Below are 57671 nucleotides of genomic sequence, written 5' to 3'. Positions count from 1 at the left end.
AAGTGCTTTCGTTTCACCAGCTGTTTGATACCATAAATCAGCCATTAATTGTTGTTCTGTTAATTTTACTTTCTCTTCTTTCGCCACTGTTTTCTCTGGTGTTCCTGAACATGCTACAAGTGATGTAGATAGAACCGCTACAGATAATAAAGTGGTAATGCTCCTCTTCATCTTCATATGTATCCTCCTCGATGTTAGAAAATCATTTTATATTATATATTAAAATATAATATTTTTATATGAACATTTGCATATTGTCTTTTGTATATATAGTAGTATGTCCTATATTAGAAAGATGAGCAAAATAATAACAGTTGTTTTGACAAGTTTAATTGTCGTAATGACAATTATAATTGACAAAGAGAACTTTATTATTTACAATTTTAACTAAATAGAACAAATGATGGATTAATGACGGTGTTTACATATAAGAGGATGAAGTGTAGAGCTATATTTTGTCTTGAATAAACATAGTCTTTGAAAGAGAGTACGAATAATACTAAAGGGGAGGCTTTAAACTTTGAGTTTACAAATTCAAAACTTAACGAAACAATTTGGGGAATCAAAAGCTGTTAACGGTTTACAAATTTCGTTACCAAAAGGTGAAGTACTAGGGTTACTTGGACGAAATGGTGCAGGGAAAACAACAACAATCAAAATGCTTCTCGGATTATTAACGCCTAATGAAGGTTCGATTACGTGGGATGGAAAAGCATTTGGGAATAGTGGCGTAACAATTGGGTATTTACCAGAAGAAAGAGGTTTATATACAAAAAGTAGAGTAATAGATCAGCTGCGATATTTTGGTAGATTAGAAGGAATGTCGAAGAAAGAAGTAGATCACGCTATCGATCACTGGTTAGAGCGTTTAGCGATACCAGAATATAAATTTAAAACGGCTGGAGAGCTTTCAAAAGGGAATCAGCAAAAAATCCAATTAATTGCTGCTCTTCTTCATAATCCGGAACTTCTCATTTTAGATGAACCATTCAGTGGCCTTGACCCAGTTAATGCCGGGATGTTAGCTAGTATTATTGAAGAACAAGTACAGAGCGGAAAGACGATTATTTTATCAAGTCATCGTATGGAACAAGTAGAGGCTTTTTGCCAACATGTATGTATTTTGAAAAAAGGTGAAGCAGTCGTAAAAGGACAGCTAAGTGATATTAAGAAAGAATACGGTTTCCGTAATTTAACGATTGAAGATACAGTAGAGAATGAAACGGGATTAGAAGCTATACATGTATCGTATGAAAAACAACAAGGCCTTCTTTATGTGAAAGTACAAGGCGATGCGGAAGCTCTCAAGATTTTGCAACAGTTGCAAGAGCAAGGTGTTAGCTTACGACAATTTAAAATGTTAGAGCCGACGTTAAACGAAATCTTTGTAGAGAGGGCGAAATAACGATGCGTAAATTTTCTCACGTATTTTCATTTTATTTTAGGGAAGCGTTTTTATCTAAAAAATCATTAATTACGAGTGCGATTTTATTTTTAGTTGTGTTTGGGATTTTTGCATTTAATCATTTTACTTCAGGCGATGATAAAAATAAGGATAAAGATAAAATTGCAGTTGTAGTAGAGAGTTCCACATATAAAGTACAAAAAGATGAGCTAAATAAGCTATTGCCATCAGCAAAAATAACGCTTGGTTCAAAGGATGATTTTGATAAACTGCATAAGCAAGTAGAAGAAGGCGATTTAGATGGTCTATTCCATGTGACGGAAAAGGGTGGGGCTCCATCGATTACATATATGTATAATGGATTTCCAAGCCAAGCAACTTCTGCAATTATGGCAGGATATTTAAAGCAACAATATACGATTGTGACGATTGCCAAAAATAATGTTTCACCAGAAATTGCACAGCAATTACAAACAGAAATTCAAGTAAAGCAAGAAGCGATAAAAGATCGTACATCTTCTTTCGGAATTGCCTATTTCTTTACATTTGCTTTATATATGTTTATTGTAGCGTTTGGAAATACAATCGCAATGAATATTGCATCTGAAAAGGCGTCACGTGTAATGGAAGTAATGCTTCCGAAAGTGAAGCCTCTTACAATGATGTATGCGAAAATTTTAGCGGTTGTTTCAACGGCGTTATTGCAACTTGTCATATTGGCGTGTGGTTATCTTATTCCATATTTGTTGGGTTGGGTTGATTTAGAAAGTGCCTCACTATTTGGTATTCCAATTGACTTTACGAAATTAGATGCAAAGGTTATCAGCATGTTTCTTGTTTATTTCATTACGGGATATTTACTTTATGCGATGATGTATGCTGCTGCTGGAGCTGTCGTGTCTAAGACGGAGGATTTACAAGCTGTATCTTTCCCGGTAATGATTTTAATTATGGCTGCATTCTTCATTAGTATTAAATCATTAAGTGATCCGAATAGTACTATCGTTGTTGTAAGTTCTTACGTTCCATTTTTTACACCGATGGTTACCTTCTCACGTATTGTAGCTGGTGAAGCAGGTATGCTAGAAATTACGATAACATTAGCGGTCTTATTGGCGACAATTGCGGTATTAAATGCTGTTACAAGCCGCATTTACGTAAACGGCGTAATGAATTACTCAGATAAAGTGAAATTTAAAGATTTAGCGAAATTTATAAAGCGTCAATAATGAGAGAAAAGCATGATTTCCTATTGAAATCATGCTTTTTCTTTATGTATAAATTAAAAATAGTATATAATAATAAGAGTCGTCTTTTAATAGAATGAATAAAAAGGAGGGTGTGCAGATGGGGATTAGTAGTCGTTTTACAGTAGGTGTTCATATGCTGACATTACTTGCGATAGATCGAAACTCTCGCTGTACCTCTGAATGGATTGCCGGTAGTGTGAATACAAATCCAGTTGTGATTCGTCGCATTACAGGAATGTTGAAGAGAGCAGGACTTGTTGATGTACAAGCTGGTAAAGGTGGTACGACACTTGCTCGAGATTTAGAAGAAATTACATTACTTGATGTATATAAAGCAGTGGAAGTTGTAGAAGAAGGACAGCTATTTTCCTTCCATGAAAATCCCAACATTGAATGTCCAGTAGGAGCTAATATTCAATCAGTATTAGAAATTATTTTAATGCAAGCGCAAGAAGCGATGGAAAACGTACTTGCAAATGTAACGGTAGATCAATTAGTTACAAATTTAAAGTCTAAAATGAAAGAATAAAAAAGCGAGCTTCCTCATAATGAGGGCTCGCCTTTTTTTATTCAGAAACATTGAAAATTCTATTTTTCAGTATTTAAAATGAATTTACCTACGATAGCTGCGAAGATACCACCAAGAATTGGTGCTACGATGAATACCCATAGTTGAGAAAGTGCTTCTCCACCAACAAATAAAGCTGGTGCGATACTACGAGCTGGGTTAACAGATGTTCCAGTTAACGGAATTCCTAATAAGTGAATTAAAACTAATGTGAAACCAATTACTAGTCCCGCTAAAGAAGAACTGCCTTTTTTACCTGTTACAGCCACGATAACTAAAATGAATACGAAAGTTAAAATGAACTCAACTAAAAATGCTCCAGATAAACCAAGAGTTCCGAAACCATTTTGTCCTAAATTATCTAAAGGTGTTTTAGCAGATTTTAAAATTGTTACTAACGTTGCAGTTCCTAATAAACCACCTAAAATTTGAGCTAATACATAATAACAAAGTTCCATAGCGTTCATTCGTTTGTTGATGAACATAGCTATTGATACTGCTGGATTAATGTGACATCCAGAAATTGTTCCGATGCTATATGCCATAGCTACAATAGATAGACCGAAAGCCATAGCGATTCCTAATGTTCCAATTCCTTCAATTCCGCCGCCAGTGACAGCTACTCCAGTTCCGAATAATACAAGTACAAATGTACCAATAAATTCAGCGATTGCTTTTTTTAACATAATTTACCTCCTATTAATGCGCATGAAACGTATTATAACATAAGTTTTAGTATAAACAGCCAATGAAGTACTATTCTGATAAGGCGAAATAGGGGGACAATAAAAAAGAGTATGGTTCATCTCTATAGAACCATACCCTTTTTTTATGCTGATTTTTTCTGTTTAACGACTGGAACAGAACGGTTTAAAATACTATTTGCAACCATTCCTAACATAATAATAATCATTCCAATGAGGGAAAGTCCTCCAGGGAATGAACCATTTAAGAAAATGATTTCGCCAAGCACGGTAAATACCATCGTTCCAGCTTGTGTTGCTTCAACTGCCCCGAGTAAGGCGAGGTTATCTTTTGCTAAGTCAGTAGCAAAGAAAAATGTCATCGTTGCAATAACGCCGGAACATAATGCTAATAAAAGCCCTTGAAGCATTTGGCTGGATGTTGGAATGCCAGTAGTAGAAAATCCATATATACCAAGCAAAATTGTTATAGGAAGACTTCCAATAGCCATTCCTAATACACGTTGGAACGTATCAAGGCGTCCGCCAACAAGTTCCATCATTTTTCGGTTACCGAACGGATATAAGAAAGCGGCTAATACGACAGGTAAAAAACCTGAAATGAACTGAGTCATTGTAATATGGCCTGCGGCAGTTGCTTGCATACAAATTACACCAAGTAAAATAAATAATGCAACATATAAGCTACGAAGTGGAATTTTTCCACGTACAAGTTTCGTACCTGATTTTGTTTCTATTTTCACGAAAAATAGTGGTGATAGTAGTAAACCAGCTAAAATCGTAACTTGCCAAGTTCCAGCAACGAGCCAAGCTGGAGAAAAGACAGCTGCGAAACTTAATAAAGAATAAAAACCAATACCTGCAACGGAACCCCATCCGATCCATGCTAATGGATGTTTTTTTAATTCTTCCCATAATCCCCTAAAGTTTTTGCGAAATAAAACGATAAGGAATAAAATAGGAAGAGCAAATAAAAAACGGAAGGAAGCTGTCCAAGCCCAGCTCGTTCCAGATACATTCATTGCTCTATTAATAATAAAGGTTGCAGAAAAAAAGGCAGATGATAAAAGACCTAATAAAATTGCGCGCATAAAGTATAGCACTCCTTTCGAAAATAAATAATTATGTATAGTATAATATACTTTAATTAAATAAAAGTAAACTATTTTATACTTTAAGGTGGTTTTATATATGAAAGAAAATGAAGATATGCAAACGAAAGAAGTCATTCAACAAGTTGGACAGTTATTGAGACAAATTCGAAATGAACAGAAATTAAGTTTAGAAGAATTAGCTCATAAAACAGGAGTGAGTAAATTAACATTAGGAAAAATTGAAAGAGGGGAAACAAATCCGACGCTAGCTGTCATTTGGAAAATAACGAAAGGGTTATCAATTCCTTTATCCAGATTGATGGTTGTTGGAGAACCTGTAGCTGTTGCGCGCTGTGGAGAAGGATTTGCAGTAGATGAAGGACAAGCGTGGCATTTAGAAACGATGTTCCGTTATACGAAAGAAACAGGGATGGAAATGCACCGTGCTTGTTTACGATCAAATAGTATATATAAACCAGAAGCTCATCATGAAGGTGCGATTGAGCTTGTAACGGTAATGAAAGGGAAAGTGTCTATTCAAGTGGAGAATGATGTATACGAATTAAATGAGTTTGATTCCATCCAATTTGAAGCGAATAAGAAGCATGTTTATAAAAATGAAGAAGAAGAAGTGGCGGTATTACATTTAACGATGAAATATTCTTCATGAAAAAATCACCTATAGGATTCTATAGGTGATTTGCTCTTCTTAAGTATATGAAATGATGCCATTAGTACGAGCGTGGCATAAATAATAAACAAATGAAATAAACTAAAAATCCTGTCCCAAAACATAAAACAGCAATAACCCAAATGATACGAATAAGAGTAGAGCTAATATCAAAATATTCTCCTAAACCACCACATATACCAAATAGCATTTTATCAGTTTCGGATTTACATAACTTTTTTGACATATTCCAATCAACTCCTTTTTATATCAAACTGCATACTTTTATTCTATATGGAAATTTATGAGAAGACTATGGGGTTGTATTACATTTTTTTGAGAGACGATCATATTAATTGTCTTAATTTTCAGTGGATATTAAACTTGTAGTTATGAGGTGATTTTTAATAAAGGGTGGGGAAATAGGGATGACAGTATATTGGTTGACTAATGTAATGCTTGAATCAAGATATACATATGAAGAAGAGAGAATTTCACGAACAGAAACAGAATTATGTAGTTTACTCATTGAAGATGGACGAATTAAAAAAATTATAGAAGGGGTTGTTCAAGAGGAAGATATAGTAACGCTTGATGCTAAGCGCTTATTAATGTTGCCAGCTTTCGAAGAGATGCACATTCACATTGATAAAACATATTATAGTGGCCCCTGGAAAGCTTGTAAGCCAGCAGAAAGTATTTTTACACGTTTTAATGAAGAAGAAAAAATTTTACTAAAGCAATTAGCAACTGCTCAAGATAGAGCGGAAAATATGCTAGAGTTACTACTGCGAAATGGTGCAACGAATATTAGAACGCATTGTAATGTTGATCCGATTATTGGACTTGGTAATTTGGAGGCGACGTTAGCGGCATTAGAAACATATAAAAATCGATTGTCTGGTAGAATTGTTGCGTTTCCGCAACATGGATTATTGCGCAGTAATTCTGTGCAACTCGTGAAAGATGCGATGCGTATGGGTGCTCATCTAGTCGGAGGAGTAGATCCAGCTACAGTGGATAATGATATTGAAAAATCATTACATACAATTATGGATATCGCAGTAGAATTTAATGCGGATGTTGATATTCATTTACACGATGCGAATAATCTTGGAACGTTTACGATGAAGAGATTGGCAAGTTTAACAGAAGAAGCAGGGTGGCAAGGGCGTGTAACAATTAGTCATGCACTTGGACTTGGTGGTGTTACTGATAAAGAGGCTGAAGAAGTGGCAGAAAGACTCGCAGCTGTAAATATTGATATTACTTCAACAGTACCAATTGGTAAACAAGTAATTCCAATTCCGTTATTAGATAAAAAAGGTGTTAAAGTTTCATTAGGAAATGATAGTATTACAGATCATTGGTCACCGTTTGGAACAGGTGATATGCTTCAAAAGGCAAATCGATTAGCAGAGCGTTTTGGATGGAGTGACGAAAGGTCTTTAGGAAAAGCAATTCGCTTTATTACGGGAGGAAAAGAAACGTTAAATAATGAAGGGAAGCGGGTATGGCCGAATGTAGGGGATGAAGCGAGCTTTGTTTTGACAAATGCGACATGCACTGCTGAAGCGGTAGCACGCCAAACAGAAAAAAGTTTAGTCGTGTATAAAGGAAGTATTGTTGTTGGAAGCTTAAATGAGGTGGAATTAAATAATCTTGTGTAGAAGAATCGTTTAAATACCTTGGAGAGGGTTCTAATGGTGAATATAGAACTCTTCTTTTTTATTCTTACAATATATTTTTTATAGAAAAGCTAGAAGGGATGGGCATTTTGGACAATCAACATAACCAAAATCATATTATGGGAACTTTGCAATGGTTTATATTTCTATTAGCAAATTCAATCGCACTACCAATTGTCGTTGGCGGATTATTTCATCTTACGACGGAAGAAATATTTTATTTAATGCAGCGTACGTTTTTTGTAGTTGGTATATCTTCTTTCTTACAAGGATGGATCGGGCATAGATTGCCAATTGCGGATGGACCAGCTGGATCTTGGGTTGGTGTATTTACAGTACTTGCTTATGCAACTGTCGGGCAGGATCAACTGCATAGTACACTGCAAATTTTAGAATTAGGAATGATAATCTCCGGTGTTATTTTAATAGGATTAGGAGTAACTGGTTTTATAGGACGTATTTTATTTTTATTTACGCCAGTTGTGACAGGGACGTTTTTACTTTTATTATGTTTACAATTAAGTGGTGTATTTTTAAAAGGAATGCTAGGAATTACAGCTACTATTTCTCAAATCGATGGATTTACAGCGATAATCGCGTTTAGTATATTTTTGTTCGTTATTATACTGTCTAATTTTGGAGAAGGTTTTGTCAAAAGTTATGCAGTTTTAATAGGATTAATTAGCGGGTGGATTATTTTTCTCATTGCAGGAAAAGTGACGGTTCCATCTCAAGTAACTCATTTTGTGCAACTTCCACAAATATTTGCTTGGGGACTTCCAAAATGGAATACTGGTATGGCAGTATCCAGTTTCGTTATGGTATGTATTTTAGTTTCAAATACAGTGGCAGCTATTATAGCGATTAATCAAGCTACCATTCATAAAGCAACTATTGAACAAAAACAGTTGAAGGATGGTACGTGGGTTGGAGGGATTTCACATATCATTTCCTCCGTATTTTCAACTGTAGGTGTCGTTCCGTTACCAGCAACGGCAGGATTTATACGCTTAACAAAACAAAAATATATACGATCGTTCTTAATGGCATGTGCGTTACTAGTCGTAATGTCTCTTTTTCCAAGTATTATTCGTTATTTAGCATCTTTACCATCGGCTGTCGCATCGGCTGTTTTAATGGCTTCGTTCGTACAATTAATTGGAATTGGATTTAATAATATAAAACAAGTGCCGATGAGTGAAAGGAATGTAACGATTTTAGGAGTGGCAGTATTATTTGGAAGCGGCGTTATGTTTTTACCGTCTGGAGCACTCCAATCCTTGCCGTCTGTTATGCAATATATATTCGGTAATGGTTTATTTGTAGGTACGGTTGTAAGTATATTGCTAGAACAAATATGGCGCGTTGGAAAGTGAGTGGATAAAAAGAGTGTACGCAATGTATAAAAGTCTAAAATAACATGGGAAATAAAGCCCATTTTTATTCACCACCTGCACATTTCGTTCATACAATATCTTGACTAAATAAACACCCAACTTACACATACACAGCTCTGGCTTAAGCAAGGAGGGTTATACCAGTTGAAGGAAAAAGCGTATCAATCTAAACCTTTACTCACAAAGAGAGAAAGAGAAGTATTTGAATTACTGGTTCAAGATAAAACAACGAAGGAAATTGCAGGTGAACTTTTTATAAGTGAAAAGACAGTTCGTAACCACATCTCAAACGCAATGCAAAAGCTAGGGGTTAAAGGACGTTCACAAGCAGTTGTTGAGCTTCTTCGCATGGGAGAGCTCGAACTATAAGAAAGCAGCCGACTTTTATATAAAGAGTCGGCTATTTTTTGTTTGCTTCACTTGCTATATGAATGATAAGAACACTCCATACATAAATAGGTAATAAGGAGGGGATATGTTGAAAAGGATACTGTTAGTTTCAACAAGTGCTCATGATATGAATGGACACCCGACTGGTTTGTGGCTGGAAGAGCTCGCAGCTCCTTATCATGTATTTAAAAAGGCTAAGTTTGATGTTGATATTGTGTCAATAAAAGGTGGGAGAGTACCTATAGATAGAGTGTCTATTCCGAATGGTATACCTCGCGAATTCAAGCATGTAGCTTCTTTATTGCAAAATACGAGGCCGATTTCAAATGTTCATTTTTCGGATTATGATGCGGTTTTATTTGGTGGTGGGCACGGGGCGATTGTAGATTTTTCAGGTAATCCATATGTAGTAAATTTGATTGAGAATATGTATAACAATAACCGGATTGTAGCGGCTGTTTGTCACGGAGTAAGCTCCTTAGTCGGTGTGAAAAATCAGGATGGCTCGTTTTTTGTTGCGGGTAAGCGTATAACAGGTTATACAAACGATGAAGAAAGAGCTGTACATTTAGAAAAGCGCGTTCCGTTTTTGCTAGAAAGTAAGTTGAAAGAAGAAGGAGCTTTGTTTTATGTAGCCCCCAATTTTACGCCGCATGTAGTAGTAGATGGTCATTTAATTACAGGACAAAATCCACAGTCTAGCGTGGAAATAGGTAAGGCTATAAAAAGGGTTGTAAATAAATTATCGTCATTTTAATTTCTGTTCATTTCTTCTTATTAATGGGAATGTCTTCTTTTCAAAAAAAGATGGAGCAATGAATATGCACTTTATATAGAAGAAACCGACTTTCTTATAGAAGGTCGGTTATTTTTCTGTCTTGCAAATTACGAAAAAAAGGAGCAAAATAAAAAAGGTCCTAGTCTATACATGGGCAAATGAAAATTTTCATACAGAAGCATTTGAAGTGAGCGAACTTAAAGTGTGTAAAATATAATGATAAACATAAAAGATGATGAATGAGAAAACGGGTGATGAAGTTGAATAGAGCAATCGGTGTTATCGATTCAGGAGTTGGCGGTTTAACAGTAGCGAAGGAATTAATTCGTCAGTTGCCGAAAGAGCGTATCATATATTTAGGAGATACAGCACGTTGTCCTTATGGTCCACGTTCTCGAGAAGAAGTGCGTCAATTTACGTGGGAAATGACGGAGCATTTACTAGATTTAAATATTAAAATGTTAGTTATTGCGTGTAATACAGCAACTGCAGTTGTATTAGAAGAGATGCAAAAACAATTACCAATTCCAGTAGTAGGAGTTATTCACCCAGGATCACGTACAGCTTTAAAAGTGACAAACACGTATCATGTTGGGATTATTGGAACGATTGGAACTGTGAAAAGTGGTGCATACGAAGAGGCGTTAAAGTCTATTAATAACCGTGTTATGGTAGAAAGTTTAGCTTGTCCACCTTTCGTTGAACTTGTAGAGAGTGGGAATTTCGAAAGTGAAATGGCGTACGAAGTTGTAAGAGAAACGCTGCAACCACTGAAAAGTACCGATATTGATACACTTATATTAGGGTGTACACATTATCCGATTTTAGGACCTGTTATTAAAAAAGTAATGGGAGATAAAGTACAACTAATTAGTTCTGGTGATGAAACAGCACGTGAAGTAAGTACAATCTTATATCATAGTAAAATGTTGAATGAAGGAGAAGAACAAAGCGATCATCTCTTCTTAACAACAGGAAAAATAGGCTTGTTTAAAGAAATTGCATCAAAATGGTTCGGTCAACCGATTGAAAATGTGAAGCATATTCATTTAGAAAAAGAATAATAGTAGAATTCATATAAGTAAGCTCCTGAGAAATCAGGAGTTTTTGTTTATCCCGCTATTTTCCAGGCAGTAAGACCCCCCACCTCAAAATTCAGCGGAAGAAAAGAAGTTATGTGGGGGATGAACAAAACTCCCACTGATTAAAGTTTCGCTATATAAGAGGCACAGCTTGTTCTAAAATGTGAAACGGCTCGTATACATAATAGTACAAACTTAGATTTTAGGGGGGAATGGCATGCCTAAATCCACTTTTAAATGGGTTGTTGGTGCTACTGTGAGCGCTGTTTTACTAACAGGGTGTGGCTTTATAAATCAGGAGAAAGCAACTGAACAAATTGATCCGCCAAAACAAGTTACGTATACAGAGGGTGGGAAGAAAGAAGTAGCTAAAAAAGATAAGCAAGGGCAAATGGTAAATAGAGAACTATACCTTGTGGATAAAAATGGTTATGTTGTACCACAAACGTTAGCTATACCTACTCCGAAAGCAAATGAGACTGTGAAGCAAACGTTAGAATACCTTGTGAAAGATGGACCAGTAACGAATTTATTACCGAATGGGTTTCGTGCAGTCATTCCGGCGAATACAACGATGACCTTAGATTTGAAAAAGGACGGGACGGCAGTTATTGATTTCTCTAAAGAAATGAAAAACTATGCGAAAGAAGAAGAGCGTCAAATCGTTGAATCTATAGCGTGGACGTTGACGCAATTTACAGAGATAAAACAAGTGCAGTTCCAAATAAATGGTGAGAAATTGGCAAAGATGCCTGTTGGTGGTACACCGCTTGGTGAAGGAGTGAGCCGTGCAAATGGTATTAACTTCGATGATGAACAAGTAGCAGATGTAACAAATACAAAACCAGTCACACTGTATTTTATGGCGCAAAATAATAATAAACAGCAATATTACGTACCAGTAACGCGCCGTGTTGCAGAAGGAAAAGAAAATGATTATGCAGCAATTATAGATGAGCTTGTAAAAGGTCCGATTCATCAATCGCTCCTGAATGATTTTAATCCAGGCGTTAAGCTTATTACGAATCCGAAATTACAAGACGGAAATCTTACATTAAACTTTAATGAAAATATATTTGTAAACCCAGATAAAAATATGATTTCAAATTACGTATTGAAGTCGTTAGTTTTATCTTTAACAGAAAAGAAAGGTGTGAAAAATGTTTCTATTGAAGTGAATGGAAAAGCAAATCTTATAGATGAAAAGGGCGGAAAGTTGATAAAACCTGTAGATCGTCCAGAAAACGTGAATACAGGTAGTTTTTAATCTTGAATAATTTGATATACTTAAGTAAGAAAGGAGAATTGCTTTTTGGGTTCTCCTTCTTTTATTGTATACATATCATACATTTAAATTTGGCTATACTAACGAGTAGTAATTAAGAGGAGGTTATTTTTATGCGAGTAGATGGTAGAGAGAAAACAGAATTACGCCATATACATATTCATACGAATTATTTAAAACATCCAGAGGGATCTGTATTAATTGAAGTTGGGGATACAAAGGTGATTTGTTCAGCGACAATTGAAGAGCGTGTACCACCGTTTATGCGTGGAGAAGGAAAGGGCTGGGTAACAGCTGAATACGCGATGATTCCGCGTGCAACAGAACAACGTACAATTAGAGAGTCAAGCAAAGGGAAAGTAACAGGACGTACAATGGAAATTCAGCGTCTAATTGGACGAGCATTACGTGCGGTAGTTGATTTAGAAGCGCTTGGCGAGAGAACAGTTTGGATTGACTGTGATGTTATCCAAGCAGATGGTGGAACGAGAACAGCGTCTATTACAGGTGCATATGTAGCGATGGTACTAGCTTTTGAGAAGTTATTACAAGCAGAAAAAGTATCTAAAATTCCAGTAAAAGATTATTTAGCAGCAACGTCAGTAGGGATTGTTGAAGAGCAAGGTGTTGTTTTAGATTTAAACTATGCAGAAGATTCTAAAGCAGACGTTGATATGAACGTAATTATGACTGGAAAAGGCCAATTTGTTGAAGTGCAAGGAACTGGAGAAGAAGCGACGTTTAGTAGAGCGCAGTTAAATGAACTACTTGATGCTGCGGAACAAGGCATTTTCCAACTGATTGATATGCAAAAAGAAGCTTTAGGCGACATCGTATCTCATATAGAGTAGAGGTGGAAAGTATGAAACAAGTTGTTGTAGCGACAAAAAATATGGGTAAAGTACGTGAGTTTGCTGAGTTATTTGAGCGATTTGATTTAGAAGTGAAATCATTACACGATTTTCCTCATATTGAAGAAGTCGAAGAAACTGGTGAAACATTTGAAGAAAATGCGATCTTAAAAGCGGATAGTCTAAGTAGACAGTTGAATTCGATCGTAATTGCGGATGATTCGGGTCTTATTGTAGATGCTTTAAACGGAAAACCAGGAGTGTATTCAGCGCGTTTTGCTGGTGAACCGAAAAATGATCAAGCAAATATCGATAAAGTGTTACAAGAATTAAATGGCATTGACTTTGAAAAGCGTAAAGCTCGTTTCTATTGTGCATTAGCAGTTGCTTTCCCTGAAGGTGATAAAAAGCCTGTCATTGTAAATGGGACATGTGAAGGATTTATTTTAGAACAACGCCGCGGAGAAAATGGTTTTGGATACGATCCAATCTTTTATGTGGAAGAATATAAAAAAGCAATGGCGGAATTAAGTTCAGATGAGAAAAATGCTATTAGCCACCGTGGTCGTGCTCTTCGTAAGTTAGAAGAAAAAATCCCGGAATGGTTTTTAGGAGAGTAAGGGAGAGAGTGTGATGAAAGCTTTAATCGTAAGCGATAGTCATAGCTCTGTGAAGGAATTACAGCAGTTGAAAGAGAAATATGAAGGGAAAGTAGATATCATGATTCATTGCGGTGATTCAGAGCTAACGCCTGCTCATGAAGAACTGCAAGGTTTCCATGTTGTAAAAGGAAACTGTGATTATGCTAACTTTCAAGATGAAATTGTAACTGATGTAAATGGAATTCGCTTCTTAGTTGTGCATGGACATCGCCATAATGTGAAAATGACATTACAAACGCTAGCGTACCACGCTGAAGAAGTGGGAGCGCAAGTTGCATGCTTCGGACATTCTCACATATTAGGTGCGGAATTAATCGACGGCGTTTTATTTATTAATCCAGGCAGTATTTTATTACCACGTCAGCGTGTAGAAAAGACATTTGCTTTATTAGAAATGGATGAAAATCAAATGGAAGTTCGTTTTGAAACATTAGAAGGACAACTAGTTGAACAAGCAGTTTTTAAAAGAGGATAATAAAATTTATCCTCTTTTAAAAAAGGTGTTGACTTTATGTATGGTTATACATATAATAAATATTGTCGATAGGGCAACGGCGCTAACGAAGAAAAGAAAATAACATATGCGGGTGTAGTTTAGTGGTAAAACAAGAGCCTTCCAAGCTCTGGTCGAGAGTTCGATTCTCTTCACCCGCTCCATGTCCCAGTAGCTCAGCCGGATAGAGCATACGCCTTCTAAGCGTACGGTCGGGAGTTCGAATCTCTCCTGGGACGCTAAAAAAACCTTGTTATCTTTTGATAACAAGGTTTTTTGTTTGTCTAAAATTTGATGTTTGGGTTATAGGTGTAGTTCATTCTTGATATTTGCGACCTTTCCTTTGATATTAAGCAGTTGCATATGTACTTCTTTTTCTTAAATAAAAAGAGCGCCATTTATGCGCCCTATTCCTCTCATTTAATTTAAAGAATCAATAGGTTTATGATGGAACTCAAATCCATATCCAGATTCTCTTAATTGTTTACTTACAATATTATAAAACTCTTTACCATTCTAGTACGATTCAGCAGCAGTTATCGGAACTTATCCCTGATAGTGTGTTACAATTAATAGAAGCGGAAAACGAAGATCTCCAATTGACTGGACGTGTGATTAGTTGGACAGTTTAAGAAGGTTGTATAAAAAGGGAGATGGCGCAAAGATGGCGAGAACAAAAGAGAATGATTTAACGGAGAAATTGGCAGAAGGTCAACGGAAATATGGTGACGGCAACTTTACAGTACAGAACATCGGTGATGAAACTAACCCGAATTGGACTGTCGTAAAAAATGTGAGGAAGGGATCGGCAGGCATTCGCGAAGGAGAAGATATATTAAGACTGCGATCAAAATATATAAAATAGTATGGAATGGGCGGAGCGGGAGTTCGAATCTTTCCTGGGACGCTAAAAAAACCTTGTTATCTTTTGATAACAAGGTTTTTTGTTTTAAATTAGTTATTAATAAACTTCTCAAATACAAAACCATAATCTTTCACATTGTATTGTTTCTTCGTATCAACAAGCCAGTTAAAGGCGATCTCGTTCATCTCTTTAAATTGCTCTGCTAAGTTTACTTGTGCGTTTGAAATACGGCTGAAAGCATTAGATGCCATATCTAAACTTTTATGTGCATATTGTAATGTAATGTCGTTGTCGTATGAAATTTCTTCAATTTTAAGTAAAGCCTTATATAAATCTTTTAATTCTTCAATATGTTTTTTATGAACATCAATTGAGTAATGCTCATCTCCCATTTGAAACTTAATTTCTATATCTAAATCAATCGTTCCTGCAGTTTCAAGTGCTACGTTTTTAATTTGATATTTACTATAGCTATAGCGGCGCAGTGTGCGTTTTTTACTTGTTGCGCTTGTACCATCTAGGTGGAGTAATCCTTTGTTTGTGAAGCAATATTCATCTGATTTGGATTTAATTAGAAAATAAATTTTCTCTCCATCTTCGTGCATCACGTAATCATCAGCGTCAACTTTATCGTAATCTTTCGGTGTAATGACAGAACCTACATCGCTTAACCCTAAAACATCAGCAGCTACTTTTTTGAACATATATAATCCCCCTTGTAAATTAAATTCTTAATTGTACAAAAATATATTAACATGATTTTCATTTTTTGTTTTCTTGTAATACGAAAATATCTGAAGGTAAGTTAAGAAAAGTAACGCATAATTATTTTGATCCTAAATTATTTAGTAAATCTATTAGTCTAAGAGTCGATTCGCCGAAAAGTAACCAAGAGAAAAAAGCTAATTTTGCAAGTGATTATAGAGAAATTTCGTGAAAGCACCTCGAGCGATATGAGGTGTTTTTCAATCCCTTTTTGAAATCTTACAATTCTGTAAGGTAACTGTAAGGTAGTTCGATGGTAAGAAATTGCTAATCTTTTATAATGAAGATAACAACGATAAAACGAGGAGGAAGAAATGATGAAAGGATTAGTTGTAACGGGCTTAACGGTTGCTTTTGGATTTGTAGCGTATGAGAAATTAACGTATGTAGTTGATGTTGTGAAACATTTGATTGCTTAGAGAAAACAGCTATGAGAGGGAAAGGGAATGAGTGAATGAATGGAATGGTTATTTGGAATTATAGGTACTTGTAGTGTAGTGTTATTGTTCTTTGTCCCAAGTGGTATACTTAGTTCGACAACAAGTTTGTTCTTCTTAAGTTTGTTTGCTTGTACGATGCTTATTATTATGTTTTTAATGAAGCGAAGTAAACCAATCTTCTATTTTAGCATGATTGTTATGGCAATTATTGTTCTCCAAATTATTACCCTTGTAATATACCCCACAATTATAAAAGCTTTCCATTAATGATGAATCCTCTGCGCTTGTTGCTGGGGATTTTTATTTGTACAATTTTAATTTTTAGTAGAGATTTACTCGTATCGGAATGTAAAAATTAAATATTTTTATATTTCAAACAAATGGTTTAGGGATGTTGTGTTCTCATTACGCATTTGATATATTTACTTTGAACATAATTAAAATCAAGAAAAAGAGGCGGACGTATGGATAAAAAAGAAAATACGGTCGTATTGTTTCCACAACTATCAGAGCGCTATATTGATGAAGGGTTTTTAGCGCTGAAAGAGCGGGAATTCGAAGATGCATTGCGTTGTTTTGAAATATTACGTCAGTATAATGCGGAAACGGAACAAACGGAATTAGCTTCAGTTATTTGTTTACTCGAATTAAAACGTATGGAAGAAGCGAAAGAAAAATGTGAACAGTTGCTTAAAATAGGAGTTGTCTTATTTGGTGATATTCTTGAAACGTACGTAACTATTTTAGTTCAAACAAATGATTATGAAGGTGTTATTGAAACTGTTGAAAAGGTTTTACAAACGAAAGATATAATGCCTGATCAAAAGGAAAAATTAGCGCAGCTTGCTTTATTTGCAGAAGGTATGCTAAATGAGGGAGACGCATCGCTAGTGGATTCAAACTTTGAATTGGATGAGTTTACTAATGAAATTTTTGGAGAAAACTTTGGACAGAAGCTAAGAGCGATTCAGCGACTTTCGTTAAAAGATTTAGATCTTGCATTACCTGTTTTAAAGAAATTTTTAATAGACGAAGAGCAGCACCCCTATTTGAAAACTTCTATTTTGTATAAAATGATAGAAAGTCAGGTGGAAGAAGAAATAGAGGTAGAAAAGTTTGGAAATACGATTAAGGTGATTCCAGCATTTACAGGTCATAATGAGGAGCAATCCAATAACATTATACATAAATTATCAAGCCGATTAGAGCAAAATTATCCCGATATATTTGAAGCGATGGTTACATATTGGAAAGAGTTGCAAATTAGCGTTTTCCCATTCGCTCTATTAATGGATAAAGAAGAGATTTGGTCAGCTGTTTTAGAGAGAATTGGAAGAAAGCGTTTCGGATTGGCTATTGATGAAGAAGAGCTTATGGCAGCATATAATATCGAATTGGAAGAGTTTCATATTGCCTATCAATGGTTATTACGTGTTGAAAGAGAAGGATATTTGCCCGTATAATTATGAAAAAGAATCGTTCAGTTCTTGAAACGAGCATATTCTATGTTATAATGTAAGGGTTGCAAAAGGCAGAAATCTGCCTGTTTGTAAGAGAAGAGAAGTGCAATTCTCTTACTTAATATGTTTCATATTATTCTCGAACAAAATATACCGTAGTTGTCTTCTGGACAATTAGTAGATTGGAACATTATATCTGAAAGCTTTTGCTAGAGGGTTATTTGTGTATTTGTTATTTCAAAAAAGAGATAATGAAGATTTTAATCTATAGAGGTATGTGCATACATTATTATAGTTGGAGGGAAAGAATAAATGTCTACAAAATGGGAAAAATTAGAAGGTAACGTTGGCGTTTTAACAATCGAAGTTGATGCTAAAGAAGTAAACAACTCTATCGACGCTGCGTTCAAAAAAGTAGTAAAAACAATTAACGTACCAGGTTTCCGTAAAGGAAAAATGCCTCGTCCATTATTCGAACAACGCTTTGGTATTGAATCTTTATACCAAGATGCTTTAGATATCATTTTACCAAAAGCATACGGTGAAGCGATTGAAGAAGCTGGTATCTTCCCAGTTGATCATCCTGAAATCGACATCGAGAAGTTCGAAAAAAATGCTAACCTTATCTTCACTGCAAAAGTTACAGTGAAACCTGAAGTTAAATTAGGTGAGTACAAAGGTTTAGCAGTAGAGAAAGTTGAAACAACTGTAACTGACGAAGATGTAGAGAACGAATTAAAATCTTTACAAGAGCGTCAAGCTGAACTAGTTGTTAAAGAAGAAGGAACTGTTGAAAACGGTGATACAGCTGTAATCGACTTCGAAGGTTTCGTTGATGGCGAAGCATTTGAAGGCGGAAAAGGCGAAAACTACTCTCTAGCAATCGGTTCTGGTACATTCATCCCAGGTTTCGAAGAGCAAGTAATCGGTCTTAAATCTGGTGAGTCTAAAGACGTTGAAGTATCATTCCCAGAAGAGTACCATGCTGCTGAATTAGCTGGCAAACCAGCAACATTCAAAGTAACAATTCACGAAATCAAAACAAAAGAACTTCCTGAGTTAAACGACGAGTTCGCTAAAGAAGCAGACGAAGCGGTTGCAACTCTTGATGAATTAAAAGCAAAACTTCGCACAAACTTAGAAGAAGGCAAAAAGCACGAAGCTGAGCACAAAGTACGTGACGAAGTAGTAGAATTAGCTGCTGCTAACGCTGAAATCGAAATTCCAGAAGCTATGATCAACACTGAGTTAGATCGTATGGTTCGTGAATTCGAGCAACGTTTAAGCCAACAAGGTATGAACCTTGAGCTTTACTACCAATTCACAGGTACTGACGCTGACAAATTAAAAGAGCAAATGAAAGAAGATGCACAAAAACGTGTAAGAATCAATCTTGTTCTTGAAGCTATCATTGAAGCTGAAAACATCGAAGTTACTGAAGAAGAAGTAACTTCAGAAGTTGAAAAAATGGCTGAAATGTATGGTATGCCAGTAGACGCTATCAAGCAAGCTCTTGGAAGTGTAGACGCTTTAGCTGAAGATCTTAAAGTGCGTAAAGCTGTAGACTTCTTAGTAGAAAACGCTGCATAATAAAATAACAAGGCACGATTTTAATCGTGCCTTGTTTTATAAATATAGAAATATATTTATAAAACTTTTCGATGGAGAAGGAAAAGTTCCTTTACAAGTCGAATATACATATTTCAAAAGTTTTAAAATTTTTTTATTTGTACATAACTAGTCATATTATTTGTATTTCTCGCCACGTAGTGACATAATATGTATTTACATACGATACATTTATCGTGTACATACGAAGGCAAGAGGTTAGCACTTTGTAAGGGGTGTGAAAATATGTTTAAATTTAATGATGAAAAAGGGCAATTAAAATGTTCTTTCTGTGGTAAAACACAAACGCAAGTTCGAAAGTTAGTGGCAGGTCCAGGTGTTTACATTTGTGACGAGTGTATCGAACTTTGTACTGAAATTGTACAAGAGGAGCTTGCGAAGGACGAAGAAGTAGAATTCAAAGATGTACCGAAACCGGTAGAAATTCGTGAAATCTTAGATGAGTATGTCATCGGGCAAGATAGCGCGAAAAAAGCACTAGCGGTAGCGGTATATAACCATTACAAACGCATTAATTCTAACAGCAAAATTGATGATGTAGAATTAGCGAAGAGTAATATCGCACTTATCGGGCCAACAGGTAGTGGTAAAACATTACTGGCACAAACGTTAGCGCGTATTTTAAATGTTCCATTTGCAATCGCGGACGCAACATCTTTAACAGAAGCTGGATATGTTGGGGAAGATGTAGAAAATATCTTACTAAAATTAATTCAAGCAGCTGATTATGATGTAGAGAAAGCGGAAAAAGGAATCATTTATATTGATGAGATTGATAAAGTGGCACGTAAGTCCGAAAATCCATCAATTACACGTGATGTATCTGGTGAAGGTGTGCAGCAGGCACTTCTGAAAATTTTAGAAGGTACTGTAGCAAGCGTTCCACCTCAAGGTGGTCGTAAGCATCCGCACCAAGAGTTCATTCAAATTGATACAACGAACATCTTATTCATTTGTGGTGGAGCGTTTGATGGCATTGAGCCAATTATTAAACGTCGCCTTGGTGAAAAAGTAATTGGATTTGGTTCTGAGAAGAAAAATGCTGATGTAAATGAGAAGCATGTTTTATCTCACGTATTACCAGAGGATCTTTTAAGATTTGGTTTAATTCCAGAGTTTATCGGTCGTCTTCCAGTTATTGCGAACCTAGAGCCACTTGATGAAGATGCTCTTGTTGATATTTTAACGAAACCGAAAAATGCACTTGTTAAGCAATTCCAAAAACTATTGGAGCTTGACGATGTTGAGTTAGAGTTTGAAGAAGGTGCACTAATCGAAATTGCGAAAAAAGCAATTGAACGTAAAACGGGTGCCCGTGGACTTCGTTCTATTATTGAAGGCTTAATGCTTGATGTAATGTTCGAACTTCCATCTCGTAAAGATATCGAGAAGTGTATTCTTACAAAAGAAACAGTAGCTGATAATGAGCCGCCAAAATTGGTGTTACAAGACGGTACTGTACTTGATACAAAAACATCTGCATAATGCGAAAGGGAAACAGCAATTTTTATAATTGCTGTTTTTCTTTATGTTTAGCTATGTTCTTCCGCGGAAATACTAAGAGATAAAATATTGCGGGAGGAAATAAATAATGAGCTGGACAAATATATTTTTAGTTGTTCAACTTGTTTTTGGTGTAATTGTCGGATTGTATTTCTGGCATTTACTTCGAAATCAACGAACACAAAAAGTTTCAATTGATCGAGAATCGAAAAAAGAATTAGAACAGCTTCGTAAAATGCGTGAGATTTCTTTAACAGAGCCGCTAGCAGAAAAGGTGCGTCCTACAACCTTTTTAGATATTGTAGGGCAAGAGGACGGGATTAAGTCGTTAAAAGCGGCTCTTTGTGGTCCGAATCCGCAACATGTAATCATATATGGCCCGCCAGGTGTTGGGAAAACAGCGGCAGCACGTCTTGTATTAGAAGAAGCGAAACGAAATCCTAAATCTCCATTTCGTACGAATGCAACATTTATTGAACTTGATGCGACAACAGCTCGGTTTGATGAACGTGGTATCGCAGACCCTTTAATTGGTTCGGTACATGATCCGATTTATCAAGGTGCTGGGGCGATGGGGCAAGCAGGTATTCCGCAACCGAAAAAAGGTGCTGTAACAGATGCGCATGGTGGTATTTTGTTTATTGATGAGATTGGTGAGCTCCATCCGATTCAAATGAACAAAATGTTAAAGGTGTTAGAAGATCGAAAAGTATTTTTAGAAAGTGCGTACTATAGTGAAGAAAATACGATGATCCCAACATATATACATGATATTTTCCAAAAAGGCTTACCGGCAGACTTTCGCTTAGTTGGTGCAACGACACGTTCGCCAGAGGAAATTCCTCCTGCTATTCGGTCGCGTTGCTTAGAAGTATTTTTCCGTGAATTAGATACAGAAGAAATTCAAAAAGTAGCGAAAAACGCTGCGGAAAAAGTGGAAATGCAAATAGGTGAAAATGGTATTGAAATGATTGGGATGTATGCAAGAAATGGACGAGAAGCGATTAATCTCGTACAAATCTCTGCTGGTATGGCGATAAATGAAGAACGTTCTTTCATTAAAGATGAAGATATAGAGTGGGTTGTTCACTCAAGTCAGCTTACACCAAAATACGAAAAGCACATTTATCCGATTCCAAGGATTGGTCTTGTAAATGGTCTTGCTGTATACGGACCAAATACAGGTGCGTTATTAGAAATTGAAGTAACAGCAATTCCGGCGAAAGATAAAGGATCGGTAAATGTTACCGGAATTGTAGAAGAAGAAAGCATTGGTAGTCAAACGAAATCGATTCGTCGTAAAAGTATGGCGAAAGGCTCTGTTGATAATGTATTAACAGTACTTCGTTCGTTAGATGTGTTGCCAGAAGGATATGATATACATATTAATTTTCCAGGTGGTATCCCAATTGATGGACCTTCTGCAGGAATCGCTATGGCAACAGGTGTATATTCTGCGGTGCATCGCACATATGTAAATAACGAAGTAGCGATGACAGGTGAAATAAGTATACACGGAGAAGTAAAGCCTATTGGTGGCGTGTATGCAAAAATAAAAGCTGCGAAAAAAGCGGGAGCTAAGAAAGTCATTATTCCTGCTGAAAATATGCAACCATTTTTGTATACGATAAAGGGAATTGAAATTATTCCTGTCCGTAAGTTAAAAGAAGTATTTGAGCTAACGTTTATGCAAGAAAATACGCATAGAGAGCTAGATGTACATACTAACGTAGACGAAACAGATGCACAATCTATGTAAAAATAAACAATAATAAAATTTGCCAGACTTCGTTTAAGTTTGTATGCTTAATCGGAGTCTTTTTTCTTTTCGTGAGGTAGAAAAACAAGCTATTTACAATTGCGAGGAATCTCAGCAATTGCATCTAGGTGTATTGTAATATAAAATAGTTGAACAGGAGTTTAATTTATTATGGAGGTGCTATGTCTAGTATGAATACGAACGAAAGAATCGTGCCCCTCCTACCATTAAGAGGCGTTCTCGTATATCCAACGATGGTTTTGCATCTTGATGTAGGACGTGATAAATCGATACAAGCACTAGAGCAGGCGGCAATGGATGAAAATATCATCTTTTTAGCAATGCAAAAAGAAATGAATATCGATGATCCGAAAGAAGATGACATATATAGTGTAGGTACAGTGGCGAAAGTCAAGCAAATGTTAAAATTGCCGAACGGTACGCTTCGTGTCCTTGTGGAAGGTTTACATAGAGCAGAAGTAATAGAGTTTATCGAAGAAGAAAATATAGTACAAGTGTCTATTAAAACGGTAACTGAAGAAGTAGAAGATGATTTAGAAGAGAAAGCTCTTATGCGTACGTTACTGGAGCATTTCGAACAATATATTAAAGTTTCGAAAAAAGTTTCAAATGAAACATTTGCAACGGTAGCTGATGTAGAAGAACCAGGGAGATTAGCTGATCTAATTGCTTCTCACTTGCCGATTAAAACGAAGCAGAAACAAGAGATTCTAGAGATTGTATCTGTAAAAGAACGATTACATACACTTATTTCAATTATTCAAGATGAACAAGAGTTACTTAGCCTAGAAAAGAAGATTGGGCAAAAAGTGAAACGTTCAATGGAGCGCACGCAAAAAGAATATTTCTTACGTGAGCAAATGAAGGCGATTCAAACTGAACTTGGCGACAAAGAAGGTAAGGGCGGAGAAGTAGAAGAACTTCGTGAAAAAATTGAACAGTCAGGAATGCCTGAAGAAACAATGAAGGCTGCGCTGAAAGAATTAGATCGTTATGAAAAGTTACCAGCAAGTTCTGCGGAGAGTGGTGTTATTCGCAATTATATTGATTGGTTATTAGCGCTTCCGTGGACAGAGGCAACAGAAGATATAATTGATCTTGCTCATTCGGAAGAGATTTTAAATAACGATCATTACGGTCTTGAAAAAGTGAAAGAGCGTGTACTTGAATATTTAGCTGTACAGAAGTTAACGAATTCATTAAAAGGACCTATCCTTTGTTTAGTAGGCCCTCCTGGGGTCGGCAAAACTTCGTTAGCGCGTTCAATTGCAACATCATTGAATCGTAACTTTGTCCGTGTATCTCTTGGTGGTGTGCGTGATGAATCTGAAATTCGTGGTCACCGCCGTACATATGTTGGAGCAATGCCAGGACGCATTATTCAAGGTATGAAAAAGGCGAAAACAGTTAATCCAGTCTTCTTATTAGATGAGATTGATAAAATGTCTAACGATTTCCGTGGAGATCCATCAGCGGCATTACTTGAAGTATTAGATCCAGAACAAAACCATAACTTCAGTGATCATTACATTGAAGAACCATATGATCTATCGAAAGTTATGTTTGTAGCAACCGCTAATACACTTTCAAGTATTCCAGGTCCATTACTTGACCGTATGGAAATCATTTCGATTGCTGGCTATACAGAACTTGAAAAAGTACACATTGCTCGTGAGCATTTATTGCCGAAACAATTAAAAGAGCATGGCTTACGAAAAGGTAATTTACAAGTGCGTGATGAAGCGCTTCTTGAAATTATTCGTTATTATACACGTGAGGCTGGTGTTCGTACGCTAGAACGTCAAATTGCAAAAGTTTGCCGTAAAGTAGCGAAAATTATCGTTACAGCAGAACGTAAACGTATCGTTGTGACAGAGAAAAAGATTGTTGATTTACTTGGTAAACACATATTCCGTTATGGGCAAGCTGAAAAAACAGACCAAGTTGGTATGGCAACAGGTCTAGCTTACACAGCAGCAGGCGGCGATACACTTGCAATTGAAGTTTCTGTAGCGCCAGGAAAAGGGAAACTAATTTTAACGGGGAAACTTGGGGATGTTATGAAAGAATCAGCACAAGCTGCGTTTAGTTATATACGCTCTCGTGCAGAAGAGCTTCAGATTGACCCGAATTTCCATGAGAAAAATGATATTCATATTCATGTTCCAGAAGGAGCAGTTCCAAAAGATGGACCGTCAGCAGGTATTACGATGGCAACGGCACTTATTTCTGCACTAACAGGTATTCCTGTAAGTAAAGAAGTAGGTATGACAGGTGAAATTACACTTCGTGGTCGTGTATTACCAATTGGTGGCTTAAAAGAAAAAACATTAAGTGCTCACCGCGCAGGCTTAACAAAAATTATTTTGCCAGCAGAAAACGAGAAAGATTTAGATGATATTCCAGAGAGCGTAAAAGAAAACCTTACGTTTGTGCTTGCATCTCATTTAGATGAAGTATTGGAGCACGCATTAGTAGGAGTGAAACAATGAAAGTAACAAAAGCAGATATTGTAATTAGTGCTGTTAAACCAGAACAATATCCAGACAGTGATTTACCAGAAATTGCATTAGCAGGTCGTTCAAATGTCGGGAAGTCTTCCTTTATTAATAAAATTTTAAATCGTAAAAAGTTAGTGCGTATTTCTTCTAAACCAGGAAAAACGCAAACACTGAACTTTTTCTTAATCAATGAGATGATGCATTTTGTTGACGTTCCAGGTTATGGATATGCGAAAGTGTCTAAATCGGAGCGCGCGGCATGGGGGAAAATGATTGAAACGTACTTTACAACGCGTAAGCAATTAGACGCAGCTGTATTAGTAGTTGATTTACGTCACCAACCAACAAGTGATGACGTGATGATGTATGATTTCTTAAAGCATTATGAAATCCCAACAATTATTATTGCGACGAAAGCCGATAAAATCCCGAAAGGGAAATGGCAAAAGCATTTAAAAGTTGTAAAAGAAACGCTTGCTGTTGAAATTGGCGATGAAATCGTTCTATTCTCTTCTGAAACAGGACTTGGAAAAGAAGAAGCGTGGAAGGCAATTCATAAAATGACAAAAACAAAAAACGCGTGACGAATGTCGCGCGTTTTTTTCTTTATATAAGCTGTTAACGTACGTTTAATGTAACTTCAATATTACCTCGTGTTGCTTTAGAGTAAGGACATACACCGTGAGCCGCTTCTACAAGTTCTTTTGCTTCGCTATGTGAAACGCCAGCGACATGTACATCAAGCACGGCAGATAGGCCAAAACCACCGTCTGTATCTTTTCCGATAGAAACGTGAGCGGTTACTTCTGTACTTTCTACTTTCATACGTTTTGTACGAATGACAAGTTGTAATGCACTATCAAAACAAGCTGCATAACCAGCTGCAAATAGTTGTTCTGGATTTGTTGCTTCTCCGCCTGCACCACCTAGTGCTTTCGGCATTTTTACATCAAGATTTAATATGCCATCATCTGAAACTACTTTCCCATTTCTTCCACCTGTTGCTGTTACTGAAGCAGTATATAATTTATCCATATTTATTCCCCTTTTCCATTATTAATTGTTTTCATTGTTTCAATTAGTTTATTTAGCTCAATTAATAAAGAGCGATATTCGTGCTCTGTAATTCCTAAATTTGTAGCCATCGTTGTCGGTAATGAGCAAGCCTTTTCCTTTAAATCTTTGCCTTGTTCTGTTAATTCAATACAAACTTTTCGCTCGTCTTCTTTGGAACGAACACGTTTTACAAGTTTTAATGATTCCATTCGTTTTAACATAGGTGTTAACGTACCGGAATCTAAAAATAGACGTTCTCCAATTTCTTTTACTGTTAGTCCATCTTGCTCCCATAGTACGAGTAAAGTAATGTACTGGGGATACGTAATACCCATCTCTTCTAAATAAGGTCGATAAAAACGAGTAACCTCTCTAGAACAGGCATAAATAGAAAAACAAAGTTGGTTATCTAGATGCAAAGAGTCCTCTGTCATACATAACTCCTTTCTAATTAAGTTGTGCGCAATTTAATTTTGTAAAATCAATATAACGAAAAATAAATAAAATGTCAAATACATTGTATTGAGAAAGTGTTTGCTACATTTTGGAACAATCATACATATTTTCCTTCATGATGAAAGAAGATAGGAAAGATGATGTTATAATTTATATGGAATAGTTTCCATCACTTGATTATGAGGACTTTTTTTGGTAACGTACAAATAGAGTTATTAATTTATAATCATTATAAAGTAGAAGATTTTTTATTAGTTTACTGAATCTCCTTTATTACATACGGAGAATAATTAAAAAATAATCGGTTGTTCACACGATTGTCAGATTCATAAGAGGAAAGTTGTATTATGATAGTAGATAAAGTGATAAAACGGGTGAAGGGGGACATGCTGCGTGCATATTCTTGTTGTTAGTGTAAATTATCGAACAGCCCCTGTAGAATTTCGTGAGAAACTCACATTTCAGGCAGCAGAGCTAGAGCGAGCGATGACTACATTACAAAATCAAAAGAGCGTGTTAGAGAATGTCATTGTATCAACTTGTAATCGCACTGAGATTTATGCTGTTGTCGATCAATTACACACGGGACGGTATTATATTAAGAAGTTTTTAGCTGATTGGTTTCAGCTTGAAATAGAAGAAGTCGCGCCATATTTAACTATTTTTGAACAAGATGGTGCAATAGATCATTTATTCCGCGTAACGTGCGGTTTAGATTCGATGATAGTCGGAGAAACGCAGATTTTAGGTCAAATAAAAGATAGCTTTTTAGAAGCGCAACAAGTTAAAGCAACAGGCACAATTTTTAATGAATTGTTTAAGCAAGTCATTACATTAGCAAAACGTGCCCACTCAGAAACAACAATCGGGGAAAGTGCAATGTCTGTTAGTTATGCTGCTGTTGAGCTTGGAAAGAAAATATTTGGCGAGTTAACAAATTGTCATGTGCTTATTCTTGGTGCTGGTAAAATGGGCGAACTTGCACTGCAAAACTTATATGGAAGTGGTGCTCGTAAAGTAACGGTTATGAATAGGACGCTTTCGAAAGCAGAAGTAATGGCTGAGAAATATATGGGACATGCAAAATCGTTAAGCGAATTACAATGTGCATTATTAGAAGCAGATATTTTAATTAGTTCAACTGGTGCATCTGAGTATGTCATTACGAAAGAGATGATGACAAAGGTGGAGAAAATGCGCTCTGGTCGTCCTTTATTTATGGTTGATATTGCAGTACCACGTGATATTGATCCAGCGATTGATGAGTTAGAAGGTTCTTTTTTATATGACATTGATGATCTGCAAGGAGTAGTGGAAGCAAATCGTGCTGAGCGTTTGAAAGAAGCGGAGAAAATTCAATTTATGATTGAAGAGGAAATTGTTCTATTTAAAACGTGGTTAAGTACACTTGGTGTTGTTCCATTAATATCAGCTCTTCGTGATAAGGCACTTGCAATCCAAAGTGAAACGATGGTAAGCCTAGAGCGAAAAATACCAAACCTTAGTGATCGTGAGAAAAAAGTCATTAGTAAGCATACGAAAAGTATTATTAATCAATTATTAAAAGACCCAATTTTAGTAGCGAAAGAAATAGCTGCTGAAGAGGGAGCGAGCGAAAAATTAGCGTTATTTGCGAAGATTTTCGATTTAGAAACGGAAGAAGTAGAGAGTCGTGCGGAAGAAGTAGAACATAAAAGAGTGTGGACACCATCCGTTCCATCTTTATAATTTGGAAGGATGATCGGATGAGTTTTTTAAATAACAGTATTATTTATCATATTGCAATTATTTTATATGCTTGTAGCATTAGTTTATATTTTATAGATTATTTCCAAAGTAACCGAAAGGCGAACCGATTTGCTTTTTGGTTACTTTCGATTGTATGGGTATTGCAGTCTATTTTTATGTTGCTTAGGGCGACAGATTCAGAAACGAACCCCATTTTAACTTTATTATCAGGGATTTATTTTTATGTTTGGTTATTGATTACGATGTCGTTAGTCATAAATCGATTTATGCGCGTTGACTTTTTAGTCTTCTTTACAAATGTTGTTGCATTTGGCGTAAGCGCTTTTTCTATTTTTACACCGCTCGGAAAGATGTCGCCAGTACTTGCAGAGCAATTAGTTTCGGAACTTGTATACGTGCATGTTGGAATGGCGATTATTTCTTATGCAACGTTTACGGTATCGTTTATTTTTTCTATTATGTATTTACTGCAATATCGCCTATTAAAAAAGAAAAAGTGGAATGCGAGATTAAGAAGGTTAGGGAATTTACCGAAGCTTGAATCTACGTCTTACGGATTAAATTTATTTTCTGTTCCATTTTTCTTACTAGCAATTTTATTAGGGTGCATATGGGGATATACAAAATTGGATAATTTTCATTGGTATGATACGAAAGTAATTGGTTCGTTTGTCGTTCTATTTGTATATTGTGCGGGCTTGTATTTAAGAGCGGCAGATGTGTTGCAAGGGAAGAAAATTGTACTGTGGAATGTAGGGGCCTTTCTCGTAATGCTAGTTAACATTTTTTTATTAAGTAGTTTATCTAATTTCCACTTTTGGTATTTATAATGAGGAGAGAGAATTATGCGCAAAATTATTGTAGGGTCACGAAAGAGTAAGCTAGCATTAACACAAACAAACTGGTTTATTGATCAGTTAAAAGCACTTGGTTTACCATATGAATTTGAAGTGAAAGAAATTGTCACTAAAGGTGATGTGATTTTAGATGTTACTCTTTCAAAAGTAGGCGGAAAAGGTTTGTTCGTTAAAGAAATTGAGCATGCGTTACTTACGAAAGAAATCGATATGGCTGTACATAGTATGAAAGATATGCCAGCCGTACTTCCAGAAGGGTTAATGATTGGCTGTACACCAAAGCGTGTTGACCCTCGTGATGCTTTTATCTCAAAAAATGGAGCATCGTTTAAAGAGTTAGCGGAAGGTGCTATTTTAGGTACGAGTAGTTTAAGACGTAGTGCACAACTACTCGCTGCGAGACCAGATTTACAAGTGAAGTGGATTCGCGGAAATATCGATACACGTTTACGTAAATTAAAAGAAGAGGATTACGATGCGATTATTTTAGCGACAGCTGGATTACAAAGAATGGGCTGGGATGATGAAGTTATTACAGAACATTTAGATGAAACGTTATGTGTACCTGCTGTAGGACAAGGTGCATTAGCGATTGAATGTCGTGAGGATGATAAGGATTTATTGCAGTTGTTATCGCATATTAATGATGCGATAACAGAAAGAACAGTGGCAGCGGAGCGAGTATTTCTTCATAAACTTGAAGGTGGATGTCAAGTTCCAATCGCTGGATATGCAACCCTTAAAGAAAACGATACAATCGAATTAACAGCTCTTGTTGGCTCTATGGATGGCTCTGTTTTATTAAAAGAGACAGTAGTAGGTACTAATCCTGAGGAAGTAGGATTAGAAGCCGCGGGCCGTTTAATTAAACAAGGCGCCAAAGAACTCATTCTTGCTGCAAATAAGGAGCAACAATAAATATGAACGCTCTCGCTGGAAAAACGGTATTGATTACACGTGCCCAGCATCAAGCGAAACAAATGAGTGTAGCAGTGAAAGAAAAGAGCGGAATTCCATTGGAAATTCCGCTTTTGCATATGGAAGGTATGTCTCATAGGCAAATTCAACATATTGAAGGGCAGCTACATTCGTATGACTGGGTTATTTTTACGAGCAGAAATGGTGTAGCTTTTTTTCTAGATAGTTTGAACAAGAAACTACCGCTAACCATTAAAATCGCTGCGGTAGGTGTGAAAACAAAATTAGAGTTAGAAAAAAGGGGCTATCAAGTTCATTTTGTTCCAACTTCATTTGTTGCAGAAGCATTTGCAGAAGAGTTTCTAAAAGAATTAAGTGGAAACGAACATATTTTATTTCCGAAAGGGAATTTAGCAAGAGATGTAATACCAGTTAAACTTCGGGAAATTGGTGTTTCTCTAGATGAGTTAATCGTATATGGTACGAAAGTGAATGTAGAAAAAAAGCAAGAGCTTATAGCAGCGTTGAAGTTAGGGAAAATAGACATTATTACATTTACGAGCCCTTCAACTGTTACTAGTTTTGTTCGTTTACTTGAGGGTACAAACTGGAGAGAATGGACAAAAAAATGTACAATTGCTTGTATAGGACCTATTACGGAAAAAGAGGCAAGTCGTTATTTTCCGTCTGTTATTGTGCCGAAAGAGTACACTGTAGAAGCATTACTACAATGTGTTTGTGAATCTATAAAATGAAAGAATGGGGATAGAAATCTATGAACTCTTTACAATTTAATCGTCATCGTCGTTTAAGACAAAGCGGTAGTATGCGTGCACTTGTGCGTGAAACGTTTTTACATACGGAAGATTTTATTTACCCTATTTTTGTATTAGAAGGTGAAAATGTTCGTAATGAAGTTCCTTCTATGCCAGGCGTATATCAAATGTCTTTAGATTTATTGCAAACTGAAATGCAAGAAGTTGTTGATTTAGGTATTCGTTCTGTTATTGTATTTGGTTTACCTGCTGAAAAGGATGAAGTTGGATCATCAGCATATTGTGATCATGGAATTGTACAACGTGCTATTCAACAAATTAAAGGCGATTTCCCCGAGCTAGTAGTAGTTGCGGATACATGTTTATGTCAATTTACAAGTCATGGTCATTGCGGTGTAATTGAAGATGGTATTATTTTAAATGACGAGTCCCTTGCAGTTCTTGCGAAAACAGCTGTAAGTCAAGCGAAGGCAGGAGCGGACATTATTGCGCCATCAAACATGATGGACGGCTTCGTAACAGCAATTCGCCATGCATTAGATGAAAATGGTTTTGGACACGTGCCAGTTATGTCGTACGCTGTGAAATATTCATCAGCATTTTATGGGCCATTCCGTGATGCTGCGCACGGTGCGCCGCAATTTGGTGACCGTAAAACATATCAAATGGACCCAGCGAACCGTATGGAAGCATTCCGTGAAGCGGAATCAGATGTAATGGAAGGGGCTGATTTCTTAATTGTAAAGCCAGCTCTTTCTTACTTAGATATCATTCGTGATGTGAAAAATAACTTTAATTTACCAATCGTTGCTTACAACGTAAGTGGTGAATATTCAATGATTAAAGCGGCAGCGCAAAATGGTTGGATTAATGAAAAAGAAGTTGTGCTTGAAAAATTAATTAGCATGAAACGTGCAGGAGCAGACTTAATTATTACGTATCATGCGAAAGATGCAGCAAAATGGTTGCAAGAAGGAGGAGCTAAATAATGAAAAAGTTTGATAAGTCAATTGCAGCGTTTGAAGAGGCGCAAGACTTAATGCCTGGTGGCGTAAATAGCCCAGTTCGTGCCTTTAAGTCTGTTGGGATGAATCCGTTGTTTATGGAGCGTGGTAAAGGCTCTAAAGTATATGATATTGATGGAAATGAATACATCGACTACGTATTATCATGGGGGCCTTTAATTCATGGTCATGCAAATGATCGTGTTGTTGAAGCGTTAAAATCTGTTGCTGAAAGAGGTACAAGCTTCGGTGCACCGACAGAAATCGAAAATAAATTAGCGAAACTTGTTATTGAGCGTGTACCATCGATTGAAATTGTCCGCATGGTCAACTCTGGAACAGAAGCGACAATGAGTGCACTACGTTTAGCTCGTGGTTATACAGGCCGTAATAAAATCTTGAAATTCATCGGTTGTTACCACGGTCATGGTGATTCGTTATTAATTAAAGCTGGTTCTGGTGTGGCGACTCTAGGTTTACCAGATAGCCCTGGCGTACCAGAAGGTGTAGCGAAAAATACGATTACAGTAGCTTATAATGATTTAGAAAGTGTGAAATACGCTTTTGAACAATTCGGTGATGATATTGCTTGTGTAATTGTAGAACCAGTGGCAGGGAATATGGGTGTTGTTCCTCCGCAACCAGGATTTTTAGAGGGACTTCGTGAAGTAACAGAACAAAACGGTGCACTGCTTATTTTTGATGAAGTAATGACAGGATTCCGTGTTGCTTATAACTGTGGACAAGGTTACTACGGTGTAACACCTGATTTAACTTGTTTAGGTAAAGTAATCGGTGGTGGCTTACCAGTAGGAGCGTACGGTGGTAAAGCAGAAATTATGCGCCAAATTGCGCCAAGCGGACCGATTTATCAAGCTGGTACTTTATCAGGTAACCCACTTGCAATGGCAGCAGGTTATGAAACGTTAGTACAGTTAACGCCAGAATCATATGTAGAATTTGAGCGTAAAGCTGAAATGTTAGAAGCTGGATTACGTAAAGCAGCTGAAAAACATGGCATTCCACATCATATTAATCGTGCAGGTTCTATGATTGGTATTTTCTTTACAGATGAGCCCGTTATTAATTACGATGCAGCAAAATCTTCAAACTTAGAATTCTTTGCGGCTTACTATCGTGAAATGGTAGAACAAGGTGTATTCTTGCCACCATCTCAATTCGAAGGTTTATTCTTATCGACAGCACATAGTGACGCAGATATTGAGGCGACAATTGCAGCGGCTGAAATTGCAATGTCAAAATTAAAATAATGTATTAGAGAAAAATCGCTCTCCATAAGGGGAGCGATTTTTTTTATTCATAAAGTAAGCTTTCCCTACATAAATCTGTAATGACATATAGTTTGGGAGGGGGAAAAGAAGTGGCTGCAGATCATTCGTTACGATTTTCATTAAAAGAATCTGTTTGGTTCCAAAAGGGACAGGAAGTCGATGAACTTTTGTCAATTTCGTTAGATCCAGACGTTGAGATAGAAGAGCTTGATCATGAAGTAATCGTGAGAGGGCAATTAGATTTAACGGGAGAGTATGTTGCAAGGCAAGATGATTCGGCGTATTCACTAAGAGAACTATCGCCAGCAAAGTCAATTGATTATGTAGAAACAAGGGAAGATGGGGTTAATGAACTTGTTCATTCCTTTCCGCTTGAAATATCAATTCCGAGAAATCGAGTGAAAGTAATTGAAGAACTATATGTATCAATTGAGGAATTTGATTATGAATTAAAGGAAAATGGTTGCTTACAATTATTAGCGGATATATCTATTACTGGTTTATGTGATGAAGAGAGAAGCGAGGATGAAGAAGAAACGGTGTATGCTGAGTTAGAAGAAGATTCAGCGCAAGAGGATGAGAATAGACCGGCGCCGCATGTAGAAGAACCAACATACAAGGAATCAGATGAGTGGGAAGATTACGCATTTGAACCGTTCCAATTAGAGGAAAGAAAAGAGCAGGAATTAGAAGAAGAGAAAATAGAAGAACATGAATTTGTGGAGCGTGAAGAGGAGCAAGAAACAACGCCGCAATTTGAATTGTTCGGACGAAAAGATTTCAAGAAAGAAAAAGCGAAAAAGCAGGAAGAACAAGAAGAAGAGTACTCACAGCGAGATGAAAATGCGCTTTATTTAACAAAACTATTTACGAAAGAACCGGAAGAGGAATTTACAAAGTTAAGAATGTATTTCGTGCAAGAAGGGGATACAATTGAATCTATTGCAGACCGTTATGAAACATCGGTACAAAATTTGTACCGTGTCAATCAAACAGAAGATATATTTTTAAATACGGGGCAAATTATTTATATTCCCGTTTCAAGAGTAAAGGCGAAATAAAGAAGTGAGTGTTTTCACTCACTTCTTTTCTTAGAAGCTATGTTTTGAATAGAAAGGGTTATTCGTATGGATATTGAATTGCGAAATCACTATGAACCTATCGTGAGGCAATATAGATTGGATACGCAGCATATGGAAGAGCACGGAAGTGTAATGAAAATTTATACGAATCAAGGTCCATATGCACTTAAGAAAATAGAAGGCAGAAAGTTAGAGCGGAATAACTTTCTGCATCATATTCAATATTTGAAGGAGAAAGGTTTTTCAAATTATGTACCTATATACCATGCGACGGATGGAAATTATATTTTAAGTGACGGGACGTATAATTATTATTTAATGCCTTGGTTAGAACGTGCAGAAGGAAATGGTGAGGACAATGATCAATACCATAAAATGTTTCAGACACTCGGAACGTTGCATCAAAAAACTGTGAAGGAAGAAACGTATACGGAAGAAGATTTAGAAAAACATTATACAACTATATCCAATCGCTGGGAAAATGATGGTGAGATGTTAGAAGAGTTTCTCGTAGAATCTGAATCAAAATGGTATATGTCCCCGCTTGAATTGCAATATTGTACGTACTATCATCATGTAATGAGAGCGCGTGAATTTGCAACGAAGCAATTAAATGAGTGGAACGATGCGATGAAAGAAAAAGATAAAACGCGTATTACTTTTGTGCATGGTAACGTGTCACTTAATCATTTTTTATTTGACTATGAGCGGAATGGCTATTTTATTAGTTTGGAAAAATCGAAGTTTGCAACGCCTGTGCAAGATATAGTAGGTTTTTATTCACGGTCTTTAAACACATATCCAATCGCAAGAAGTGATCGGTTTGAATGGTTTCAAATGTATCAAAAAAATTTTCCGTTTACGAAAGAAGAGCAACTTCTCATGTTTGCTTATATGACGTACCCATCACAATTTATTCGACAAATCGGTTCGTATAGAAAAAGAAAAGATAATCGCAACGAGGAAAATGAATTGCGGGAAGTAAAGAGTTTGCAACAATCGCATTGGCTCGTTAGCAATATAGAATATTTCCTATCACAATTACAAGCTGCCCAGCAAGGGAACGGGTAAAGTAAAACTTTAATCAGCGGGGCTCCCGCCTAACTTCTTTGCTTCAGCTGAATTTTGATATAGGGATCTTACTGCCCGCAAATAGCGAGATAAAGAAGATAAGTAGAGAATGCTACTTATCTTTTTTTGTGCGCCCGAAAATTCATAGACTTAAATTTATCTTGACGAATAAGGTTTCGTTTTTTACACTATTGTATATAATAATTAACAATCATATAAATGCCTTGAAGGGGAAGAGTATAACATGAAACGTCTTCAGAGAGGAGAATCATTAGCTGGGAGATTCTCTAGATAGTTATGTTAGAAGGTAGCCCTGGAGCATCTTTTCTGAACGGAATAGTTCTCATTAGGAAAAGACGGATTTGTCCGTTATCAAATTAAGAGTATAAGCAAATTATGAATTTGTTTGTAAATAAAGGTGGTACCGCGATGTCCCTCGTCCTTTTTTGGATGAGGGACATTTTTTATTTTAAGGAGGGAAAATAATGTCAAACACGGAAAAGAATTTACCAACTAAATATGATCATATGTCCGTTGAAGAAGGCCTTTATCAGTGGTGGCTAGAAGGCAAATATTTTGAAGCAACAGGAGACGAGAAGAAACAACCGTATACAATTGTAATTCCACCTCCGAACGTAACTGGTAAGTTACACTTAGGTCATGCTTGGGATACAACTCTTCAAGATATTTTAACTCGTACGAAGCGTATGCAAGGTTACGATGTGTTATGGCTTCCAGGAATGGACCATGCTGGTATCGCAACACAAGCGAAAGTAGAAGGAAAACTTCGTGAAGAAGGTATTTCACGTTACGATCTTGGCCGTGAGAAATTCCTTGAAAAAGCTTGGGAATGGAAAGAAGAATACGCTTCTCACATTCGTCAACAATGGGGGAAAGTTGGTTTAGGACTAGACTATTCTCGCGAACGTTTCACATTAGACGAAGGTTTATCTGATGCGGTTAATAAAGTATTCGTTCAATTATACGAAAAAGGCTTAATTTACCGCGGTGAATATATTATCAACTGGGATCCAGCAACACGCACAGCTCTTTCTGATATTGAAGTAATTCATAAAGAAGTTCAAGGTGCATTCTACCATATGAACTATCCGTTAACAGACGGTTCAGGTCACATTCGTCTTGCTACAACTCGTCCAGAAACGATGCTTGGTGATACAGCAGTAGCAGTTCATCCGGAAGATGATCGTTACAAACATTTAATCGGAAAAACAGTTACACTTCCAATCGTAGGCCGTGAGATTCCGATTATTGCTGATGAGTACGTAGAAAAAGACTTCGGAACAGGTGTTGTAAAAATTACACCAGCTCATGACCCGAATGATTTTGAAGTAGGTAACCGTCATGACTTACCGCGCATCTTAGTAATGAATGAAGATGGATCGATGAACGAAAAAGCTGGTAAGTATAACGGTATGGATCGTTTCGAATGCCGTAAAGCATTAGTGAAAGACTTACAAGAGGCTGGCGTATTAGTAGAAATCGAGCCTCATATGCATTCAGTAGGTCATAGTGAGCGTAGCGGTGCAGTAGTTGAGCCTTACTTATCAACACAATGGTTCGTAAAAATGGCTCCACTTGCAGAAAAAGCAGTAGCACTTCAACAAAAAGAAGAAGAAAAAGTAACGTTCGTACCAGAGCGTTTTGAAAACACATACTTACGCTGGATGGAAAACATTCATGACTGGTGTATTTCTCGTCAATTATGGTGGGGACACCGTATTCCAGCTTGGTATCATAAAGAAACTGGTGAAGTATACGTAGGTACAGAAGCACCAGCAGATATTGAAAACTGGAATCAAGATAATGACGTACTTGATACATGGTTCAGTTCAGCGCTATGGCCGTTCTCAACACTTGGTTGGCCGGATGAAGATTCAGCAGACTTTAAGCGCTACTATTCAACAGATGCATTAGTAACTGGTTATGACATCATCTTCTTCTGGGTATCTCGTATGATTTTCCAAGGTTTAGAGTTTACAGGCGAGCGTCCATTTAAAGATGTATTAATTCACGGTTTAGTTCGTGATGAGCAAGGTCGTAAGATGAGTAAATCTCTTGGTAACGGTATTGACCCAATGGATGTTATCGAGAAGTACGGTGCAGATGCAATGCGCTATTTCTTATCAACAGGAAGTGCACCAGGTCAAGATTTACGCTTCAGCATGGAGAAAGTAGAATCTACTTGGAACTTCATTAATAAAATTTGGAATGCATCACGCTTCGTATTAATGAACATGGATGATATGAAGTATGAAGAAATCGATTTAACTGGTGAAAAATCAGTTGCAGATAAGTGGATCTTAACTCGCTTAAACGAAACAATCGAAAGTGTAACACGTAACATGGATAAATATGAGTTCGGTGAAGCTGGACGTTCATTATACAACTTCATTTGGGACGATTTCTGTGACTGGTACATTGAAATGGCGAAGCTTCCACTATACGGTGAAGATGAAGCAGCTAAGAAAACAACTCGTTCTATTTTAGCTTACGTATTAGACCAAACAATGCGTCTATTACACCCATTTATGCCATTCGTAACAGAAAAAATTTGGCAATATTTACCACGCGAAGGCGAATCTATTACAGTAGCTGCGTGGCCAACAGTTCGCGAAGATTTACAAGATACGGAAGCTGCGGCAGAAATGCACCTTCTAGTTGATATCATTCGCTCTGTTCGTAACATCCGTGCAGAAGTAAATACGCCAATGAGCAAAAAAGTTCAAATGCAAATTAAAGCAAAAGATGAGGCTGTACTTGCTCAACTTACGAAAAACAGCTCTTACATTGAGCGTTTCTGTAATCCAAGCGAATTAACAATTCAAACAGATTTACAAGCGCCAGAAAAAGCAATGACTGCAATCGTATCAGGTGCAGAGTTATTCTTACCATTAGCTGATCTTATCAATCTTGATGAAGAGAGAGCTCGTCTTGAGAAAGAACTTGAGAAGTTCGATAAAGAAGTAGAACGTGTACAGAAGAAACTTTCTAACCAAGGTTTCGTAGCGAAAGCTCCTGCGGCAGTTATTGAAGGAGAGCGTGCGAAAGAGCAAGATTACCTAGAAAAACGCGAAGCAGTTCGTCAACGTCTAGTAGATCTTGAAAAGTAAAAATGTTTTTAGAGACTCACTATATTGGTGAGTCTCTTTTCTTTGCGTATAATAGAACTATGAAAGTTGTCTTTTGAAAGGGGAAAAGCATACGTGATACATACATACGAAGAAGCGATAGGATGGATTCATAGCCGATTGAAATTTGGAATTAAGCCAGGATTAGAAAGAATGAGATGGATGCTAGAAGAACTCGGAAATCCAGAGCGTCATATAAAATGTGTTCATCTTGCTGGTACAAATGGAAAAGGTTCAACGTTAACATATATGCGCTACATGTTAGAAGGCGCGAAATATAAGGTAGGAACGTTCACCTCTCCTTATATCGAAACATTTAATGAACGCATTAGTGTGAATGGGACACCAATTGCAGATGAAGAGATTACTGAACTTGTAAAGATGGTAAAACCAGTCGTGGAAAAACTAGATGAGACGGATTTAGGGGAAGCGACGGAGTTTGAAATTATTACTGTTATGGCAATTTGTTATTTCGGTAAAGTCAATTTCTGTGATGTTGTTTTACTTGAAACAGGGCTTGGTGGACGTTTTGATTCTACTAATGTTATACACCCTGTTCTCACGATTATTACAAATATCGGTCACGATCATATGCATATTTTAGGGAATACACTAGGAGAAATTGCATATGAAAAGGCGGGGATTATTAAGTCTGGCGTGCCGGTAATTACTGGTGTGCAGGACGAAGAAGCTTTGGAAGTCATTCAAAATGTTGCAAAGGAAAACCATGCAAACCTATACGAACTTGGCAAGCATTTTACAGCGTTACATAAGCAGTCTAAAGAAGATGGGGAACAGTTTGATTTTACTTGTCCTTTTGCCGCATTTGAAGATTTGCAAATCTCAATGAAAGGCATTCATCAAGTAGGAAATGCAGCGCTAGCACTTATGGCAGTCATGTATGTAAAAACATATCTATCATTTTTAATTGAGGAAGAGGAAATAAGAACGGGATTACGGGAAGCGTATTGGATTGGGCGCTTTGAAAAGCTGCAAAGTAACCCGGATATTATTATAGATGGTGCCCATAATCCAGAAGGTATTGAAAGCCTTGTGAAAACAGTAGAAGCGCATTACAAAGATAAAAATGTAATAGTTTTATTTACTGCCCTTGGTGATAAACAATTGCATAACATGGTAGGCCAATTAGAAACCATTGCAGATGAAATTATTTTTACAACATTCGCCTTTGATCGTGCTATCTCTGCTGATAAACTTGCATCATATTCACAAAAAGAATCAAAATTAGTTTTTGAAAATTGGAAAGATGCAATTGATACAAAAGTTGAAATGATAGGAGAAAATGATGTTTTCATCATAACAGGTTCTCTTTATTTCATTTCTGAAGTTCGAAAATATATTCGCGAGAAAAACTAGATAGTCTTTGCTATCTAGTTTTTTGTTCTACAAATGAAGTCAAAAGCATACATATAAGATAAATATATAGGGTTATTTGGCGAATTTCTCTGACAAATATCTCGTTTTTTTGTGAAAGGAATATGATATGATGCGGACAACGATAAGAGGTGAGGTGTGAGTGTATGGACAAGCAATCACGAACGATCTCAGTGAAAGTGAATGGAACAGAAGCGAAGTATGAGGAAAAGAAGAAAGATGAATTTGAATGGATGGTAGTAGAAGGTGAACGACCGAGAAATGTTGTTCCGTTTCAAAAAGCGAAATCGATGTCTGTGGAAAAATACCGAAAGAAGTGGAGTAATACATTAATTGCAATCGTTGCAACCGCAATTATTATCGGTACGGCGTTTGGAATGGGGATGCTTCATTTACTCACCGGACAAGGAACGACAGGAGGAAGTGAAGTAACAGCTTCCAAGCCGACTGGGAATGGAGAATCAAAGGTGGGTGGAACGGCAGGACAAACATCAGAACCAAAAGAAGAAAAACAAAAAGCACAGGCAGGAGCGTCATTGGATTCGATGAAATTATTTTTTGTTCAAGGGGGGCTTTATTCTTCTGAAGAAAAGGGACGAGCAGCTCTTGAAGAATGGAAAGGCAATGGGGGCATTGGAGCTTTGAGACCGAGCGGGGATAAGTATGCAATAGTTGTTGGTATTGCTAGCGATGAACAGGCTATAAATCAATTAATGACTCAGTATAAAAATGATGGTGTCTCCGTTTTAAAAAAGAACTGGGATATAACAGATAAAGCGTTGCTGAAAGATGATAAAGAAGTAGGAACATTTTTAACAAAAGTGCAGCCATTATACACTCATTTAGCAAAATATGCTTCTAGTGTACAAGTTGGTGGAAAAAGCAGCGCAAAAGATATAGAAGCAATTAAAAAAGAATGGAAAGCGATTGAAAAAGAGGGGAAAAGTATGAAGCGAGAAGAAGCAAAGAAACTGTATATGTATACGTCGATAGCTGTACAAACAGTAAAAGATGGGAAAATGGATAAGGAATCTTTGGCGAAATTAAATCAAGTTATTATTGATGGCTTACTCTCGTATGAAAAAATTGTTTCGTAGAAAGTGAAATGATAGGATAATAAAATGAGTAAGAAAGAAGTACATGTACTTCTTTCTTTTTGAATTTAGAGCAAAGTGCTTTCTCTATGACAGGAATATAATCGTATGCAATAAAGAATTGTTATTTTAGTTAGAGAAATTAATATTTCTTTCATTTGTGGACAAACTACTCCTTTGATACGATTGATATAAATTGTTCTGCTTCATGTGAGAAAGGAAGGAGAAAATATGAAAAAAATAATTTTAGCTTCAGGATCACCTCGGAGGAAGGAATTGCTTGAGTTAGCTAGCATACCATTTGAAATCATTGTAAGTGAAGTAGAGGAAACAATTGGTGCATATTCATCGCCTTCTGATATTGTAATGTCGCTTGCCTTGCAAAAAGCATCAGCGGTGGCAGAAAATAATAGTGATTACATTGTGTTAGGTGCAGATACAATTGTTACATATGAGTCGCGTATTCTTGGTAAGCCTTCTAATGAGGATGAGGCGAAAGAGATGTTACAATTATTATCAGGGAAAACACATGAAGTGTATACAGGTGTTGCGATTATATCAAAAGAAAAAACGGTTACTTTTTATGAGCGTACAGAAGTTACGTTTTGGGAGCTAACAGAAGAGGAAATTGATACATACGTCGCGTCGAAAGAACCTCTTGATAAAGCCGGTAGTTATGGGATTCAAGGTAAAGGATCTATTTTCGTTCAAAATATTCAAGGGGACTACTATAGTGTAGTTGGCTTACCAATTGCACGTCTCGTTAGGGAATTAAAACAATTTGATATTGATGTAACCCATGCGTAAAATTGCATGGGGTTTTCTTTGAGAGAACAAATAAAGGAGTGGAGAGATGAACGGTATTCGTGATGTTGTAAGAGAAGAACAGCCACGGGAGCGTTTATTGTTAGAAGGTGCCGGAAGTTTATCAAATCGAGAGCTTCTCGCAGTATTACTCAGAACAGGTTCTAAAGAAGAAACAGTGTTAAAGTTATCAGATAAAATTTTACACCAATTTGATGGCTTACGTATGTTGAAAGACGCAACATTAGAAGAGCTAATTAGTATACATGGTATTGGGATTTCAAAGGCATCGCAACTTATGGCAGCCTTTGAACTAGGCAGAAGAATGGTGCGTTTAGAATATCAAAATAGATATAGTATTCGAAGTCCAGAAGATTGTGCGAAATACATGATGGAAGAAATGCGTTTTTTACAACAAGAGCATTTTGTTTGTTTATATTTAAATACAAAAAATCAAGTTCTACATAGGCAAACGATTTTTATTGGAAGTTTAAACACGTCAATTGTACACCCCAGGGAAGTTTTTAAAGAAGCCTTCCGTCGTGCAGCAGCCTCTATTATATGTCTTCATAACCATCCCTCAGGAGATCCCACGCCGAGCCGTGAAGATATTGAAGTAACAAAACGTTTAGTAGAATGCGGCCAGATTATCGGAATTGAAGTGCTAGATCATATTATAATAGGTGACCATAAATTCGTGAGTTTAAAGGAAAAAGGTCATATTTAAGACTATGCTTTTTACTTATTTTGTTTTATAATGTGATTTATGAGTTTTTTGTAGAAATTTATCTACAAAAAGGATAAAGATATAAAAAACGTACTGTTTTTATAATATAAAGTAAGAAAAAATGAGTCCGTGAAAACAAGAAAGGAAGATAAATAATATGTTTGGATTTGGTGGATTTACTCGCGATCTTGGAATAGACTTAGGAACTGCGAACACGCTTGTATATGTAAAAGGAAAAGGTGTAGTTTTACGTGAGCCTTCAGTAGTTGCGTTACAAACTGATACGAAACAAATCGTTGCTGTAGGTAGCGACGCAAAACAAATGATTGGTCGTACACCAGGGAACGTTGTGGCACTTCGCCCGATGAAAGACGGTGTAATTGCTGATTATGAAACAACTGCAACAATGATGAAATATTACATTCAACAAGCTCAAAAATCAAACGGTTTCTTCTCACGTAAGCCGTATGTAATGGTATGTGTACCATCTGGTATTACAGCTGTAGAAAGACGTGCAGTAATCGATGCGACTCGTCAAGCGGGTGCTCGTGATGCTTATCCTATCGAAGAGCCATTTGCAGCAGCAATTGGTGCAAACTTACCTGTTTGGGAACCAACTGGTAGTATGGTAGTTGATATCGGTGGTGGTACAACAGAAGTTGCAATTATTTCTTTAGGAGGTATTGTAACAAGTCAGTCAGTTCGTGTTGCTGGTGATGATATGGACGATTCAATCATTCAGTACATTAAGAAAAGCTATAACTTAATGATCGGTGAAAGAACAGCTGAAGCATTAAAATTAGAAATCGGTTCTGCAGGCGAGCCAGAAGGTATCGAGCCTATGGAAATTCGCGGTCGTGATTTAGTAAGTGGTTTACCAAAAACAGTACTAATTCAGCCAGAAGAAATTGCAGATGCATTAAAAGATACAGTAGATGCGATTGTAGAATCAGTTAAAAATACGCTAGAAAAAACTCCACCTGAATTAGCGGCTGATATTATGGACCGCGGTATTGTATTAACAGGTGGCGGGGCATTACTACGTAATTTAGATAAAGTAATTAGTGAAGAAACAAAAATGCCAGTTCTTGTTGCAGAAGACCCATTAGATTGCGTAGCAATTGGAACAGGTAAAGCATTAGACAATATCGATCTTTTCAAAACTGCTGCTCGATAATATTGCAAAATAAAAATCAGTGAAATTAAGAGGGTGTGAACGTGCCACAGTTTTTCTTAAACAAAAGATTAATTGTTTTGTTAGTTAGTATTATTCTTCTCGTGGCATTGATTGGAATCTCATTGAAAGAACGGAACAGTTTAACATGGCCAGAGCAGTTTGTTAAAGATACTGTCGGTGTTGTAGAACGTGTATTCCAAAAGCCAGCGAAATACGTAGCTGGATTCTTCGAAAATGTAGAGGATGTAAAGCGCACGTATGAAGAGAATAAAGAATTAAAAGCAAAATTAGATAATTATGCAGGTCTATCAGGGAAAGTAAAACAATTAGAAGATGATAACAAGAAGTTACAAGAGTTAACTGGAAAAAAAGAGTTGCTGAGCGATTATACTGAGATTCCAGCTACTGTTGTTTCTCGTAGTTCAGATAAATGGTACGATTTAATTGGAATTGATAAAGGGGCACAGCAAGGAATTAAAAAAGATATGGCTGTTATGACTTCACAAGGTTTAGTTGGACGTGTGAAAAGTGTATCTCAGTTTACATCATCAGTAGAGTTATTAAGCTCTATGAGCCGAACAAATCGTGTATCTGCTATTGTACAAGGGCAAGAAAATATCTTTGGTTTAATTGAAGGTTACGACAAAGAAAAACACTTACTTCTTTTCACAAAGATTGGTTCTGATGCAAAAGTAGAAAAAGATCAAATGGTTGTAACATCTGGACTAGGTGATATTTTCCCGAAAGGTCTTGTAATTGGGAAAATCGTTGATGTACAACCAGATGCATACGGCTTAACAAAAACAGCTTATGTAAAACCTGCCGCTGATTTAAATGACGTAGAGCATATTATGGTTGCTAAACGTAAAAAGCCTTCAGCGCCATTAGAATAGGAGGGGGAGAAGAGATGATGAAGATTTTAAAAAGAGCAGCTCTTCCTCTTTTGCTCCTTTTTGTGTTTCTATTTGAAAATATGTTTGCTACCATTGTTCCAACAAATGTGTTTTGGAAAGAGAGTATAGCAGCACCGCATTTCTTTATAATCGTCTTATGTTTTATTACAGTGTATTATAGTCCGGTCCAGGGGATTTATTACGGACTATTATTTGGTTTCTTATTTGATACCGTATACACAGAACTTGTCGGTATATATATTTTTGCTTATCCGATTTTAGCTTATTTAGTTTATAGTGTGATGAAAGTACTGCAATTGAATTTATTTATTGTTGTTTCCATCATATTAGCTAGCGTTGTAGCACTAGAGTATTATGTGTATGGATTTTTAACTTTGTTGGGACGTACTCATATGCCAGCGTATGTCTTTTTCACAGATCGTCTCCTTGCTACTTTATTGTTAAATGCTATTTTCTTGTTGATAGTTTGTTTCCCACTGAGACGATATATATTGCGTCTTTCAAAAGCGATGGAAGAAAAAGAAAAAAGGATTTTCTAATTTTATGTCGAATTGAATCGGTGGGGTGAACTTTAGTGGAAGAAAAAAAGCAACAAAATGTAACGATAAAAGGGACAAAAGATGGGATAACGCTTCATTTAGATGATTGTTGTTCATTCTCTGAATTGTTGATAGAATTAGACGAAAAACTTTCTACACATTACTACGATGGTGATGGACGCTCTTTAATTGAAGTGCATGTGAAAGTAGGAAATCGTTATTTAACAGAAGTCCAACAAGAAGAGATTCGTACGTTAATTCGTAATAAAAAGAATCTTGTTGTGGATTCAATTGAAAGTGATGTTATCACTAAAGCAGAAGCAATAGCTTGGAAAGAAGAAACAGAAATTGTCCCTATTTCCAAAATTGTTCGCTCTGGACAAGTTTTACATGTAAAAGGAAATTTGTTGTTAATTGGAGATGTTAATCCAGGCGGAACGGTTATCGCTGGGGGGAATATTTTTGTTGTAGGATCATTAAGAGGAATTGCACATGCTGGGTATTATGGGGATTCGGATGCTGTAATCGCTGCATCTGTTATGAACCCGATGCAACTTCGAATTAGTGATGTGGCAATGCGGGCTCCGGAAGAGAAAGAAGACGGAGCGGAGGCGGCAGAATGTGCGTATATTAATGAGAACAATCACATTGTTGTCGATCGCCTGCAACTTCTCACTCATCTTAGACCTAATTTAACAAAGTTAGAAAGGGGAATTGTATAGCTGTGGGAGAGGCAATAGTAATTACATCTGGAAAAGGCGGAGTAGGTAAAACTACAACGTCTGCGAACATTGGTACGGCCCTAGCGTTATCTGGAAAGAAAGTGTGCTTAATTGACACAGATATCGGTCTTCGAAATTTAGACGTAGTAATGGGGCTGGAAAATCGTATTGTATTTGATCTTGTTGATGTCGTTGAAGGGCGTTGCCGTTTACCTCAGGCTCTTATTAAAGATAAACGTTTTGATGATCTTTATTTATTACCTGCAGCACAAACGAGTGATAAATCAGCGGTAACACCTGAACAAATGGATGAATTAATACAAGTATTACGTCAAGATTATGATTACATATTAATTGATTGTCCTGCGGGGATTGAGCAGGGATTTAAAAATGCGGTAGCTGGTGCGGATAAAGCAATCGTTGTTACGACGCCAGAAGTATCCTCAATGCGCGATGCGGATCGTATTATTGGGCTTTTAGAAAAAGAGGATATTGAACCACCAAAACTTGTTATTAACCGTGTACGTAGTCATATGCTTCATGAACAGGATATGTTAGATGTTGATGAAATTGTACGTACATTGTCAATCGAGCTTCTTGGTGTTGTCGAAGATGACGATGAAGTTATTCGAGCTACAAATACAGGTGAACCTGTGGCGTTGCAACCAAGCGGAAAAGCAGCGTTGGCTTATCGTAATATTGCAAGACGCTTGTTGGGTGAGAATGTACCATTACAAGCATTTGAACAAGAAAAGGTATCGGTATTTGCAAAGGTAAAAAACTTCTTTGGAATCCGTTAAAAGCACTTCGCACATATGCGAAGTGCTTTCTTTTTTCTTCACACGAATATCTTTCTTTCTTAGCTCATACACATGTACAAACTGTATACAACTGTTTCTATTGAAATTAGCTTACGGAAAGAAAGGAGACAGTATGAAGAATAGACGCGTAGAAGAAATTAAAAAGCGGATTGCGAAAAGGAAGGCCGAGCAAGAAAGGATGGAGGAAGAGCAGTATTTTACCGGAGGAAATTTTGGTAGCGAAACAGTATTTATTGAAGAAGGAGAAAAGGAAATTCACCCTTTATTTCGAAAGGAAGTCTTTTTCTTCAAAGTTTTATTATCAGCAATATTAGTTCTTTCGGTTGCTATTTTATATAAGAATGCCCCGTCTTCGTTCGATGGTGCTAAAGCTGTTACAGAAAAAGTGATGAAAGAGGAATTTCAGTTTGCTACTGTAGCGAAATGGTATGAAAAGCAATTTGGAAAACCGCTTGTATTTTATTCACCGAATGAGAAAAAAGAAGGGAGTATTCAGCAAAAAGATTATGCAATTCCTGCTTCTGGAAAAGTAATGCAAGGGTTTCAAAAAAATGGTCAAGGTGTATTTGTCCAAACAGCTACAAATGCAACAGTTGAGTCAGTGAATGAAGGATTAGTTGTTTTTGCGGGTAAGAAAGAGGAACTTGGAAATACAGTTCAAATTCAACATGCAGATGGTACGGAGTCATGGTATGCAAACTTAAACGATATGTCAGTGAAATTATATGATTACGTTTCAAAGAAACAAAAAATTGGAACGGTGAGTAATGATACAAATGATAAAAATGGAAAGTTTTATTTCGCGATAAAAAAGAATGAAAAATTTATTGATCCGATCCAGGTGATATCATTTGATTAAATATAGGGACATTTTAACGAAAATTTCCGTGCATCCATTATTTTGGGTTATCATTGTCATTGGTATTTTTACTGCACGTTTTAAAGAATTAATACTGTTATTTTGTATTGTTCTTATTCATGAACTTGGGCATGCTTTTGCAGCAGCGCACTATAATTGGCGTATAAAAAAAATTCAGCTTTTGCCGTTTGGTGGCGTGGCTGAGCTTGAGGAACATGGTAATAAGTCGTTGAAAGAGGAACTTGTTGTCGTAATTGCAGGACCGATTCAACATGTTTGGATGATGCTAGTAGGTTATATATTGTTTGAAGCTGGTTGGCTGAACGCGGATTTATATTATTTCTTTATGTGGAATAATATAATTATTTTAGCGTTTAATTTACTCCCTATTTGGCCGTTAGATGGCGGGAAAGTATTGTTTAATATACTATCATATCGTTTTCCTTATTTACAAGCACATGAAAAGATGATGAAATTGTCATGTGTTTTTTTTGGTGTAATATTAGGATGGCAGTTACTCTGGAATAGCAATAATATTATGATGTGGGTACTACTCATGTTTTTGGCAGTGTCGTTATATCAAGAGTGGAAACAAAGACGGTATGCCTTTATGCGTTTTTTATTAGAACGTTATTATGGGAACAAAAGAGGAATTGAAAAGATTGCACCTATTGAAGTGCAATCAGAAGATCATTTATATAAGATATTCACAAAATTTCGTAGAGGATATAAGCACTCTATTATCGTCCATGGAAAATATAAAGAACATTACACATTAGATGAAAATGAACTGCTCTATGCATATTTTACTGAAAAACGAACAACTTCATCAGTTGAAGAATTAATCGGTTAGTGTTGACGATAGCACTAACCTTTTATTATTGTAAAAGCAAAGAAGATTATAAAGTGAGGAAATAATTTTGAAAACGTTATATGTGAATTACGCTGGATCGGAAAAGCGCGTTGCAATTGAAGAGAAGAAAAAAATTGTTGAGTTTTTATGGAAACGTAATGAAGAGCAAGAGATTGTTGGGCATATTTATGCCGGACGTATCGTAAGAACAATCGCTGGAATGAACGCAGCATTTGTAAACATCGGTTTAGAAAAACATGCGTATCTTTCATACGATGATGTACCATCTTGTTATCGTATACATGAAGGGCAAGCGATTCTCGTACAAGTTGTGAAAGAGGCAATTGATACGAAAGGGCCTAAATTGACAGCGAATATAGAATTTACCGGGAAATATGTCGTTTATATGCCGTTTGATGAGATGCGCGCTGTTTCTCGGAAAATAAAAAATAATAAAAGAAGACAACAGTTACTCCAAATTGAGGTAGAAGGAACGGGGGGGTACATTTTCCGCTCTGCTTCTGAAAAAGGAGCGATTGAAGAAATACAAGCTGAAATGCAAATGTTACAGCAGTTATATGAAGAGCTACAAAGAAAAGAGGGCCAAGGAAAGGCGCCGTTATTACTTCATCGACCGGCCACCTTTTTAGATCGTGTATTCCAAGAGAATCCGATTGAAACAATTGAAAAAGTAGTTGTAGATACAAGAAGTATAGTAAAAGAATTAGAGGAAAAGATTGGAAAAGAAAAAGTATCTTTTTATAATGAAAAATCTTCAATGTTTAACCATTTTGGAATAGAGCGTGAAATCGAGAAAGCACTTCAAAAAATTGTATGGCTCCCGAATGGTGCTTATTTAATTGTGGAACAAATGGAGACGATGACTGTAATTGATGTGAATACGGGCAAGTTTACTGGAAAACAGAATTTACAAGATACAGTCCTTCGTACAAATGAAGTGGCAGCTGAAGAGATTGCACGTCAATTAAGACTGCGTGATATCGGTGGTATGATATTAATTGATTTTATTAATATGAAAAGAAGAGAAGATAAAGAAATGGTAAGAGAATGTCTCATGGCTGCTATGCAAAATGATCGCACATATACAAGAGTGCTTGGGTTTACAGAGTTAGGGATTTTAGAGATGACACGTAAACGTAAGAAACATTCTTTACGCGACGTATTACTAGAAGAATGTGTACCGTGCAAAGCGACGGGGTATGTGATGTCATATGAGACAATTGCGTATGAGTTAGAGAGAGAGCTAATTACATATGGCAATATAGAGGATGAGGCAGTATTAATCGCTGCACCTAAAGACTTGCAAAAACAATTTTTGCAAAAAGAATTACAAAAAAATATTCCATTTGAAATTTATTTCAAAGATGATATGATCGAAAAGTATGCAATTGTCCGTTTTGGAAGTAAAACAGAAATTGTAGAGCGGAAAAAATAGTTAGCAGAACATTTATTGACAACCGTCTATGATTCATGATAACATCTTTATGTTATAGTTTATAGCACCTAAACGGCTATATGCTACAACCGCACAAGACAGGTTCCCTAAAGGCATATATGTCTACCTCGTTTTTGGCGAGTCTTAGTAATTAAGAGGAGGTGCAAGTATGTACGCAATTATCGAAACAGGTGGAAAACAAATTAAAGTTGAAGCTGGTCAAGCAATCTACATTGAAAAATTAGATGTTGAAGCTGGTGAAACTGTTACTTTTGACAAAGTTCTTTTCGTTGGTGGCGAAAACGTTAAAGTTGGTAGCCCAGTTGTAGAAGGTGCAACAGTTACTGCGAAAGTTGAAAAACAAGGTCGCGCTAAGAAAATTATCGTTTTCAAATACAAAGCGAAAAAGAACAATCGTAAGAAACAAGGTCATCGTCAACCTTACACTAAGCTAGTTGTTGAAGCTATCAACGCTTAATCCAGGTTAACATGATTAAAATTACGATAAGTCGCACGAAATTAGGAAGTATCCAATCATTTAAAATGACTGGACATGCCGATTATGCGCCACATGGACAAGACCTTGTCTGTGCTGGAACTACAGCGGTTGTGTTTGGTTCTATAAATGCAGTGGAAGAACTTTGTAATGTGCAGGCAACTATTGAACTCGGAAGTGATGGCGGATTCTTAACGTATGAATTGCCTAATGATTTAGACGTTCATACAGTAGAAAAAGCACAGATACTTTTGGAAGGATTGGTTGTTTCGCTTAAGACGATCGAACTTGATTACGGAAAGTATATCCGTTTAATAGAAAAAGTGCAGGAGGTGTAACGTATGTTAAGATTAGATCTTCAGTTTTTCGCATCTAAGAAAGGTGTAGGTAGTACAAAGAACGGTCGTGACTCTCAGTCAAAACGTCTTGGTGCTAAACGCGCAGATGGTCAAACGGTTTCAGGTGGTTCAATTCTTTACCGTCAACGCGGTACAAAAATTTATCCAGGTGTTAACGTTGGTCGTGGTGGCGATGACACTTTATACGCGAAAGTTGACGGCGTAGTACGCTTTGAGCGTCTTGGCCGTGACCGCAAACAAGTGAGCGTATATCCTGTTGCTCAAGAAGCATAAGAACTCACGGAAAACTCTAACCTGAGTGCAGGTTAGAGTTTTTCTATATTAAGGGGTATCTAAATGAATGAAAAATGGACAATTATAGATGCATTGCGCCATTCAAGACATGATTGGCTCAATCGTATGCAGATGGTGAAAGGAAACCTTTCCCTTGGAAAAGTGGAAGAAATTCATAGTCTCATCGATCGTTTTGTCCAAGAAGCGAGACAAGAATCCAATCTGATGGGGCTATCAATGCCTTTATTTTCAGAGTGGATTTTAACATATAATTGGAAACAGCAGCCGTGCTTATTGGAGTACGAAGTATTAGGGAAATTACATAACTTATCTCACTTAGATGAGACTGTATGTACATGGACGAATCAATTTTTCTCGATGCTTCAGCATAGTTTAGACGTATATGTTGAAAATTATGTTTGTATCACAATTGAATGTGACGCGGATAATGCTCGTTTCTTTTTTGATTTTCGTGGTAAGCTAACGAGTGTAGAAGAACTACAGAATTGGCTTGCGACCCAAAACAATAAATGGTATTCCATTTCTTATACAGTGCGAGACGAAGAAGTCTCAGTTATATTACAACCAATTGAAAAAGTGTGGTGAAATAATGTTTGTAGATCAGGTCAAGATATATGTAAAAGGCGGCGACGGTGGTAACGGTATGGTTGCGTATCGTCGTGAGAAGTATGTTCCTAAAGGTGGCCCAGCAGGTGGCGACGGCGGTAAAGGTGCAGATGTTGTTTTCGTAGTTGAGGAAGGCTTACGTACATTAATGGACTTCCGCTACCAACGTCATTTCAAAGCTGATCGCGGTCAGCACGGAATGAGTAAAGGTCAGCACGGACGTAAATCTGAAGATTTAATCGTAAAGGTTCCACCAGGAACAATAGTAAAAGATGAAAAAACTGGTCAAATTCTTGCCGATTTAGTAACTCATGAACAAACTGCTGTAATCGCAAGAGGTGGCCGTGGTGGCCGTGGTAACTCACGTTTCGCAACAGCTACGAACCCAGCACCAGAAATCGCTGAGAACGGAGAACCAGGTCAAGAACGTGATGTCATTCTAGAACTTAAAGTACTAGCAGATGTTGGACTTGTTGGATTCCCAAGTGTAGGTAAATCTACATTATTATCTGTTGTATCATCAGCACGTCCGAAAATTGCAGAGTATCACTTTACAACAATCGTTCCGAATCTTGGTGTTGTTGAAACTGGTGATAACCGCAGCTTCGTGATGGCTGACCTTCCTGGACTAATTGAAGGCGCACATGCTGGCGTTGGACTTGGACACCAATTCTTACGTCATATCGAGCGTACACGTGTAATTGTACATGTTATTGATATGTCTGGTTTAGAAGGCCGTGAGCCATATGAAGATTATGTTACAATTAATAATGAATTAAAAGAATACAATATGCGTTTAACAGAGCGTCCACAAGTTGTTGTAGCAAACAAAATGGATATGCCAGATGCAGAAGAGAACTTACAAGCATTTAAAGAGAAAGTGGGAGACGAAGTAAAAATCTTCCCAATTTCAGCTGTAACGAAACAAGGTGTTCGTGATTTGCTATTTGAAGTAGCGAACTTATTAGAAACAACACCAGAATTCCCAATGTACGATGTTGTCGAAGAGTCTGAAGCAAGTGTAATGTATAAATTTGATGCTGAAAGTCTTAAATTTGAAATTACACGTGAAAGTGACGGCACATTTGTTATTTCTGGTTACGATATCGAGAAGACATTCAAAATGACAGACTTCTCACGTGATGAATCTATACGTCGTTTCGCTCGCCAAATGCGCGGAATGGGTATTGATGAAGCGCTTCGTGCACGTGGTGCAAAAGACGGAGATATTGTAAAAATTCTTGAATATGAATTTGAATTTATCGACTAAGACTGCCGAAATAGGGCAGTCTTTTTTTTATCCCACTATTTGCCCGTAGAACCTCCACTGATTAAAGTATCATTTTATATTGCAATAGTTAGATTATTATAGGGAAAAATCCCCACTAAATAAATTTTCAATTTATAATGGAAAAAGGAGTAAATGTAGAAGAATTCTTTTATGGGGAGAAAAAGAGCATGTATAAAATATTAATTGTAGAAGATGATGAGAAAATCGCGGGAATATTAGAGGAGCATTTAGAAAGGTATGGCTATCAATCATTTAGAGCAAGTGATTTACGTCATATAAAAGATGAGTTTGTAAAAGTAAATCCTCATCTCGTGTTACTTGATATTAATTTACCGTACTTTGACGGTTTTTATTGGTGTCGTCAAATTCGTACTATATCGAATGCGCCGATTATTTTTGTTTCTGCAAGAACAGGGGAAATGGATCAAGTAATGGCGATTGAAAACGGCGGCGATGATTATATTACGAAGCCATTCCATTTAGATATCGTAATGGCAAAGGTGAAGAGTGCGCTTCGCCGTGGTTATGGAGAGTATGCTTCTGCTGCTGAGAGTGATTGTTTAGGTGTAAATGGACTGTTGTTATTCCCGTCCCAGCATATTGTTGAGTGGCAGGGACAACAAACTGAACTGACAAAAAATGAGTTTTACTTATTAGAATGTTTAATGAAACAGGTGAATCAGTATGTAACGCGCGAAGAACTGTTAGAAGCTCTATGGGATGAAGTAGCATTTGTGGATGATAATACATTAACCGTAAATGTAAAACGTGTAAGGAAGAAACTAGAGGAGTTAGGCATTAAAAATGCAATTGTAACGAAACGTGGATATGGTTATGCGCTTCTTACGGAGTGGGGCGAAGGGCATGAAGGTTAAAAATTACCTCGTGGATCGCTTTCCTTTAATTCTTTCTTATATTGTTAGCCTTTGTTTATTTGGGCTCGTTTTGCAGTTGCAAAGTCTTTTAGAAAAGAAATCCATTGATTGGAGTACGTGGTTATATGGACTTTTATTAGGAACAGTTGTGTTTACTGTATACCTCATTTACGATTATCGAAAACGGAGTGTGTATTTAAAGAGGATCGAAAAGTATGTTACTGGCGGAAATACATTACATGACTCTTTACTTATTGATGAATCTTATACATCAGAGCAAGAAATGGTCGTTGAATCTTTTACGTTATTAAGACAGCAATATATGAATGAAATTCATAAACAGCATGCGAAAGAGCAACAGCAAATGATATTTATGAACCAATGGATTCACCAAATGAAAACACCAGTATCTGTTATTGAATTATTGTTGCAGAAGTTTGGCAAAGAGCATCGTGAGGCAAGAGTAACAGTTGAAAGTATCCGTGAAGAAAATAACCGTATACTAAATGGGTTAGATTTAGCGTTACATATGGCAAGACTAGAGCAGTTTGCGAAAGATTATAAGGTAGAAGTAGTAAATGTTATAGATATCGTGCGAGGTATTATTAATGAAAACCGAAAATCCTTCATTCAATCGTCTGTATTCCCGAAAGTGATGTTTGAAGAAGATACTTGTATGGTTGCATCTGATAGAAAATGGCTGAGCGTTGCTATAGGTCAAATTGTTGTAAACGCAATCAAGTATACCAAAATTTCAGCGGTAGAGAAAAAAGAAATTCAATTTCAAATTGAAGAGAAAGATCAAAAGGTGTTATTACATATTAAGGACAATGGAATTGGTATTCCAGAGCAAGACGTAAAGCGCATATTTGACCCATTCTTTACGGGAATAAATGGACGTAAAACGAGAGAAGCGACTGGGATGGGCTTATATATTACGAAGGAAATTTGCGATAATTTACATCATGGAATGTATGTTCAATCGGCTGAAGGAGAAGGGACAACATTCACGTTCCAATTTGCAAAAGATGAAGAATATCATACATTGATGAGAAAAATGACAAAACTGTAAGATAACAAAACGTTTTGTAAGGGAAATCACTCGTTTCTTTTTCTTATTTTTCTTATAGTAAATGTAAGAAGAAAACACATAGGGGGATTAGAAATGAGTGTTCTTGAAGTAAAAGGATTAACGAAGGTGTACCAATCAAAAGGTTCAGTAGCGACGACTGCTTTAAACGATATAAATTTTAAAATAGAAGAAGGCGAATTTGTAGGGATTATGGGTCCTTCAGGAAGCGGGAAAACGACGCTTTTAAATTTATTAGCAACAATTGATAAGCAAACTTCAGGTCATGTACTTGTAAATGGTGAAGAAATTAATCAAATGCGTGCTGCCAAATTAGCGGAGTTTCGCCGTACACATTTAGGATTCATCTTCCAAGATTTTAACTTACTTGATACGTTATCCATTAAAGAAAACATCATTTTACCACTTGTAATGGCGAAGAAATCTGTAAATGAAATCGATGCGAAAGTACTGGAAATTGCGAAGTTTTTAAACATCGAAGAAATTTTAAATAAAAAAGTATACGAAGTATCAGGCGGACAACAACAACGCGCAGCAGCAGCGAGAGCAATCATTCATGAACCGACGTTAATTTTAGCAGATGAGCCAACTGGAAACTTAGACTCAAAGTCAGCGAAATCGCTAATGGGCGCTCTGCAAGATTTACACGAGCAAAAGAAAGTAACGATTGCAATGGTTACGCACGATCCAGTAGCGGCTAGTTATTGTGAACGTATCCTTTTCATACGCGATGGAGAAATTTTCTCGGAAATACATAAAGGAAGAACGAAACAAGCCTTTTTCCAAGAAATTCTGGACGTACTTGCGATGCTAGGAGGAGAATATCATGAACTTTCGCCAGCTCGCGCTTAATAACGTAAAAGGAAATTGGCGTAACTATAAAGCGTTTCTTATAAGTAGTTGTTTATCGATTGTCGTATTTTTCATGTATGCTTCTTTTATTTATCATCCAGATGTCGTAAGCGGTAATATTAGTATGAGAACGATGATCACAAAAGGATTAGAATCGATGAATTATATTGTGGTCATCTTCTCGGCACTCTTTATTTTATATGCAAATTCAACGTTTTTACGAGCAAGAAAAAAAGAGTTTGGTCTACTAACATTAATAGGCGGAACGAAATCGCAGCTCGGCCGAATGATTATATTAGAGCAACTGATGTTAGGTAGTATTGCAATTGTAGTTGGTATTGGGGTTGGAATGCTTTGTTCAAAATTATTTTTCCAAGCGTTAAGCGTATTATTGAAAATAGATAAGACACTTCCACTCGTTTGGAATAGTAAAGCAGTTTTTATTACAGCTGGTGTATACTTTATTTTATTTTTAATCCTATCATTGTTTAGTGTTTGGACAGTAGGACGCTTGCAAATTATTGATTTATTAAGAGAAGCAAGAAAGCAAAAAGTAGAGCCGTTTGCATTTACATGGTTAAGTGTAGTTGGTATAGGATGTATTATTGCTGCATATGTACTTAGCTTCCAAGTAACGTTCCTGAATTTCCTCATTCTATTTTTACCGGTTGTAGGACTGACAATTGGCGGAACGTATTTACTATTTACACAAGGAAGTACAGTTGTATTAAAAGCATTGCAAAAACGAAAACAATCTTTTTATACGTATCCAAATATGTTCGTCCTTAGTAACCTTATTTATAAAATGAAAGATAATGCTCGTTTTTTATTTGTAATTTCTATTATTACGGCGATTGTATCCTCGGCAGTTGGCACGCTTTACGTATATTTTGAAAATTTGAGTGCGAAAACGGTAGAACTTACACCACACGCTATCTCATATGAGGAAAAGGGGTTAAGTACGCATAGCCTTATTAATGAAGAAAAGGTACAGGAGCTTGTGAAGAGACACGGGTTTGAAGATGCACGAAAAGTAACCTACGTTAAACTACCAGCAACACAGAAAATAACGTTGTTTAATAGTGAACATGAAGTACCGATGACGATTATTTCAGAAAAAGAATATAATGCGGAAGTGCGTAAACAAAAGAGAGAGCAACCTTCAGAAATTTATAATGCAATGGGTAGTGCAACGATGGTTATGGTTGATATGTCAAATGAACTGATGAAGATAGACCGTACGAAACCGTATGAATTTACAATTAACGGACAAAAGCAGTCTGTTCAATTAAATGCCCCAACGCAGTATTCTGTTTTTAATGATAGTGAATATCTCGTTGTAAATGATCAAGATTTTGAGAAATATGCAAAACTCGTACCAGATGAAGAAAAGACGAAATATTACGGTTATTATATTGAGGATTGGAAAAGTACAGAAGATCTTGTATTAGATTTGAAAAATGAAATTGCACCAGAAAAGCAAGGAGAATTGAGAAATTCAGTGTTTGCGTATAAGGATATAAGAGAAGGTGGAGCAATTACAATGTTCATCGGTTTCTTCGTAGCAGTACTGTTCTTCTTCTTTGCTTGTAGTATGACATACTTTAAATGGTTTAACGATAAAGAACAAGATCGTATTCAATTTAAATCGTTAAAGAGAATCGGTATGACAGATAAAGAAATTCGCAAAATTGCGATTCGACAAATGGGAGTTATCTTCTTTATCCCAATTTTAATCGGTTCCATTCATAGTGGAGTTGCTCTTCATACGTTAGGG

58 protein-coding genes, 2 tRNA genes, 1 pseudogene and 2 other annotated features (2 of these 63 running past the window's edge) are annotated in these 57671 nt (G+C 36.7%); of the genes and pseudogenes, 53 read left to right on the top strand and 8 right to left on the bottom strand.

The window, feature by feature from the left end; genetic code table 11:
• Positions 1-177, bottom strand: partial view of a 5'-nucleotidase, lipoprotein e(P4) family gene (locus tag MHI26_RS23115; RefSeq protein ID WP_000782822.1) — the 5' portion only. It extends 651 nt beyond the left edge of the window; 177 of the gene's 828 nt are visible here — the first part of the coding sequence; its start codon is at positions 175-177; the stop codon falls past the left edge of the window.
• A gap of 343 nt (positions 178-520) precedes the next feature.
• Here MHI26_RS23115 and MHI26_RS23110 point away from each other — a divergent pair, with 343 nt between their 5' ends.
• The 3 genes from MHI26_RS23110 (at position 521) to MHI26_RS23100 (ending at position 3184) form a co-directional block, all read left to right on the top strand.
• Entirely contained in the window at positions 521-1405 is an 885-nt protein-coding gene (locus tag MHI26_RS23110; RefSeq protein ID WP_000058119.1) for an ABC transporter ATP-binding protein, read from the top strand.
• Positions 1406-1407: 2 nt separating this feature from the next.
• Entirely contained in the window at positions 1408-2634 is a 1227-nt protein-coding gene (locus MHI26_RS23105; protein WP_061666244.1) for an ABC transporter permease, read from the top strand.
• A 118-nt stretch (positions 2635-2752) separates the two neighbouring features.
• The gene (locus MHI26_RS23100; RefSeq protein WP_000512998.1) at positions 2753-3184 is read left to right on the top strand and encodes an Rrf2 family transcriptional regulator; all 432 of its coding nucleotides are present in this window, start codon (positions 2753-2755) and stop codon (positions 3182-3184) included.
• A 59-nt stretch (positions 3185-3243) separates the two neighbouring features.
• Here MHI26_RS23100 and MHI26_RS23095 read toward each other — a convergent pair whose 3' ends face one another.
• Both MHI26_RS23095 and MHI26_RS23090 read right to left on the bottom strand, forming a co-directional pair.
• On the bottom strand, positions 3244-3909 hold the full coding sequence (locus MHI26_RS23095; RefSeq protein WP_000913211.1) for an aquaporin: 666 nt from the start codon (positions 3907-3909) through the stop codon (positions 3244-3246).
• Between the two features lie 143 nt (positions 3910-4052).
• Positions 4053-5018, bottom strand: a complete 966-nt coding sequence (locus MHI26_RS23090; protein WP_001201631.1) for a DMT family transporter — start codon at positions 5016-5018, stop codon at positions 4053-4055.
• A 100-nt stretch (positions 5019-5118) separates the two neighbouring features.
• Between MHI26_RS23090 and MHI26_RS23085 the strand changes: the two genes are divergently transcribed.
• Entirely contained in the window at positions 5119-5691 is a 573-nt protein-coding gene (locus MHI26_RS23085; RefSeq protein WP_061666245.1) for a helix-turn-helix domain-containing protein, read from the top strand.
• Between the two features lie 61 nt (positions 5692-5752).
• Here the strand turns inward: MHI26_RS23085 and MHI26_RS23080 are convergent, their stop codons facing one another.
• On the bottom strand, positions 5753-5938 hold the full coding sequence (locus tag MHI26_RS23080; RefSeq protein ID WP_000038410.1) for a PspC domain-containing protein: 186 nt from the start codon (positions 5936-5938) through the stop codon (positions 5753-5755).
• A 181-nt stretch (positions 5939-6119) separates the two neighbouring features.
• Here MHI26_RS23080 and MHI26_RS23075 point away from each other — a divergent pair, with 181 nt between their 5' ends.
• From MHI26_RS23075 to MHI26_RS23025, 11 genes are all read left to right on the top strand, one after another.
• Positions 6120-7361 carry an amidohydrolase family protein gene (locus MHI26_RS23075; protein WP_061666246.1) on the top strand — a complete coding sequence of 414 codons (1242 nt, stop codon included), beginning with the start codon at positions 6120-6122 and terminating at the stop codon, positions 7359-7361.
• A gap of 98 nt (positions 7362-7459) precedes the next feature.
• On the top strand, positions 7460-8755 hold the full coding sequence (locus MHI26_RS23070) for a purine/pyrimidine permease (RefSeq protein ID WP_061666247.1): 1296 nt from the start codon (positions 7460-7462) through the stop codon (positions 8753-8755).
• Positions 8756-8920: 165 nt separating this feature from the next.
• On the top strand, positions 8921-9145 hold the full coding sequence (gene gerE, locus MHI26_RS23065; RefSeq protein WP_000659484.1) for a spore germination transcription factor GerE: 225 nt from the start codon (positions 8921-8923) through the stop codon (positions 9143-9145).
• Between the two features lie 106 nt (positions 9146-9251).
• Positions 9252-9923, top strand: a complete 672-nt coding sequence (locus tag MHI26_RS23060) for a type 1 glutamine amidotransferase domain-containing protein (protein WP_061666248.1) — start codon at positions 9252-9254, stop codon at positions 9921-9923.
• A 275-nt stretch (positions 9924-10198) separates the two neighbouring features.
• Positions 10199-11008: a glutamate racemase gene (racE, locus tag MHI26_RS23055; RefSeq protein WP_000774005.1), complete on the top strand. Its 810-nt coding sequence runs from the start codon at positions 10199-10201 to the stop codon at positions 11006-11008.
• A gap of 235 nt (positions 11009-11243) precedes the next feature.
• Positions 11244-12293, top strand: coding sequence for a spore germination protein GerM (gene gerM, locus MHI26_RS23050; RefSeq protein ID WP_001126747.1), 1050 nt, complete (start codon positions 11244-11246; stop codon positions 12291-12293).
• 131 nt (positions 12294-12424) lie between these two features.
• A complete protein-coding gene (gene rph, locus MHI26_RS23045) occupies positions 12425-13162 on the top strand; it encodes a ribonuclease PH (RefSeq protein WP_001261765.1) in 738 nt (245 codons plus the stop codon).
• Positions 13163-13173: 11 nt separating this feature from the next.
• Positions 13174-13782: an XTP/dITP diphosphatase gene (locus tag MHI26_RS23040; RefSeq protein WP_000815946.1), complete on the top strand. Its 609-nt coding sequence runs from the start codon at positions 13174-13176 to the stop codon at positions 13780-13782.
• 13 nt (positions 13783-13795) lie between these two features.
• Positions 13796-14299, top strand: coding sequence for a metallophosphoesterase (locus MHI26_RS23035; protein ID WP_061666249.1), 504 nt, complete (start codon positions 13796-13798; stop codon positions 14297-14299).
• Positions 14300-14407: 108 nt separating this feature from the next.
• Positions 14408-14481: transfer RNA gene (locus MHI26_RS23030), tRNA-Gly, on the top strand.
• Between the two features lies 1 nt (position 14482).
• Positions 14483-14556 (top strand) — tRNA-Arg (locus tag MHI26_RS23025).
• 181 nt (positions 14557-14737) lie between these two features.
• On the opposite strand, the pseudogene MHI26_RS31625 reads toward MHI26_RS23025, so the two are convergent.
• Positions 14738-14830 (bottom strand): annotated as a pseudogene (locus MHI26_RS31625) (DUF6572 domain-containing protein); the annotation flags it as partial.
• A gap of 151 nt (positions 14831-14981) precedes the next feature.
• Between MHI26_RS31625 and MHI26_RS23020 the strand changes: the two are divergent.
• Positions 14982-15182 (top strand): hypothetical protein, encoded by a 201-nt coding sequence (locus MHI26_RS23020; protein WP_000124591.1) that lies wholly within the window; start codon positions 14982-14984, stop codon positions 15180-15182.
• 89 nt (positions 15183-15271) lie between these two features.
• On the opposite strand, the gene MHI26_RS23015 is transcribed toward MHI26_RS23020, so the two are convergent.
• Positions 15272-15886: a PH domain-containing protein gene (locus tag MHI26_RS23015; RefSeq protein ID WP_000475213.1), complete on the bottom strand. Its 615-nt coding sequence runs from the start codon at positions 15884-15886 to the stop codon at positions 15272-15274.
• Between the two features lie 519 nt (positions 15887-16405).
• On the opposite strand from MHI26_RS23015, the gene MHI26_RS23010 reads away from it, so the two are divergent.
• The 7 genes from MHI26_RS23010 to ysxC all read left to right on the top strand — a co-directional run bounded on the left by MHI26_RS23010 (position 16406) and on the right by ysxC (position 25844).
• Positions 16406-16654, top strand: coding sequence for a hypothetical protein (locus MHI26_RS23010; protein ID WP_001983650.1), 249 nt, complete (start codon positions 16406-16408; stop codon positions 16652-16654).
• Between the two features lie 197 nt (positions 16655-16851).
• Positions 16852-17850, top strand: a complete 999-nt coding sequence (locus MHI26_RS23005; protein ID WP_000358256.1) for a hypothetical protein — start codon at positions 16852-16854, stop codon at positions 17848-17850.
• 309 nt (positions 17851-18159) lie between these two features.
• Positions 18160-19437, top strand: a complete 1278-nt coding sequence (tig, locus tag MHI26_RS23000) for a trigger factor (protein ID WP_000105216.1) — start codon at positions 18160-18162, stop codon at positions 19435-19437.
• Between the two features lie 264 nt (positions 19438-19701).
• On the top strand, positions 19702-20961 hold the full coding sequence (gene clpX / locus MHI26_RS22995; RefSeq protein WP_000472289.1) for an ATP-dependent protease ATP-binding subunit ClpX: 1260 nt from the start codon (positions 19702-19704) through the stop codon (positions 20959-20961).
• A gap of 106 nt (positions 20962-21067) precedes the next feature.
• The gene (lonB, locus tag MHI26_RS22990; protein ID WP_000119174.1) at positions 21068-22738 is read left to right on the top strand and encodes an ATP-dependent protease LonB; all 1671 of its coding nucleotides are present in this window, start codon (positions 21068-21070) and stop codon (positions 22736-22738) included.
• A 182-nt stretch (positions 22739-22920) separates the two neighbouring features.
• Positions 22921-25251 carry an endopeptidase La gene (gene lon / locus MHI26_RS22985; protein ID WP_061666250.1) on the top strand — a complete coding sequence of 777 codons (2331 nt, stop codon included), beginning with the start codon at positions 22921-22923 and terminating at the stop codon, positions 25249-25251.
• A complete protein-coding gene (gene ysxC, locus MHI26_RS22980) occupies positions 25248-25844 on the top strand; it encodes a ribosome biogenesis GTP-binding protein YsxC (protein WP_000869118.1) in 597 nt (198 codons plus the stop codon). Before lon ends, ysxC begins: the two co-directional genes overlap by 4 nt.
• Before the next feature lie 34 nt (positions 25845-25878).
• Here ysxC and MHI26_RS22975 read toward each other — a convergent pair whose 3' ends face one another.
• Positions 25879-26295 carry an organic hydroperoxide resistance protein gene (locus tag MHI26_RS22975; RefSeq protein ID WP_000359773.1) on the bottom strand — a complete coding sequence of 139 codons (417 nt, stop codon included), beginning with the start codon at positions 26293-26295 and terminating at the stop codon, positions 25879-25881.
• 2 nt (positions 26296-26297) lie between these two features.
• On the bottom strand, positions 26298-26750 hold the full coding sequence (locus MHI26_RS22970; protein WP_000133912.1) for a MarR family winged helix-turn-helix transcriptional regulator: 453 nt from the start codon (positions 26748-26750) through the stop codon (positions 26298-26300).
• A gap of 415 nt (positions 26751-27165) precedes the next feature.
• Here MHI26_RS22970 and hemA point away from each other — a divergent pair, with 415 nt between their 5' ends.
• The 30 genes from hemA to MHI26_RS22820 all read left to right on the top strand — a co-directional run.
• Complete coding sequence (gene hemA / locus MHI26_RS22965; protein ID WP_061666251.1) at positions 27166-28500, top strand: glutamyl-tRNA reductase; 1335 nt, start codon at positions 27166-27168, stop codon at positions 28498-28500.
• Between the two features lie 17 nt (positions 28501-28517).
• Positions 28518-29351 (top strand): cytochrome c biogenesis protein, encoded by an 834-nt coding sequence (locus MHI26_RS22960; RefSeq protein WP_000009002.1) that lies wholly within the window; start codon positions 28518-28520, stop codon positions 29349-29351.
• 15 nt (positions 29352-29366) lie between these two features.
• Complete coding sequence (hemC, locus tag MHI26_RS22955) at positions 29367-30296, top strand: hydroxymethylbilane synthase (protein ID WP_001226405.1); 930 nt, start codon at positions 29367-29369, stop codon at positions 30294-30296.
• A 2-nt stretch (positions 30297-30298) separates the two neighbouring features.
• Positions 30299-31051 (top strand): uroporphyrinogen-III synthase, encoded by a 753-nt coding sequence (gene hemD, locus MHI26_RS22950; RefSeq protein WP_061666252.1) that lies wholly within the window; start codon positions 30299-30301, stop codon positions 31049-31051.
• 20 nt (positions 31052-31071) lie between these two features.
• Positions 31072-32061 (top strand): porphobilinogen synthase, encoded by a 990-nt coding sequence (hemB, locus tag MHI26_RS22945; RefSeq protein ID WP_001087081.1) that lies wholly within the window; start codon positions 31072-31074, stop codon positions 32059-32061.
• Entirely contained in the window at positions 32061-33347 is a 1287-nt protein-coding gene (gene hemL / locus MHI26_RS22940; protein ID WP_000712938.1) for a glutamate-1-semialdehyde 2,1-aminomutase, read from the top strand. The genes hemB and hemL overlap by 1 nt, the downstream gene beginning before the upstream one ends.
• Positions 33348-33457: 110 nt before the next feature.
• Positions 33458-34429, top strand: a complete 972-nt coding sequence (spoVID, locus tag MHI26_RS22935; RefSeq protein ID WP_061666253.1) for a stage VI sporulation protein D — start codon at positions 33458-33460, stop codon at positions 34427-34429.
• 66 nt (positions 34430-34495) lie between these two features.
• On the top strand, positions 34496-35521 hold the full coding sequence (ysxE, locus tag MHI26_RS22930; RefSeq protein WP_000350661.1) for a spore coat protein YsxE: 1026 nt from the start codon (positions 34496-34498) through the stop codon (positions 35519-35521).
• Between the two features lie 215 nt (positions 35522-35736).
• Positions 35737-35968, top strand: a binding site (T-box leader).
• Positions 35969-36006: 38 nt separating this feature from the next.
• The gene (locus MHI26_RS22925; protein WP_061666254.1) at positions 36007-38652 is read left to right on the top strand and encodes a valine--tRNA ligase; all 2646 of its coding nucleotides are present in this window, start codon (positions 36007-36009) and stop codon (positions 38650-38652) included.
• 93 nt (positions 38653-38745) lie between these two features.
• Positions 38746-40047, top strand: a complete 1302-nt coding sequence (locus MHI26_RS22920; RefSeq protein WP_061666255.1) for a bifunctional folylpolyglutamate synthase/dihydrofolate synthase — start codon at positions 38746-38748, stop codon at positions 40045-40047.
• Between the two features lie 164 nt (positions 40048-40211).
• Positions 40212-41162 carry a hypothetical protein gene (locus MHI26_RS22915; protein ID WP_061666256.1) on the top strand — a complete coding sequence of 317 codons (951 nt, stop codon included), beginning with the start codon at positions 40212-40214 and terminating at the stop codon, positions 41160-41162.
• A 228-nt stretch (positions 41163-41390) separates the two neighbouring features.
• Entirely contained in the window at positions 41391-41966 is a 576-nt protein-coding gene (locus MHI26_RS22910) for a Maf family protein (protein ID WP_000720490.1), read from the top strand.
• 46 nt (positions 41967-42012) lie between these two features.
• Positions 42013-42690: a RadC family protein gene (gene radC / locus MHI26_RS22905; protein ID WP_001013396.1), complete on the top strand. Its 678-nt coding sequence runs from the start codon at positions 42013-42015 to the stop codon at positions 42688-42690.
• Positions 42691-42847: 157 nt separating this feature from the next.
• Positions 42848-43867, top strand: a complete 1020-nt coding sequence (gene mreB, locus MHI26_RS22900; protein WP_000466736.1) for a cell shape-determining protein MreB — start codon at positions 42848-42850, stop codon at positions 43865-43867.
• A gap of 41 nt (positions 43868-43908) precedes the next feature.
• Positions 43909-44760: a rod shape-determining protein MreC gene (gene mreC, locus MHI26_RS22895; protein WP_001135484.1), complete on the top strand. Its 852-nt coding sequence runs from the start codon at positions 43909-43911 to the stop codon at positions 44758-44760.
• 14 nt (positions 44761-44774) lie between these two features.
• On the top strand, positions 44775-45320 hold the full coding sequence (gene mreD, locus MHI26_RS22890; RefSeq protein ID WP_000975762.1) for a rod shape-determining protein MreD: 546 nt from the start codon (positions 44775-44777) through the stop codon (positions 45318-45320).
• A gap of 35 nt (positions 45321-45355) precedes the next feature.
• Complete coding sequence (minC, locus tag MHI26_RS22885) at positions 45356-46042, top strand: septum site-determining protein MinC (RefSeq protein WP_000391512.1); 687 nt, start codon at positions 45356-45358, stop codon at positions 46040-46042.
• A 2-nt stretch (positions 46043-46044) separates the two neighbouring features.
• On the top strand, positions 46045-46842 hold the full coding sequence (minD, locus tag MHI26_RS22880) for a septum site-determining protein MinD (protein WP_000503309.1): 798 nt from the start codon (positions 46045-46047) through the stop codon (positions 46840-46842).
• Between the two features lie 133 nt (positions 46843-46975).
• On the top strand, positions 46976-47722 hold the full coding sequence (spoIVFA, locus tag MHI26_RS22875) for a stage IV sporulation protein SpoIVFA (protein ID WP_000797476.1): 747 nt from the start codon (positions 46976-46978) through the stop codon (positions 47720-47722).
• Entirely contained in the window at positions 47715-48575 is an 861-nt protein-coding gene (gene spoIVFB / locus MHI26_RS22870) for a stage IV sporulation intramembrane metalloprotease SpoIVFB (RefSeq protein ID WP_061666257.1), read from the top strand. Before spoIVFA ends, spoIVFB begins: the two co-directional genes overlap by 8 nt.
• A gap of 67 nt (positions 48576-48642) precedes the next feature.
• A complete protein-coding gene (locus MHI26_RS22865) occupies positions 48643-50031 on the top strand; it encodes an Rne/Rng family ribonuclease (RefSeq protein WP_061666258.1) in 1389 nt (462 codons plus the stop codon).
• 77 nt (positions 50032-50108) lie between these two features.
• Positions 50109-50186, top strand: a sequence feature (ribosomal protein L21 leader region).
• Between the two features lie 14 nt (positions 50187-50200).
• Positions 50201-50509 carry a 50S ribosomal protein L21 gene (gene rplU, locus MHI26_RS22860; protein WP_000270907.1) on the top strand — a complete coding sequence of 103 codons (309 nt, stop codon included), beginning with the start codon at positions 50201-50203 and terminating at the stop codon, positions 50507-50509.
• 11 nt (positions 50510-50520) lie between these two features.
• Entirely contained in the window at positions 50521-50865 is a 345-nt protein-coding gene (locus tag MHI26_RS22855; protein ID WP_002082112.1) for a ribosomal-processing cysteine protease Prp, read from the top strand.
• A 3-nt stretch (positions 50866-50868) separates the two neighbouring features.
• Positions 50869-51159 (top strand): 50S ribosomal protein L27, encoded by a 291-nt coding sequence (gene rpmA / locus MHI26_RS22850; protein ID WP_000944957.1) that lies wholly within the window; start codon positions 50869-50871, stop codon positions 51157-51159.
• A 63-nt stretch (positions 51160-51222) separates the two neighbouring features.
• Positions 51223-51765, top strand: coding sequence for a sporulation initiation phosphotransferase B (locus MHI26_RS22845; protein WP_001003585.1), 543 nt, complete (start codon positions 51223-51225; stop codon positions 51763-51765).
• Between the two features lie 4 nt (positions 51766-51769).
• Positions 51770-53056, top strand: coding sequence for a GTPase ObgE (gene obgE / locus MHI26_RS22840; RefSeq protein ID WP_000497121.1), 1287 nt, complete (start codon positions 51770-51772; stop codon positions 53054-53056).
• Between the two features lie 188 nt (positions 53057-53244).
• Positions 53245-53952: a response regulator transcription factor gene (locus tag MHI26_RS22835; RefSeq protein ID WP_061666429.1), complete on the top strand. Its 708-nt coding sequence runs from the start codon at positions 53245-53247 to the stop codon at positions 53950-53952.
• On the top strand, positions 53942-55024 hold the full coding sequence (locus tag MHI26_RS22830) for a HAMP domain-containing histidine kinase (RefSeq protein ID WP_061666259.1): 1083 nt from the start codon (positions 53942-53944) through the stop codon (positions 55022-55024). Before MHI26_RS22835 ends, MHI26_RS22830 begins: the two co-directional genes overlap by 11 nt.
• Before the next feature lie 93 nt (positions 55025-55117).
• Entirely contained in the window at positions 55118-55894 is a 777-nt protein-coding gene (locus MHI26_RS22825) for an ABC transporter ATP-binding protein (RefSeq protein WP_000114529.1), read from the top strand.
• A protein-coding gene (locus MHI26_RS22820; RefSeq protein ID WP_061666260.1) for an ABC transporter permease crosses the window boundary here: on the top strand, positions 55869-57671 show its 5' portion. The gene runs 120 nt beyond the window's last position; only the first 1803 of its 1923 coding nucleotides appear in the window; the start codon lies at positions 55869-55871; the stop codon falls past the right edge of the window. The genes MHI26_RS22825 and MHI26_RS22820 overlap by 26 nt, the downstream gene beginning before the upstream one ends.

This window comes from Bacillus sp. FSL K6-1218, assembly GCF_038006445.1.
Lineage (GTDB): Bacteria > Bacillota > Bacilli > Bacillales > Bacillaceae_G > Bacillus_A > Bacillus_A thuringiensis_S.
The sequence above is the reverse complement of the archived record's forward strand: the minus strand, read 5'-3'. Positions and strand labels throughout refer to the sequence as shown.

What these genes read in the sequence shown, in the direction of transcription:
- MHI26_RS23105 (WP_061666244.1), top strand. Translation starts at nt 1,408, where the DNA reads ATGCGTAAATTTTCTCACGTATTTTCATTTTATTTTAGGGAAGCGTTT.
- MHI26_RS23100 (WP_000512998.1), top strand. Translation starts at nt 2,753, where the DNA reads ATGGGGATTAGTAGTCGTTTTACAGTAGGTGTTCATATGCTGACATTA.
- MHI26_RS23095 (WP_000913211.1), bottom strand. Translation starts at nt 3,909, where the DNA reads ATGTTAAAAAAAGCAATCGCTGAATTTATTGGTACATTTGTACTTGTA.
- MHI26_RS23090 (WP_001201631.1), bottom strand. Translation starts at nt 5,018, where the DNA reads ATGCGCGCAATTTTATTAGGTCTTTTATCATCTGCCTTTTTTTCTGCA.
- MHI26_RS23085 (WP_061666245.1), top strand. Translation starts at nt 5,119, where the DNA reads ATGAAAGAAAATGAAGATATGCAAACGAAAGAAGTCATTCAACAAGTT.
- MHI26_RS23080 (WP_000038410.1), bottom strand. Translation starts at nt 5,938, where the DNA reads ATGTCAAAAAAGTTATGTAAATCCGAAACTGATAAAATGCTATTTGGT.
- MHI26_RS23075 (WP_061666246.1), top strand. Translation starts at nt 6,120, where the DNA reads ATGACAGTATATTGGTTGACTAATGTAATGCTTGAATCAAGATATACA.
- MHI26_RS23070 (WP_061666247.1), top strand. Translation starts at nt 7,460, where the DNA reads ATGGGCATTTTGGACAATCAACATAACCAAAATCATATTATGGGAACT.
- MHI26_RS23060 (WP_061666248.1), top strand. Translation starts at nt 9,252, where the DNA reads ATGTTGAAAAGGATACTGTTAGTTTCAACAAGTGCTCATGATATGAAT.
- racE (WP_000774005.1), top strand. Translation starts at nt 10,199, where the DNA reads ATGAAGTTGAATAGAGCAATCGGTGTTATCGATTCAGGAGTTGGCGGT.
- gerM (WP_001126747.1), top strand. Translation starts at nt 11,244, where the DNA reads ATGCCTAAATCCACTTTTAAATGGGTTGTTGGTGCTACTGTGAGCGCT.
- rph (WP_001261765.1), top strand. Translation starts at nt 12,425, where the DNA reads ATGCGAGTAGATGGTAGAGAGAAAACAGAATTACGCCATATACATATT.
- MHI26_RS23040 (WP_000815946.1), top strand. Translation starts at nt 13,174, where the DNA reads ATGAAACAAGTTGTTGTAGCGACAAAAAATATGGGTAAAGTACGTGAG.
- MHI26_RS23035 (WP_061666249.1), top strand. Translation starts at nt 13,796, where the DNA reads ATGAAAGCTTTAATCGTAAGCGATAGTCATAGCTCTGTGAAGGAATTA.
- MHI26_RS23020 (WP_000124591.1), top strand. Translation starts at nt 14,982, where the DNA reads ATGGCGAGAACAAAAGAGAATGATTTAACGGAGAAATTGGCAGAAGGT.
- MHI26_RS23015 (WP_000475213.1), bottom strand. Translation starts at nt 15,886, where the DNA reads ATGTTCAAAAAAGTAGCTGCTGATGTTTTAGGGTTAAGCGATGTAGGT.
- MHI26_RS23010 (WP_001983650.1), top strand. Translation starts at nt 16,406, where the DNA reads ATGGAATGGTTATTTGGAATTATAGGTACTTGTAGTGTAGTGTTATTG.
- MHI26_RS23005 (WP_000358256.1), top strand. Translation starts at nt 16,852, where the DNA reads ATGGATAAAAAAGAAAATACGGTCGTATTGTTTCCACAACTATCAGAG.
- tig (WP_000105216.1), top strand. Translation starts at nt 18,160, where the DNA reads ATGTCTACAAAATGGGAAAAATTAGAAGGTAACGTTGGCGTTTTAACA.
- clpX (WP_000472289.1), top strand. Translation starts at nt 19,702, where the DNA reads ATGTTTAAATTTAATGATGAAAAAGGGCAATTAAAATGTTCTTTCTGT.
- lonB (WP_000119174.1), top strand. Translation starts at nt 21,068, where the DNA reads ATGAGCTGGACAAATATATTTTTAGTTGTTCAACTTGTTTTTGGTGTA.
- lon (WP_061666250.1), top strand. Translation starts at nt 22,921, where the DNA reads ATGTCTAGTATGAATACGAACGAAAGAATCGTGCCCCTCCTACCATTA.
- ysxC (WP_000869118.1), top strand. Translation starts at nt 25,248, where the DNA reads ATGAAAGTAACAAAAGCAGATATTGTAATTAGTGCTGTTAAACCAGAA.
- MHI26_RS22975 (WP_000359773.1), bottom strand. Translation starts at nt 26,295, where the DNA reads ATGGATAAATTATATACTGCTTCAGTAACAGCAACAGGTGGAAGAAAT.
- MHI26_RS22970 (WP_000133912.1), bottom strand. Translation starts at nt 26,750, where the DNA reads ATGACAGAGGACTCTTTGCATCTAGATAACCAACTTTGTTTTTCTATT.
- MHI26_RS22960 (WP_000009002.1), top strand. Translation starts at nt 28,518, where the DNA reads ATGAGTTTTTTAAATAACAGTATTATTTATCATATTGCAATTATTTTA.
- hemC (WP_001226405.1), top strand. Translation starts at nt 29,367, where the DNA reads ATGCGCAAAATTATTGTAGGGTCACGAAAGAGTAAGCTAGCATTAACA.
- hemD (WP_061666252.1), top strand. Translation starts at nt 30,299, where the DNA reads ATGAACGCTCTCGCTGGAAAAACGGTATTGATTACACGTGCCCAGCAT.
- hemB (WP_001087081.1), top strand. Translation starts at nt 31,072, where the DNA reads ATGAACTCTTTACAATTTAATCGTCATCGTCGTTTAAGACAAAGCGGT.
- hemL (WP_000712938.1), top strand. Translation starts at nt 32,061, where the DNA reads ATGAAAAAGTTTGATAAGTCAATTGCAGCGTTTGAAGAGGCGCAAGAC.
- ysxE (WP_000350661.1), top strand. Translation starts at nt 34,496, where the DNA reads ATGGATATTGAATTGCGAAATCACTATGAACCTATCGTGAGGCAATAT.
- MHI26_RS22925 (WP_061666254.1), top strand. Translation starts at nt 36,007, where the DNA reads ATGTCAAACACGGAAAAGAATTTACCAACTAAATATGATCATATGTCC.
- MHI26_RS22915 (WP_061666256.1), top strand. Translation starts at nt 40,212, where the DNA reads ATGGACAAGCAATCACGAACGATCTCAGTGAAAGTGAATGGAACAGAA.
- MHI26_RS22910 (WP_000720490.1), top strand. Translation starts at nt 41,391, where the DNA reads ATGAAAAAAATAATTTTAGCTTCAGGATCACCTCGGAGGAAGGAATTG.
- radC (WP_001013396.1), top strand. Translation starts at nt 42,013, where the DNA reads ATGAACGGTATTCGTGATGTTGTAAGAGAAGAACAGCCACGGGAGCGT.
- mreB (WP_000466736.1), top strand. Translation starts at nt 42,848, where the DNA reads ATGTTTGGATTTGGTGGATTTACTCGCGATCTTGGAATAGACTTAGGA.
- mreD (WP_000975762.1), top strand. Translation starts at nt 44,775, where the DNA reads ATGATGAAGATTTTAAAAAGAGCAGCTCTTCCTCTTTTGCTCCTTTTT.
- spoIVFA (WP_000797476.1), top strand. Translation starts at nt 46,976, where the DNA reads ATGAAGAATAGACGCGTAGAAGAAATTAAAAAGCGGATTGCGAAAAGG.
- rplU (WP_000270907.1), top strand. Translation starts at nt 50,201, where the DNA reads ATGTACGCAATTATCGAAACAGGTGGAAAACAAATTAAAGTTGAAGCT.
- MHI26_RS22855 (WP_002082112.1), top strand. Translation starts at nt 50,521, where the DNA reads ATGATTAAAATTACGATAAGTCGCACGAAATTAGGAAGTATCCAATCA.
- rpmA (WP_000944957.1), top strand. Translation starts at nt 50,869, where the DNA reads ATGTTAAGATTAGATCTTCAGTTTTTCGCATCTAAGAAAGGTGTAGGT.
- MHI26_RS22845 (WP_001003585.1), top strand. Translation starts at nt 51,223, where the DNA reads ATGAATGAAAAATGGACAATTATAGATGCATTGCGCCATTCAAGACAT.
- obgE (WP_000497121.1), top strand. Translation starts at nt 51,770, where the DNA reads ATGTTTGTAGATCAGGTCAAGATATATGTAAAAGGCGGCGACGGTGGT.
- MHI26_RS22835 (WP_061666429.1), top strand. Translation starts at nt 53,245, where the DNA reads ATGTATAAAATATTAATTGTAGAAGATGATGAGAAAATCGCGGGAATA.
- MHI26_RS22830 (WP_061666259.1), top strand. Translation starts at nt 53,942, where the DNA reads ATGAAGGTTAAAAATTACCTCGTGGATCGCTTTCCTTTAATTCTTTCT.
- MHI26_RS22825 (WP_000114529.1), top strand. Translation starts at nt 55,118, where the DNA reads ATGAGTGTTCTTGAAGTAAAAGGATTAACGAAGGTGTACCAATCAAAA.